Source organism: Candidatus Nitrospira neuquenensis, assembly GCF_979578155.1.
On record NZ_CEFZDU010000013.1, the window covers coordinates 1 to 55,984 of the forward strand.

Annotated in this window: 45 protein-coding genes; 43 read left to right on the forward strand and 2 right to left on the reverse strand. The window is 64.2% G+C overall.

Going from position 1 to position 55,984, the window contains the following annotated elements:
• Window positions 1-80 precede the first annotated feature (80 nt).
• The 29 genes from AC1U7O_RS07045 (at window position 81) to AC1U7O_RS07185 (ending at window position 38,191) form a co-directional block, all read left to right on the forward strand.
• A complete protein-coding gene (locus AC1U7O_RS07045; protein WP_479894007.1) occupies window positions 81-911 on the forward strand; it encodes a hypothetical protein in 831 nt (276 codons plus the stop codon).
• A 165-nt stretch (window positions 912-1,076) separates the two neighbouring features.
• Window positions 1,077-5,933 (forward strand): multicopper oxidase domain-containing protein, encoded by a 4,857-nt coding sequence (locus tag AC1U7O_RS07050; RefSeq protein WP_479894008.1) that lies wholly within the window; start codon window positions 1,077-1,079, stop codon window positions 5,931-5,933.
• Window positions 5,934-6,067: 134 nt separating this feature from the next.
• Window positions 6,068-6,970 carry a carboxypeptidase-like regulatory domain-containing protein gene (locus AC1U7O_RS07055; RefSeq protein ID WP_479894009.1) on the forward strand — a complete coding sequence of 301 codons (903 nt, stop codon included), beginning with the start codon at window positions 6,068-6,070 and terminating at the stop codon, window positions 6,968-6,970.
• Window positions 6,971-6,986: 16 nt separating this feature from the next.
• Window positions 6,987-7,955 (forward strand): carboxypeptidase-like regulatory domain-containing protein, encoded by a 969-nt coding sequence (locus AC1U7O_RS07060; RefSeq protein ID WP_479894010.1) that lies wholly within the window; start codon window positions 6,987-6,989, stop codon window positions 7,953-7,955.
• Between the two features lie 23 nt (window positions 7,956-7,978).
• Complete coding sequence (locus tag AC1U7O_RS07065) at window positions 7,979-9,376, forward strand: HEAT repeat domain-containing protein (RefSeq protein ID WP_479894011.1); 1,398 nt, start codon at window positions 7,979-7,981, stop codon at window positions 9,374-9,376.
• A 234-nt stretch (window positions 9,377-9,610) separates the two neighbouring features.
• Entirely contained in the window at window positions 9,611-10,408 is a 798-nt protein-coding gene (locus AC1U7O_RS07070) for a carboxypeptidase-like regulatory domain-containing protein (RefSeq protein ID WP_479894012.1), read from the forward strand.
• A 191-nt stretch (window positions 10,409-10,599) separates the two neighbouring features.
• Window positions 10,600-11,592: a methyltransferase gene (locus AC1U7O_RS07075; RefSeq protein ID WP_479894013.1), complete on the forward strand. Its 993-nt coding sequence runs from the start codon at window positions 10,600-10,602 to the stop codon at window positions 11,590-11,592.
• A gap of 66 nt (window positions 11,593-11,658) precedes the next feature.
• Window positions 11,659-12,375, forward strand: a complete 717-nt coding sequence (locus AC1U7O_RS07080; protein WP_479894014.1) for a DUF420 domain-containing protein — start codon at window positions 11,659-11,661, stop codon at window positions 12,373-12,375.
• A 33-nt stretch (window positions 12,376-12,408) separates the two neighbouring features.
• Window positions 12,409-12,873, forward strand: coding sequence for a PCP reductase family protein (locus AC1U7O_RS07085; RefSeq protein ID WP_479894015.1), 465 nt, complete (start codon window positions 12,409-12,411; stop codon window positions 12,871-12,873).
• Between the two features lie 76 nt (window positions 12,874-12,949).
• On the forward strand, window positions 12,950-14,032 hold the full coding sequence (locus AC1U7O_RS07090) for a hypothetical protein (RefSeq protein WP_479894016.1): 1,083 nt from the start codon (window positions 12,950-12,952) through the stop codon (window positions 14,030-14,032).
• Between the two features lie 2 nt (window positions 14,033-14,034).
• Window positions 14,035-15,933: a cytochrome ubiquinol oxidase subunit I gene (locus tag AC1U7O_RS07095; protein WP_479894017.1), complete on the forward strand. Its 1,899-nt coding sequence runs from the start codon at window positions 14,035-14,037 to the stop codon at window positions 15,931-15,933.
• Complete coding sequence (locus AC1U7O_RS07100; protein ID WP_479894018.1) at window positions 15,930-16,580, forward strand: DUF3047 domain-containing protein; 651 nt, start codon at window positions 15,930-15,932, stop codon at window positions 16,578-16,580. Before AC1U7O_RS07095 ends, AC1U7O_RS07100 begins: the two co-directional genes overlap by 4 nt.
• Window positions 16,581-16,606: 26 nt before the next feature.
• Window positions 16,607-16,963, forward strand: coding sequence for a hypothetical protein (locus AC1U7O_RS07105; protein ID WP_479894019.1), 357 nt, complete (start codon window positions 16,607-16,609; stop codon window positions 16,961-16,963).
• A 51-nt stretch (window positions 16,964-17,014) separates the two neighbouring features.
• Window positions 17,015-17,941, forward strand: a complete 927-nt coding sequence (locus AC1U7O_RS07110; RefSeq protein WP_479894020.1) for a formylglycine-generating enzyme family protein — start codon at window positions 17,015-17,017, stop codon at window positions 17,939-17,941.
• Window positions 17,942-17,991: 50 nt separating this feature from the next.
• Window positions 17,992-18,882, forward strand: coding sequence for a formylglycine-generating enzyme family protein (locus AC1U7O_RS07115; RefSeq protein ID WP_479894021.1), 891 nt, complete (start codon window positions 17,992-17,994; stop codon window positions 18,880-18,882).
• Between the two features lie 234 nt (window positions 18,883-19,116).
• Complete coding sequence (locus tag AC1U7O_RS07120; RefSeq protein WP_479894022.1) at window positions 19,117-19,242, forward strand: hypothetical protein; 126 nt, start codon at window positions 19,117-19,119, stop codon at window positions 19,240-19,242.
• A 314-nt stretch (window positions 19,243-19,556) separates the two neighbouring features.
• Window positions 19,557-21,509: a cytochrome ubiquinol oxidase subunit I gene (locus AC1U7O_RS07125; RefSeq protein WP_479894023.1), complete on the forward strand. Its 1,953-nt coding sequence runs from the start codon at window positions 19,557-19,559 to the stop codon at window positions 21,507-21,509.
• An 82-nt stretch (window positions 21,510-21,591) separates the two neighbouring features.
• Window positions 21,592-22,902, forward strand: a complete 1,311-nt coding sequence (locus AC1U7O_RS07130) for a c-type cytochrome (RefSeq protein WP_479894024.1) — start codon at window positions 21,592-21,594, stop codon at window positions 22,900-22,902.
• A 48-nt stretch (window positions 22,903-22,950) separates the two neighbouring features.
• A complete protein-coding gene (locus AC1U7O_RS07135) occupies window positions 22,951-23,904 on the forward strand; it encodes a c-type cytochrome (RefSeq protein WP_479894025.1) in 954 nt (317 codons plus the stop codon).
• 72 nt (window positions 23,905-23,976) lie between these two features.
• Window positions 23,977-25,713 (forward strand): c-type cytochrome, encoded by a 1,737-nt coding sequence (locus tag AC1U7O_RS07140; RefSeq protein ID WP_479894026.1) that lies wholly within the window; start codon window positions 23,977-23,979, stop codon window positions 25,711-25,713.
• Window positions 25,714-25,797: 84 nt separating this feature from the next.
• Complete coding sequence (mobA, locus tag AC1U7O_RS07145) at window positions 25,798-26,445, forward strand: molybdenum cofactor guanylyltransferase (RefSeq protein WP_479894027.1); 648 nt, start codon at window positions 25,798-25,800, stop codon at window positions 26,443-26,445.
• 278 nt (window positions 26,446-26,723) lie between these two features.
• The gene (locus tag AC1U7O_RS07150; protein WP_479894050.1) at window positions 26,724-27,491 is read left to right on the forward strand and encodes a glycosyltransferase family 9 protein; all 768 of its coding nucleotides are present in this window, start codon (window positions 26,724-26,726) and stop codon (window positions 27,489-27,491) included.
• Between the two features lie 62 nt (window positions 27,492-27,553).
• Window positions 27,554-29,317, forward strand: coding sequence for an arginine--tRNA ligase (argS, locus tag AC1U7O_RS07155; protein ID WP_479894028.1), 1,764 nt, complete (start codon window positions 27,554-27,556; stop codon window positions 29,315-29,317).
• Window positions 29,318-29,337: 20 nt separating this feature from the next.
• Window positions 29,338-30,531 (forward strand): tRNA guanosine(34) transglycosylase Tgt, encoded by a 1,194-nt coding sequence (gene tgt, locus AC1U7O_RS07160; RefSeq protein ID WP_479894029.1) that lies wholly within the window; start codon window positions 29,338-29,340, stop codon window positions 30,529-30,531.
• Between the two features lie 5 nt (window positions 30,532-30,536).
• On the forward strand, window positions 30,537-30,851 hold the full coding sequence (yajC, locus tag AC1U7O_RS07165) for a preprotein translocase subunit YajC (protein WP_479894051.1): 315 nt from the start codon (window positions 30,537-30,539) through the stop codon (window positions 30,849-30,851).
• 37 nt (window positions 30,852-30,888) lie between these two features.
• Window positions 30,889-32,532 carry a protein translocase subunit SecD gene (gene secD / locus AC1U7O_RS07170; protein WP_479894030.1) on the forward strand — a complete coding sequence of 548 codons (1,644 nt, stop codon included), beginning with the start codon at window positions 30,889-30,891 and terminating at the stop codon, window positions 32,530-32,532.
• A gap of 33 nt (window positions 32,533-32,565) precedes the next feature.
• Complete coding sequence (gene secF, locus AC1U7O_RS07175; protein WP_479894031.1) at window positions 32,566-33,483, forward strand: protein translocase subunit SecF; 918 nt, start codon at window positions 32,566-32,568, stop codon at window positions 33,481-33,483.
• Window positions 33,484-33,569: 86 nt separating this feature from the next.
• On the forward strand, window positions 33,570-36,749 hold the full coding sequence (locus AC1U7O_RS07180; protein ID WP_479894032.1) for a PAS domain S-box protein: 3,180 nt from the start codon (window positions 33,570-33,572) through the stop codon (window positions 36,747-36,749).
• The gene (locus AC1U7O_RS07185; protein ID WP_479894033.1) at window positions 36,746-38,191 is read left to right on the forward strand and encodes a sigma-54-dependent transcriptional regulator; all 1,446 of its coding nucleotides are present in this window, start codon (window positions 36,746-36,748) and stop codon (window positions 38,189-38,191) included. Before AC1U7O_RS07180 ends, AC1U7O_RS07185 begins: the two co-directional genes overlap by 4 nt.
• A gap of 28 nt (window positions 38,192-38,219) precedes the next feature.
• On the opposite strand, the gene AC1U7O_RS07190 is transcribed toward AC1U7O_RS07185, so the two are convergent.
• Entirely contained in the window at window positions 38,220-39,314 is a 1,095-nt protein-coding gene (locus AC1U7O_RS07190; RefSeq protein WP_479894034.1) for a WD40 repeat domain-containing protein, read from the reverse strand.
• A gap of 251 nt (window positions 39,315-39,565) precedes the next feature.
• Here AC1U7O_RS07190 and AC1U7O_RS07195 point away from each other — a divergent pair, with 251 nt between their 5' ends.
• The 13 genes from AC1U7O_RS07195 (at window position 39,566) to AC1U7O_RS07255 (ending at window position 53,314) form a co-directional block, all read left to right on the forward strand.
• On the forward strand, window positions 39,566-40,564 hold the full coding sequence (locus AC1U7O_RS07195; RefSeq protein WP_479894035.1) for a hypothetical protein: 999 nt from the start codon (window positions 39,566-39,568) through the stop codon (window positions 40,562-40,564).
• A 12-nt stretch (window positions 40,565-40,576) separates the two neighbouring features.
• Window positions 40,577-41,191: a 4Fe-4S dicluster domain-containing protein gene (locus AC1U7O_RS07200; protein WP_479894036.1), complete on the forward strand. Its 615-nt coding sequence runs from the start codon at window positions 40,577-40,579 to the stop codon at window positions 41,189-41,191.
• Window positions 41,192-41,410: 219 nt separating this feature from the next.
• Window positions 41,411-42,364, forward strand: a complete 954-nt coding sequence (locus AC1U7O_RS07205) for a TorD/DmsD family molecular chaperone (RefSeq protein ID WP_479894037.1) — start codon at window positions 41,411-41,413, stop codon at window positions 42,362-42,364.
• Window positions 42,365-42,484: 120 nt separating this feature from the next.
• Window positions 42,485-43,438 (forward strand): ethylbenzene dehydrogenase-related protein, encoded by a 954-nt coding sequence (locus tag AC1U7O_RS07210; protein ID WP_479894038.1) that lies wholly within the window; start codon window positions 42,485-42,487, stop codon window positions 43,436-43,438.
• Window positions 43,439-43,811: 373 nt separating this feature from the next.
• Entirely contained in the window at window positions 43,812-45,500 is a 1,689-nt protein-coding gene (locus AC1U7O_RS07215; RefSeq protein ID WP_479894039.1) for a B12-binding domain-containing radical SAM protein, read from the forward strand.
• 135 nt (window positions 45,501-45,635) lie between these two features.
• Window positions 45,636-46,754, forward strand: a complete 1,119-nt coding sequence (locus AC1U7O_RS07220; RefSeq protein ID WP_479894040.1) for a hypothetical protein — start codon at window positions 45,636-45,638, stop codon at window positions 46,752-46,754.
• A 17-nt stretch (window positions 46,755-46,771) separates the two neighbouring features.
• Window positions 46,772-47,584, forward strand: a complete 813-nt coding sequence (locus AC1U7O_RS07225; RefSeq protein ID WP_479894041.1) for a tetratricopeptide repeat protein — start codon at window positions 46,772-46,774, stop codon at window positions 47,582-47,584.
• Between the two features lie 33 nt (window positions 47,585-47,617).
• Window positions 47,618-47,908: a twin-arginine translocase TatA/TatE family subunit gene (gene tatA, locus AC1U7O_RS07230; RefSeq protein ID WP_479894042.1), complete on the forward strand. Its 291-nt coding sequence runs from the start codon at window positions 47,618-47,620 to the stop codon at window positions 47,906-47,908.
• Between the two features lie 70 nt (window positions 47,909-47,978).
• The gene (locus tag AC1U7O_RS07235) at window positions 47,979-49,232 is read left to right on the forward strand and encodes an NHL domain-containing protein (protein WP_479894043.1); all 1,254 of its coding nucleotides are present in this window, start codon (window positions 47,979-47,981) and stop codon (window positions 49,230-49,232) included.
• Between the two features lie 84 nt (window positions 49,233-49,316).
• The gene (locus AC1U7O_RS07240; protein ID WP_479894044.1) at window positions 49,317-50,150 is read left to right on the forward strand and encodes an ethylbenzene dehydrogenase-related protein; all 834 of its coding nucleotides are present in this window, start codon (window positions 49,317-49,319) and stop codon (window positions 50,148-50,150) included.
• A gap of 106 nt (window positions 50,151-50,256) precedes the next feature.
• Entirely contained in the window at window positions 50,257-50,676 is a 420-nt protein-coding gene (locus tag AC1U7O_RS07245; protein WP_479894045.1) for a hypothetical protein, read from the forward strand.
• A gap of 39 nt (window positions 50,677-50,715) precedes the next feature.
• Window positions 50,716-52,011: a multiheme c-type cytochrome gene (locus tag AC1U7O_RS07250; RefSeq protein ID WP_479894046.1), complete on the forward strand. Its 1,296-nt coding sequence runs from the start codon at window positions 50,716-50,718 to the stop codon at window positions 52,009-52,011.
• A gap of 61 nt (window positions 52,012-52,072) precedes the next feature.
• On the forward strand, window positions 52,073-53,314 hold the full coding sequence (locus AC1U7O_RS07255) for a multiheme c-type cytochrome (protein ID WP_479894047.1): 1,242 nt from the start codon (window positions 52,073-52,075) through the stop codon (window positions 53,312-53,314).
• 25 nt (window positions 53,315-53,339) lie between these two features.
• On the opposite strand, the gene AC1U7O_RS07260 is transcribed toward AC1U7O_RS07255, so the two are convergent.
• Window positions 53,340-53,594 (reverse strand): hypothetical protein, encoded by a 255-nt coding sequence (locus AC1U7O_RS07260; protein ID WP_479894048.1) that lies wholly within the window; start codon window positions 53,592-53,594, stop codon window positions 53,340-53,342.
• A 246-nt stretch (window positions 53,595-53,840) separates the two neighbouring features.
• On the opposite strand from AC1U7O_RS07260, the gene AC1U7O_RS07265 reads away from it, so the two are divergent.
• A complete protein-coding gene (locus tag AC1U7O_RS07265; RefSeq protein ID WP_479894049.1) occupies window positions 53,841-55,898 on the forward strand; it encodes a sodium-translocating pyrophosphatase in 2,058 nt (685 codons plus the stop codon).
• Window positions 55,899-55,984: the final 86 nt, after the last annotated feature.

The following is a 55,984-nucleotide window of genomic DNA, read 5'->3' on the forward strand; positions in this document are numbered from 1 at the left end:
GGATGACGGCGCGTACGGGGGCAGGAGTGCCGATGCGCTCCTGCCCCCGTCTTTTGGGAGCAACAGTGCGGAGCGGGGCGATGGACGGATCAGGCATTCGGCGATGGGCATGGCCGTCCAGGGTGCAGGTCCTGGTCAGTCTGTGCGTGGTGGCGCTCGGCGTGACCAGCGCCATGGTGTTGGACCAGGTCGACGAGGACCTGCCGCACCGCTACATCGAGTCCACGCTGGCCGCCGCGGAGATCGTGCACATCTCGGCGGACGTCATGCGCTATCGGACCACGGTCATCCGGGGGCTGGAAGCGCCGACGGAAGAGGCCTTTGCGCGGCTGACGGCCCCGCTCCCGGCGCAGCGGGCGCGGATCGAAAGCGCGGCGGATCACCTCGTCGGTAAGTCCCAGGGAGCCGATCGGGACGGGATTGCCGCGTCCGAGGAGGTGCGGGCACTGCGGACGAGCCTGGACGCCTACTTCGCGGCGGCCGACGAGGCGATCCGACTGATGCGGCGGGTCTGGGCGGCCGGGTCCCTCCATGAGGCGGGGGAGTTGCGTCACCGTGCGGAGCTCCACGCGGCCGACAATGCGGGCCCCAAACTGATCCAGGTCAGCCTCGCGCTCGACCGCCTGATGGAGCGCGTGGCCCACGAGGCGGGAGAGGGGCAGAGGCGGCGCGCCGCGTCGGTGCAGGGCACGGCGGCCTCGCTCGTGGTGGGGGGACTGGCCCTCGCTGCCTTGAATCTGTGGGGCGGCTCCCCCCGACGATCCCGGCAGACGGTGGGGCACGCGACGATCGCTCCACCGTCGCATCCCGTCGCGGCGTGCGAAAAATTCGCGACGGGTGCGGCGGCCGAGGGACGGCCACGGATTGATCAAAGAAGGGTTGACATCGCCCCGAGCTCCGACGTATCTTAGCCCATCGTGCAGGAGGGCTGTCATCGGGTTTCATGAGAGCTGTTTCTCCATCCGCCGTCTAAACACGCCACGTTATTCAGGAGGGTGATCCACCCCCGCCGAGTTCTTCGCGATCCATAGCATCAGGTCCGTTTCATCAGGGTTATTTTGCAAGGAGGCCGGTCCATGCATTACCCCAGTCCATCGTCCGTGTTCCCTACCTTGTCCGGGCTTCTCGGCTTCGCAGCCGCTGGAGTCCTGTCGCTCGCGCCGCTCGGCGCCTTTGCCGAGTCGCCCGCCGGCCACACCCAGCATGTCGCGATGTCCTCGCCGGTGTCCGACTGGGCCCAGAAGCTCAAGGGGCAGACCGTCGTCGAGGACACGATCTCGGGCCGACCTGACCGGGCGGCTCAGGTCGAGCTCCAGCACCAACGCATCATGGAACAGATGTCGCGCGATCCGCAGGCGCAACCGGTGAACACGGGCATGTACAACGGCATGTCCATGATGCACCAGTACGGCGCGGGCGGGCAGGACCTGCTCCTGATGTCCGATCCGCGGGTGGAGCCCGTGGCGGGACAGGCCGGGCGCTGTCCGGCCAGCGCGCCGCTTCGGCACTATGACATCTCCGCCATCAACGTGGAGATCACGCTCAACCAATGGCTGGACTTCTATCCCGGCTACATGTACGCGCTGACGGAGGACATCGACAAGATCCGGGAGGAGGAGGCGAAGAACAAGGCCGCGCGCGAGAAGGAAGGCTACGACCCCGGCGCGGTCCTTCCCGGCGTGCAGGCGCAGATGATCCAGCCCCTCGTGATCCGCGGCAATCAGGGCGACTGCGTGAAGATCACGCTGCGGAACAAGTTGGAGGGCGGTGAGGACGTCAGCCTCCACATCCACGGCTCGAGCATGGTGGTCAGCGCCACGGGCAAGGCGGCGACGACGACCAATCCGGACACGATCGTGGCGAAGGACAAGTCCGTCGAGATGGAGTGGTACATTCATCCGAACACGCAGGAAGGCGGCCGTCAGTTCCACAGCTACAGCAACGACCGCGAGCTGACCGTCATGGGCCTGTTCGGCACGTTCGTCGTCGAACCCAAGGGGTCCGAGTACCTGGAACCTCTCGGCACGGGCGACCCCACCCCACAGCGCAGCGGCTGGCAGACCATCATCAAGAACGGTTCCGGTCCGGACTTCCGCGAGTTCGTGCTCATCTACCATGAGGTCGGCGACGAGGCGTTCCGGCCGGTCAACAAGAAGGGCGACTTCCTGCCCCAGCGCGACCCGTTGACCGACGCCTACCGGCCGGGCGGCCGCGCGATCAACTACCGCAGCGAGCCGTTCGGCATCAACAACATGCACGTCCAGCACGAGTACTTCGGCTTCGAGGACGAGTCGATGGGCTACAGCTCCTACACCTTCGGAGACGCGGCCCCGACGATCCCCCGCTCCTACCTGGGCGATCCGGCGAAGTTCCGGCTCGTGCATGGCGGCTCCGAGGTGTTCCACTCGCACCATCCGCACGGCGGCACCATCCGTTGGCCGCGGAGCCCGCGCGCCATTGACGACATGAACCTCTGGTTCACGGCCAAGAACGGCCCGGTGAAGTATCCGGTGATCCGCCACAAGACGGACCGCGTGGACGTGGAAGTGATCGGGCCGTCCGAGGCGCTGGACCTGGAGACCGAGTGCGGCTCCGGCCTCTGCCAGCAGTTGGCGGGCGACTTCCTGTTCCACTGCCACGTCGCGCACCACTACGTGGCGGGCATGTGGGGCTACTGGCGGGTCTACAACACGATGCAGGTCGGGGCGTCCAAGTTGGACACGATGCCCGAGCTCCGCGAACTACCGGACCGCAAGGGCCGGATGAAGACGGGCGTGACGTCCGACCAGCTCGTCGGCAAGACGGTGGACTGGTTCGGGAAGACCTTCAAGATCGTGGACAAGGGCAAGAGCAACTGGAAGTCGAACCCGGCGGTGGTCACCATCAAGGACTGGGTCGAGATGCAGCTTCCGACCCGGGGCAAGCCCGGGCATAAGGACGACGAGGTCGGGCAGATCAAATCCTACGACGCGACGGTGCTCGATTGGGTCTGGGACGGCAATCGGGCGATGAGCGAAAAAGAAAGCACGATCGACAACCCGAAGTACAAGTCCACCCATCCGGGGCAACGGCACCCGATCCAGTTCGAGCCGACGACCGGGAAGGTGGCCTGGCCGCACCTGACGCCGCACTTCGGCAAGCGGGTGATGTTCTCCCCGAACCATGTCGGCGCGCCGTGGCTGGAGATGATCCGTCGCGACGCGGACGGCGAGGAGAGCCTCGATCAGGCTCAACCGGGCGAAAACGGCGTCTGGAGCCTCTGCCCCGAGAACGCCGGGCGGAAGAATTACAACGTCCACTTCATCAAGCTGCCGATCAAGATCGCCAAGGCCCAGGGGAAGGAGCCCCCGGTGGTGGACCCCAACGGCCTGATCTACGTGCTGCATGAGGAAGAAGAGGCGATCCGCAAGAACGACGACCTCAAGTACCCCCTCGTCGTCCGTGGGAACATCTACGACTGTGTGGACTGGACCCTGACGAGCGAGTGGGAGGACGACGACTACACGAACTTCCAGTCGTCCAAGATCAACACCCACTGGCACTTCCTGCAATTCGACAACCAGGCGTCGGACGGGGTGATCACCGGCTTCTCGTACGAGCAGTCGGTGCGGCCCTTCACGATGTTGGAGAAGAAGAACAAGAAGGGGCTGCCGGCGCCGATGAACACGGCGCTGACGGCCGCGGCCAAGAAGGGCGCCAAGAGCCTCACGGTCAGGAATGCGGCGCAGTATCACCCGAACATCCTGATCCTGGTGGGCGCCGACAACGTCAAGGGGAACGAGGTCGCCCGGATCAAAGCGATCAAGGGCAATACGATCGAGCTCACCAAGCCGCTCAAGAACGATCATCCGGCGAACGATATCGTGACGGTGGAGTTCGTGCGGCAGCGGTTCTGGGTGGATGCGGATGTGGGGACGGTGTTCTGGCACGACCACGCATTCGGGGCGACGACTTGGCCGCACGGCGGGTTCGGTACCTTCATTGCCGAGCCGGTCGGGTCCACCTACCATGATCCCACGACCGGCAAGGAGATCCGGAGCGGCCCCGTGGCGGACATCCGGACGGTCGAGCCGGTCGGCTACAACGTCAACGGCAGCTTCCGCGAGTTGATGGTGCAGGTGCACGACACGGTGCCGCATACGGTGAACATCGTGACGGCCGGCAACCCGCCGGGGCAGCCGGTGGAGGTGGCGCTCGAGGCCGGCAAGACCGTGTCGTTCATGATGCCCGAGAAGATCTACATGACGCCGATGCCCTTCTTGAACGGCGGTACGCACACCACGGGCAGCGGCCTGAACTTCCGGGCCGGGCCGATCGCCCAGCGGCTGGCCACGAACCCGGAGCCCTCGCAGATCTTCAACAGCCAGATTCACGGGGACCCCTATACGCCGCTCCTGCGGGCGTACGTCGGGGACACGATGGTCTTCCGGCTGCTGCACACGCTGATGAACGAGACAATGACGTGGACGGTGTCCGGGCACACGTTCCTGACCGAACGTTATGCCGGGGACGCGAACCGGAAGAACTCGATCCACATCGGCATCGCGGAGCGCTATGACCTCGTCGTGCCGCAGGCCGGCGGGCCGCGGCTCCAGGCGGGGGACTACATCCATTTCAACGGGCGCTCTTCCAAGTTCTCCGAGGGCGCCTGGGGCATCCTGCGCGTCTACGATAAGGAGCAGCCGGACCTGCAGAAGCTCCCGGCCGGGTACACGGGCCGGAACGAGATTCCGCAGGCCCTACCGGTTTGTCCGGCGGATGCTCCGGTGAAGACCTTCAACGTGGTCGCGGTGGACTACCCGACCATGAAGTTCAACCCGAAGGCGCCCGACGAGATCGAGGTGGACTTCGAGCGGAAGATTCTGACGAAGAATCCCGACGCGAAGATCTACATGCTGGAGGAGGAGGTGTCCAAGGTCGCCCAGGGCGGCTACCAGCCGATGCCGCTGACCCTGCGGGTGAACGTGGGCGACTGCATCAAGGTCAACCTGAAGAACAAGATGAAAGACAGCCGGGCGTCGTTCTCGGCCATCTCGCTCGCGTTCGACCCCAAGGATTCGCTGGGGGCGAACGTCGGGAACAACCCCGGCGATCAGACGATCGCGCCCGGCGAGAGCCGGACGTACACCTACTACGCCGACCCGGCCAACGGCGAGATCACCTCGCTGGTGTGGGACTGGGGCAACGTGATGATGAACCCGCGCAACGGCCTGTTCGGCGCGGTCATCGTCGGCCCGAAGGGCTCCAAGTACCGAGACCCGAAGACCGGCGAGGACATCTCGAACAAGAACGCGTGGGCGGCCGACGTGATCATTGACCGGACGATCCCGGGGAACGAGCTGCGGTCGAATTACCGCGACGTCGCGCTCTTCTTCCAGGACGAGGACAATATCATCGGCACGAGCTTCATGCCCTACGTGCAGAACGTGGCGGGGCTGACCGGGGTGAACTACCGGTCCGAGCCCTACAAGTACCGGGAGGAGGCGGGTTGCTCGCTGGGCAGGATGTTCCAGCCCTGCACGGCGGACAAGCCCGAGGACCCCGTGACGCCGATCATCGAGGCGCACGCGGGCGACCCGGTGCGGATCCACGTGCTCGGCGCGAACAACGAGCAGAACGGCATGTTCAGCGTCGAGAAGCACGAGTGGCCGATCGAGCCCTACATGCGGGGAGCCGATCACATCAGCGTAGTGGAGTTCTCCGGCTCCGAGGTGATCGACAGCTTCATCCCATCGGCCGGCGGACCCTACCGGCTGGCCGGCGACTACGTGTGGAGCAACCAGCGGTTGCCCTACTCCCAGTCGGGGCAGTGGGGCTACCTGCGGGTGCTGCCGGCTGGCGACCAGCGGCTGCTTCCGCTCTCCGGCGTCACGCCGGGGACGAAGAAGGCGGAGGTCGAGCCGGGCCATGTTCACCCGGTCGCCGCGAAGTAACGCCGGCTCTGGGGCTCTGTAAGGAGGGAGGGGGAGCCGCCGGCGGCTCCCCCTCTTTTTTTTTCTGACGATTGTGCTAGGCTGTGGCGCTCTCTTCGACTGGGGAGGCCCTGCCGAGTCGAGAGGGGAACTGAATGCGGGTGATCGCGGTGATGGCGTCGGCGCTGTTGCTGGCAGTGCCGGCCCTGGCGTATGAGGAAATCTCGGTCCCGGACGGGGGGACGGTGACGGGCAAGGTCGTGCTCACCGGAGGCAAACCCACCCCGAAAGGGTTCAACCTGGTCACCTTTCCCGATCCGGTCTACTGCGGAAGGATTTCGACGGGGACGGGATGGCGGCTACTCGAGGAATTTCGGGTGGCCCCGGACGGCGGGCTGCAGGATGTCGTGGTGATGTTGGTGGACGTGGAGAAGGGCAAGCCTTTCAAGTTCACGCCCACGACGATCGAGGCGCGCGACTGTCGGTTCCTGCCCTTCGTCACCGTCGTGCGGGATAAGGACGAAGTGGTCGTGGTGAACATGGATCCGGTGATGCACGATATCCAGGCCTACGAGACGTCCCACCTGGGGCCGCGGGTCCTGTTCAACACGCCCCTCCCGATGAATCCCCACCACAAGCGGCTGGTCGGCTCCGATTCGCACGAGCATCTGGCCGGCACCCCGATGAAGGAAACGATCCATATGACGAAAGACCGCCGGATCTTCGTGATGCAGTGCGGCTTCCATGCCTACATGGAAAGCTGGGGGCTAGCCGTGGACAACCCCTACTATGCGGTGACGGGGCCTGACGGAAGCTACGTGCTGACCGACGTGCCTCCGGGGGAATACCGTCTGATGGCCTGGCATCCCCAGGCCGGGCCGATGGCGGAGCAGCGGGTGACCGTGGCGCCCAAGGACCACGCGCGCGCCGACTTCACCTTCAAGGCGCCGAGGGGGCGGCGGAGCGCCCACGAAGTCGTCGAGAATCCCCATTTCGGGCTGGAAGCGCTCGGCCGGCCGCTGGAGGTCCGGGCGACGCTGGAGCTGCAGACACCGTGAACGTGGAGAGGACGCGGTGAACGCGAGGACGGACCGGAACCCCGATTTTGCCGGGCCGCACGCCCCGTGGGGTCGGGCCGCCCGGATGATCGTGGCGGCCTTCGGCCTGGCGATGGGGCTGGGAGGGACGGTCGCCGCCTACGATGTGATCGCCGTGGAGCACGGCGGCACCGTGTCGGGCCGGATCAGCCTGGAGGGGCCCGTGCCCAAGCCCAAGGGCTACAACCTCGTCGTCTATCCCGATCCCGAATACTGCGGGCGGATCTCGAACGGCGGGGGGTGGCGCTTGCTCTATGATTTCGTGGTCGGCCGGCAGGGCGGGCTTAAGGACGCCGTGGTGATGTTGGAGGGCATCGCCTCCGGCAAGGCCTTCGACGTGTCGGTCCCGCACGTGGAGGCGCGCGATTGCAAGTTCCTTCCCTTCATGACGGTCGTGCGGGACGGGCATGCGGTCGAGGTGGTCAACATGGATCCGGTGATGCACGACATCCAGGCGTACGAGACCTCCGCGATACTGGGGGCCCGCGTGCTGTTCAACCAGCCCCTGCCCATGAATGTCCATCATAAGCGCGGGGATCTGCACGCGACCCACGAGCACCAACCGGGCAAGTCTCTCCTGGGCCCCATCTATCTCAGCAAAGGGCGCCGCGTGTTCCTGATGCAATGCGGCTTCCATCCGTACATGGAGAGCTGGGCCTTGGCCATCGCCAGCCCCTACTACGCGATCACCGACGGCGCGGGCGGGTTTACGATCACCGATGTGCCGCCGGGCACCTACCGGCTCGTGGTCTGGCATCCGCAGGCAGGGCCCGAGGTGGAGCGATGGGTGACGGTCGAGCCGGACGGGCGCATCGAGGTGACGCTCGCCCTGCGGGCTCCCGGCGGCCGCCGCTCCGGCCTCCAGGTCATGGACAATCCCCGGTTCGGCCCTGGGGCCCTCGGACGACCGCTGAACATCGTCCCGCTCGTGGAGCTCCAGCAATAGCCCGCCCGGATCACGCCCATCACGTGCATCGCTTCTTCACCCTCCTGACGCGCACCCTCTTCCTGACCATCCTGGTCGCCGCGGCCGTGGCCTTCTCCGCTCCGACCGTTGCAGCGGACAGGCGGCCGGGGACGGTGCAGGAGGCGCAGCGCGCCTTCGACCGCAAAGAGTTCGACCGTGCGCTGGCCCTCGCCGATGCGCTCGTGCAGGGTCCCGATGCCCCCCCGGAAGCCTACCGGGTAAAGGTCCGCAGTCTTCTGCGTCTGGGAAAGCCCCAAGACGCGTTGAAAGTGTATGGCCAGCTCGAAGCGAAAATCGGTCGCGACGACACCTCGCTCCTCCGCGAGGTGGCTCTCGGATTCATCGTCCCGCTGCTCAAGGACATGCGGGAGCAGATGCGCGGCGCCGCCTACACCGCCCTCAAGGAGTGGGAATCCGACGAGACGGTCCCCTACCTAGAGGAGGGGCTGACCGACGGGTCGGCTCTGGTGCGGGCCCTGGCCGTGGAAGGGCTGGGCAAGCTCGCGGCTGGGCGGCGGTCTCCCGCCCTCCAACGGGCGCTCGAGGACCAGGCGGCGTTGGTCCGGTCCGTCGCGCTGAAGGTGCTCGGGCAGGTCGGGGATCGCGGCGCCGTGCCGCTCGTCGAGCGGGCCTTGAAGGACGAGCAGCCGACCGTGCGCGTGGCGGCGGCCGGGGCCCTCGTCTTGCTGGGTCAAGACCAAGGGTGGGCTCGGGTGCAGGCGTCCGTTTCGGCCGCCAACCCGGAGGAGCGGAGCGCAGCGCTCCGGATGCTCGGCGATCTGCATGACCGGCGCGCCTTGCCCCTGCTCGAGCAGGCGCTCGCCGACCCCCAGCCCTCGGTCCGTTGGGCGGCTGTGGCGGCGCTGGGCGATCTGGGATTGCCCGAGGCGGTGCCGGCCGTCCTTCGTCTCTTGAACGATCCCATCCCGGCGGTGCGGGCTTCGACCGCGATCAGCCTCGGAGACCTCAAGACGGCCGAGGCCGACGCCGGGCTCACGCGGGCGCTGGCGGACGGCAACCCCGTGGTCCGGGCGGCCGTCGCCTCCGCCCTGCTCCAACGGGGGCGTTCCTTGAAGGAGGTGGAGCCGACGCTGCGGGAGCTCGCGCAGAACCAGGACCCGGGCATCAGGGCGGCGGCCGCTCGGGCGTTGACCAGGTGTCGGGCGGAGGACGTCGCGGGTGCGAGCGAGCTGCTGCGGCTGCTCGCGAAGGATGCCATCCCGCGTCCGCGGATCGCCGCGCTGCGTGCGATGGGACACCTGGAGGGGCAGACCGTGCTCCCCGCGCTGAAGGCGGCCCTCCTCGATTCGGACGAGGCGGTGCGGGCTACCGCGGCCGGGGCCGTCGGGCGGGTGCTCCGCCCCTCGACACCGCCGCCGAAGACCTTGAAAACACAATAGGATATTTGCAGCAGGCCGATTTTTTCGCTTGACACCGGAGTGCGGGAGTCGTATAAGGAACGGGTTCAAAACTACGAGGATACCCCCCAGCACAGTCGAGTCTCTCCAGCCGGCCGGTGGTTGAGGTAAGTGGTCTCACCTGTGCGCAGTCGTCGTCAAGACTCAGGGGTCGCCAGCCAGCGCTCGCAACAGCGGTTCTGGTTCACCGTTCACTCTCATAAGGAGGCAGGCGTTATGAAGAAGGGTATCTATTTCGCCATGTTCGCAGCGGTGACGGCGGCGTTCCTCGCGCTGCCGTTCACCTCCTTCGCCGGCGGTACCGTCACGGGCAAGGTGACGTACAGCGGAAAGTCCGAGGCCAAGGAGTTCCTCTTCTCCAAGTTCCCGAACCCCAAGTTTTGTCCCAAGAACCCCAACAAGGAGTTGGTGCAGGGCGACAAGCGGATGATGCCGACCATTGTGGTGGGCAAGGACGGTGGGCTGCAGGGGGCGGTGGTGTCGGTTCGGGACGTCGAGGACAAGGCCTTCGTGGACGGCTTCGCTGGCACGGATGTCGTGGCCGAGTTTTGCGAATTCAAGCCCTTCACCGGCGTGGTCGTGGCGCAGAAGTCTTTCCGCGTCGAGAATCACGATGCCGATCCGGAGGATCCGAAGTCCACGCAGGGCGTGCTGCACAACCCGCACTCCTTCTTCGTGAAGGGATCCAGCTCCTCGACCGACTTCAACATCGGTCTCGCCAAGAAGGGCGACAAGCTGGACAAGCCGGTGAAGTTCAAGGGCGGACAGGAGAAGACCGGTTCGACCTACCGGCTGCAGTGCGACCAGCATGAGTTCATGCAGTCCTTCTTCCTGCCCGTGTGGAATCCCTACTTCGCCGTCGCGGGCGCGGACGGCACGTTCAAGATCGAGAACGTCCCCGCCGGAAAGCACAAGATCCTGGCGTGGCATCCGTTCGCGGGCCAGGTCGAGGCCGAGGTCGAGGTGAAGGACGGGGCGACGGTGGAAGCCAAGTTCGAGGTGAAGAAGAAGTAGGAGGACGATGGGCATGGCGGAGCCGATGCTCCGCCGACACCGGCGGGGGGCGGCGACCGGCGACGGTCGCCGCCCCCCGCTGCGTTTACGGCCTCGCTCCCGCGCCGCCCGCAGTTGCCTTTCCGTTTCCGACCCGGGTAAGATGGCACTTCCTCCGCACCGCTGCGGCGGCCGCGTCCGTCGAGGGGCCCGTGCCACGAGACATCTCGCTCGCCGAGATCTTTGCGCTCGGCTACTACTGGGAAACCAAGATCCTCCTCACGGCGGTGAAGCTGGACCTGTTCTCGGCTCTCGCCGGCCGGGCGCGGACCGCCGCAGAGCTGGCCGACCGACTCGGCGCGCATGAGCGGACGCTCGCGTTGCTCCTGAATGCGCTCGTGGCCATGCGTCTGCTGACCAAACAGGACGACCGCTACGCCAACACGGCCGTCGCGGGGACCCATCTGGTGCGGGACGCGCCGCAGTACGTCGGACACCTGCTTCTGCTCCACGACGCGGAGTGGAACAACTGGGGTCGTCTGGAGGAGGCGGTCAGGAGCGGCCGCTCGCCGGCGAATCGGCACGTCTTCGAGACCGATCCCGAGCTGGGTGCCAACGTGCTGGCCGTGCTGAACCGCATCGGGCAGCAGAGCGGACCCGGGCTGGCGAAGCGCCTCAAGCTGGAGGGGGTGAGCGAGCTGCTGGACCTGGGCGGCGGCGCGGGGACGAACGCGATCGCCTTCTGCTCCGTGTACCCCAGCCTGCGGGCCACCGTCTTCGATCTCCCCCAGATCCTCTCGTTCACCGAGCGGACGGTGAAGGAGGCGGGGATGGAGGCGCGGATCGCGCTCAAGGGAGGCGATTTCAACCGGGATCCGCTGGGCGGCCCCTATGACGCCGCGCTCATGTCCGATGTCCTCCATTATCAGGGACCGGAGGAGAATGCCGCGCTGGTCGCCCGGGTCCACGCGCATCTGCGCCCCGGCGGACGGCTGGTCATCAAGGACCGCTTCCTCGACGAATCGAGGACCGGTCCAGCCTGGGTGACGGCCTTCGCGCTGCACATCCTGGTCAACACCGAGCGCGGGCGTTGCTATACGGTCGCCGAGGCGTCCGACTGGATGAGGCGGGCCGGGTTCGACGCGGTGGCCGAGCTGGAGCCCTCGGCGGTGGTGGAAGGCAGGAAGTGCTCAGTGACGAGTTAGGAGTGTTGGGTTGCCGCGAGACCGAACACTCAACACGGATCACTCACGACGGGAGTTGGCGGTGAGATGGCGGATTGGCTGAAGCAACCGGGGTTTTTCGGGACGCATGCGACCATCGGGGCCGACCTGAGCCAGGCGATGGCGACCCTGTTCACCGCGCTCTTTCTGATCGGGTGGTGGCAGGCGAAGCGGCGGAAGGCCGACGGCCATCACTGGCTGATGCTGAGCGGGATGGTCGCGATGCTCGCCTTCTTTACGAGCTATTATCTCTTCCGGCAGCTCGGTGTGCTGGCGTTCGAGGGCAAGGCGGGGTTCGGCGGCTCGCAGGAGCTGTATGACAACCTCTTCATCCCCCTCCTCACCGTTCATATCCTGCTCGTCATCGTCGGTCTCGTCATGGCGATCTATATGATCGTGCTCGGCTACCGGGCCCAACTCGTGACGGACGGCCGGCGGACGCTGCGGGATGCCGTGCTGCAGACGCCGGCCAAGCGCATGGGGCTGATCCTGGGCGGGCTCACGGGCGCCGTGCTGCTCTTGTTCCTGGCGCGCGCCGCCGTGTCGGGGTTCTCCGCGCGCAAACTGGCGGTCTACCTCGGTCTCGTGCTCCTGGTCGCGGTCGTGTTCGCCGTGGAATTCGTCATCCAGCGCCTCTGGCCCAACGGGGAGCGTCGCCATCGTGTGCTCGGCCGATTCACGATGGTGATCTATGGCATTCTGTTTTTGACGGGCAGCCTCACCTACACCCTGCTCTACATTCTCTATCCGGGCAAGATCGGGTGAGCCGTGCTGGTCTGTGGCCGCTGCGACCGATGGATGCACACGGAAGGGGTCGCCGAAGAGGATGGGACCGACTGGCTGGTGCGGCTGGAGTGCCGGAGCTGCGGACTCCGGATCGCCGCCGAGGGGCGGCCGACGGAGGTCGCGGCGCTGGTGGACCGGCTGATGTGGAGCGACGAGGCGGCGCACCGACTGGAGCGGATGCCTCCCTACCTGGCGGTCCTCGTGCGAGAACAGGCCGAGGACCATGCGCGGGCGACCGGCCGGCGCGTCGTAACCTACGCTCTCCTTGAGGAGGCCAGGCGTGGGGGGCTCGTCGTGGATTGGGAGCCGGAGGCCGAGCACCGGTTGGCGCGGGTGCCGGGGCCTGTGCGGGCCATGGCCCGGATCGAGTTGGAGCGCACGGCGGCCGAACGCGGTGAATCGCGCGTGACCGTGGCGTTGATGGAAGAGGTCAAGGCGCGCTATTTCGGGATGTTCGTCAGGAGCGATGAGGCGTGACGGCTGACCGAGCCCATGGCGCTCGTGAGCGACGCGGGCTGCGTCAGCACGGTGTGTGCGCCTCGGTTGAGGAGCCATGCTGCATCGCCTGACCCTGCGGGTGCTGCCGCGTCTGGCGCTTGCGGTGACGCAGGACGAGGTCCGCCGGCGCAAGCGGGTGGTGATGCTGTTGCCCGGCCTGGCGGCCTTCGCCTTGTACCGTCTGGCGCACTGGCTCCTTCCGCTGTCCGATCCCTATGTCCTCCTGGCGGTCAGCGGGGCCCTTTCCGCTGCGACCGCCCTGGTGTGCTATCGCTACGGGCGCGGGGGCGCCTGGCCGGACTTGTGTCGCGAGGACGGGGCCCGGCGGCTCGGCTGGGTCGTTGGCTGGGTCGGTTTCGTGTACGGCGTGCAGCTCGCCTTGATGGTGCTGGCTCTGCTGAAGATCGTGGTGCGCTATGATTTCCTGGCGCATCCGGACGGACCGGCCATGATGGCGGTGATCATCGCCGCGACCTCGGTGGCGCGCGATGCCTTCGAGATCGGACATGTCCGGCGGCTGCAGCGGGGGGGCGAGCGGGTGCTGACCTTTCCCGACGGGGCGGCGTTTCGGGCGCTGCTCCGCGAGCAGCCGGGACCGTCGCTCCGTCTGACGGTGGTGGGCGGAGGCCTCGTGTTGCTCGCCGCTCTCGCCGCCCGTGTCGTGGAGGTCGGGCGTACCGACCTGGGGCAGCTCATCGTGGTGACCCTGGCGGCGGGGTCGGTGACGCTGGCTGCCTATCTTGCCGATGGGCGGCCCGGCGGATGGCGGGCCGCTGCGGCCGTTGCCGGGTGGGGTGAGCTGTTCCGGTTCTGGTGGTGGCCGGGCCTGGCCTTCGCCGCGACCTATGACCTGGCGCTGTCGGGGGCGGGGGTGTTTCTCCTGCGGACCGGGGACGGGGCGCCGGCCCCGCAGGCGCTCGCCGCGGTGCTGGTCGGCGGCATCATGGCCCTCTACGGTCGTTTTCTAGGACATCGCCGACTCGTCGAAAATCGCATCGAACAGACCGTGCCGGAATCCCTGCTGCGCTGTCCGTTCGTGCTGGGGATTCTGTCGCGGTCTCCGGGAAACGGGGCCCCCGGAAGGGCCGCCATGGCGGAGGGCGAGGTCATGGCTGGCGGAAGGGGGCGGAGGAGTTGAGCGTGTCGAGAGGTGGAGGAGTCGGGAGTTGGTGGCGGGGCGGGGCCGTGGTCCTGCTCGCCTGCGCGGTCCTCTGGAGCCCCGCCGCGCTCGCGTCTTCGGATCAGGCCAGCGGACCGAGCGTCGCCGAGGCCTCGCGGGATGTCTACTACAAGACGCCCGGCATGCCGATCGGGCCCTCTGCTCCGGCTCCGGAGAGGCTCGTCTACCCCCGGTACGGCTCGCTCGACAACCGGGTGTTTCTCTGGTTCGTCACCCAGCAGCACACCTATTTCGGCGGCTTCGTCCTAGCCCTCCCCATCTTCTGCGTCATCATCGAACTGCTCGGGCTGTTCGCGCGAAACCCCGCCGCCGCCGAGCGGTACGACCGGCTGGCCCAGGACTTCCTGCGAGTGACCCTCCTGGCCCTGTCCGTGACGGCGGTGGTGGGCAGCGTGATGCTGGGCGTCTTCATCCTGCTCTACCCCAGCTTTATGAGCTACATGGGCGGGACCTTCAAGTCCATGATGCCGGCCTATGCCCTGGTATTCGTGGGAGAGTCGCTCTGCCTGATCGCCTACTACTATACCTGGGAGCGGATGCAGACCCCGGCGCTCAAGTGGGCTCACGCCGCGCTCGGCGTCGTGGCGAATGGGTTCGGCGGCGTGCTCCTGCTGCTCGCCAATGCCTGGGCGGCGTTCATGATGGCGCCGGCGGGTGTGGACGACCAGGGCCGATACCTGGGCAATGCCTGGCACCTGCTCCATTCGGCCCTCTGGAACCCGCTCAACGTACACCGGTTCCTGGCCGACCTGATGTCGGGCGGGGCGGTAGTGCTGGCCTATGCCGCCTACCGATTCCTGACCAGCAAGTCGGACGAGGACCGGGCCTACTACGACTGGGTGGGGTACGTCTTCCTCATCGTCACGGTCTGCGCGCTCCTGCCTATGCCCTTCGCGGGCTACTGGCTGATGCGCTCGGTCTACGCCTTCCGGCAGAGTATGGGCGTGACGATGATGGGAGGGTTGCTGACCTGGCTCTTCGTCGTCCAGGCTCTGCTCGTCGGCGTGCTGTTCCTGGGGATTAATTACTACCTCTGGCAGAGCATGGGGCGACTGCAAGGCGGCGACCGGTACCAGCAGTACTTGAAGTATCTCGTCGCGGCGCTGACCATGTGCCTGGTGGTCTGGCTGACTCCGCACACGATCATCATGTCGCCGACCGAGGTCAAGGCGATGGGCGGGGCCCAGCATCCGGTCATCGGCAACTACGGGGTGATGTCCGCGAAGAACGGGGCGATCAACGTGATGATCTGCCTGACGGGTCTGAGCTTCATCTACTACCGACGGGCAAATCGGACTCTCACGGTGTCCTGGGCGCCGGCCGGGAATGCGGTGTTGGGCGTGCTGTTCGGCGTCGGCATTGTGAACATCGTCTGGTTGGCGGTCTACGGATTCTACCTGCCTTCCTACGTCCGGGTCGGACTCTCTGCTCCGCAGGCGGCCACCACCGCGACGGTGCTCGTGGTCGGACTGCTGATCAATCGGGCAATGCTGCGAGGGGCCGTCGTCCACGGCCCCGTCCGGTGGGGCAAGATCTCGGTGCGGGGCATGGTGGCGTTGTTCGGACTGGCGGCGACCTTCTCCTGGGTGATGGGGTTGATGGGCTATATCCGATCGTCGGGGCGGCTCTCGTGGCACGTCAACGAGATCATGCCGGACCAGTCTCCTTGGGCCTACACGCCGACCCTGGAGTTTGCGGCGAAGATGGTCACGTTCAACATGGTCGTGTTCTGGCTGGCCGTGCTCTTCCTCTTCTGGCTAAGCAGCCGGGAGGGCCGGACGGTGCCGGTGACCGGGGCGCTGTCCCCGACCGAGGGGGCCTTGGTACCGCCTCCGCCGCAGGAGGTGCAGCCCTCATGACGCGCCGTGGACGATTGAGCGCGGTGTGGCGGGCCCTATGCCTAGCGGCGGCGCTGTTGGTCTGGGGCGGCTCCGTCGGCGAATGGGCCGCGGCCGGCGGCTCCCTCGTGATCGAAGACTTCACCGCGAGGGAGCCGGATGGTTTTCCCCGGGGGTGGAAGACTCAGAACAACAGCAGGGGACGCGAGACCTACACGATCCGGACCGAGGGCCACCTCGCCTTCCTGTCGGCCAGGCAGGCCGATCAGCGTGTCTACAAGCGTATTGCCTGGGACCCGAAGGCGCTGCCGGTGCTGACCTGGCGCTGGCGTCTTCTGTCGGCACCGGCCGGAACCGACCCGATCGCGGTGGTGTATGTCTCGCTGGATACGGATCTCTATTTCATTCCGGTCTTCACCAAGTACACCTGGAGCGCCACGCGGCCGGTCGGCTCGGTCGTGGAGGGCGGCATGTTCAGCGGGACCGAGATCGTCGTGCAGAGTGGCGTCAAACCGGCCGGAGAGTGGGTGGAGGAGCGGGTGAATGTCTACGAAGACTTCAAGCGGATCCATGGCCACGAGCCGGCCCGCGAGTCGTGGGGCATTTCATTGTTGGCCGGGCCCGGCGTCGAAGTGGACTTTGGTCCGCTCGTCGCATCGACGCCCTAGTGCGGTAAGGAGGTCGTAGCCCGCGGATGCCGGCGAAGATGGTCTTGGACATGGTCTTGGGCGCCGCGGTCATGGGCGCGGTCGGCGCCATGATCGGCCTGCTGATGGGTGGCGGCGCGTTGCCGGTGTCCCTGGGGGCCGGGATTGTGCTCGGCACGGTCGTGGGCGCGCTCGGCGGGAGACGGTTTCTCGTCAGCATTCTCGTCGGCGCGTTGCTGGGCGGCGGGCTGGCGTGGGCGCTGGTCGGCTTTGAAAAGGTTTGGGTCGGGGCTGGTGCTGGGGCGGCGATGGGCGGATTCCTGGGTGTACAGCTCTCGTCGTTGTTGGACCTTTGGGCGGAGCGACAGCGCGCCAAGGCTGCCGAGGGGCCGCCGCCGTCCTGATTCTTTTCCGAGGCCGAGGAGCCTTGCTGGCTCCGGACAGTCGAGGTGTTGATGGAAAACCGCGCTGTGTTGTTTGGAGCGATCACGTTCGTTTTCCTGTCCTTCATTCTGATGATCGCGGGGCTCGTCTACGAATCCTACAAGGCCAAAAAGCAACGCGAGATCGTCGCGACGATCGAGACCGTCAGCGCACCCGTGGCCGTGGCCGCCCCGCGGGACTACTCCATGTACCGGACCATCACCGGCGATGACGGACGGGAGATGGTGGAAATCCCGGAGGGCCCCTTCATCATGGGTAGCAGCGAGGGCGACCCTGACGAGGCTCCGGAGCACCAGGTGTACCTCTCCACCTATTACATGGACCTGAAGGAAGTCACGCAGGCCGAGTATGATCGGTTCGTCAAGATGACCAAGCGCGGCAAGCCCTTCATTCCCGTCTTCGAGGACGACCAGTCGAAAATCCTCAAGCCCGAGCTGCCCGCCATCGGCATGTCGTGGGCCGATGCCGCGGCCTATTGCAAGTGGGCGGGCAAGCGCCTTCCCACCGAAGCCGAGTGGGAGAAGGCGGCGCGGGGGGAAGGACGGCGACGCTATCCCTGGGGCGATGAGTTCGGACGTGGCAACGCCAACGTCGAGGGTGATGAGGATGGGGTGCAGTATCTGGCGCCGCCGGGATCGTTCGAATCGGGGCGAAGCCTCTACGGAATTTACGATATGGTCGGCAACGTGGCCGAGTGGGTCGCCGACAGCTACGATGAGCGCTATTACTCGAAGGCTCCCTTCCGGGACCCGCGTGGTCCCGAGGAAGGCCAGCACAAGGTTATTCGTGGGGGATCCTGGCGCGAAACGCCGCACAACGCCAGGATATCAAAGCGGTTCCAGGCCAAGATGTGGCGTACCGACAGCACGATCGGCATTCGCTGCGCCAAAGACCCGGAGGAGTCCGACAAAGGCCAGACGCGCGCGCGCACCCCGTAGTCGGCGATCGGTTCTGGCTGGAAGGGCGATCATCGCATCCTGTTCGTTCCATGCTGGAAACCAGATTCAAGATCGCTCTGTTGCTCACCGTCCTCTTCCTCACCAGTCTGCCCGTCCTGGGAATCCTCCGCGGCACGACACCTCCGCCGGAGGATCCTCTGCTCCAGGCACCGGCTGCACCGGTCGAGCCCGAGTCACTCTCGGGCAACGACGCTCCGCTACCCGATGAGATGGTCCTGATCCCGGCCGGGCCTTTCATTCAGGGGACAAACGTCGGCGGCTATGATGAAAAACCGCAGCGCACGGCGTATTTGGACGCCTTCTGGATCGACCGCTATGAGGTCACCAATCACCGCTATCAACTCTTCGTTGCCGCGACCGGCCACCGCAAGCCGGGTCCACCGTCCAGATATGCGAAGAACCTCGGGAAGATGCGCGGCGTCAACCAGCCGATTGTCTATGTGTCCTGGGACGATGCGGAGGCCTACTGCCGCTGGCGCGGTGCTCGTCTTCCGACTGAAGCGGAGTGGGAGAAGGCCATGCGCGGGGTCGACGGACGTCTGTGGCCGTGGGGGAATACCTTCCAGCCATTGGCGGCTAATTGGGGCTCGACGCGGGATGGATTCGATTCAACAGCCCCGGCGGGGTTCTTTAGGATGGACGTCAGTCCTTTCGGCGTAGCCGATGGAGCCGGTAACGTCATGGAATGGGTAGCCGATTGGTATGGCGAGGACGTCTACCGTGAACTGGACGTTCGAAACCCCAGGGGGCCAGACCACGGTGTATACAAGGTATTGCGGGGTGGGGGCTACACGAGCACAGGTGCCGATGTCCGGATCACAAGCAGGAGCAAAATGGTGCCGGATTTCCGGGATGAAACCATCGGGTTTCGTTGTGCCAAATCCGAGTCCGAGGAGCCTCGTTCAAGCAGGGATGGATAGAGGGAAAGTCACAGAAAATCAAAGTAGTAAAGGATAAGGAAGACCGCCAAAATTATGTTGACAACCATACCCGCCAAAACTATAATGTCGAACACTTTTGAGTTGTTGCTCATCTTGCGTCCCCATCACCTCTCAGAACGGGAAGAACCGATTAACATAGAGTTAGAGGTCTGTCAAGCAAGGACCGCGGATCACCGATCCTAGGACTCATCCCGTATACCGAGGAGTAGAACCATGGCTGAAGCGACGGTACCGGACAGCGAGCTCAAAATCAAGATCGGCAAGATGATTTTCTATATCACCTGCGCGGTGGGCCTCTGGTTCTTTTACTGGTTTGCCGGCATCCAATGTCCTTGCTGATCGTCCATCGATAGGGAGAGGGCTCTTCGGGGGAGGGTGGGGGTTCGCCAACAGCGTCATCGGACTCGTGGAAGCAGGGAGATCTGAGCAATGAGTGCACTCAACAACCCGGTCATCGCGATCATCATTTCCGTTGTCGTCGCGGTCACGTACTTCACTCTGATCGATCATTTCCTTATGGATATGCAGGGGCTGGACTATTGGTACCTGTTTAGGAAGTAATATGGGCCTGATGTCGGCGCGTCGAGCGGACGGGTTGACTCTAGCTCGTGGATTTCTGGCACTATCTCGTGTCTGTCTTAAGGGAGGGAGCCATGCGTAGTGTAACCAGGAAGAAGACGCTGGCGGTCGTGGCCTTGACTGCGATGGTCGGTCTTCTGCTGTTGCCGATCCTAGTGGCGGTGCCCGCGCTGGCCAGCGGTGGTGGAGCGCCCGCTGCCGGCGGACCACCTCCCGACGTCGCCAAGAAGGAGGGCGCGGCGGAGGAGGGCAAGGAGAAAAAAGTCGAGAAGGCCCGTGATGTCTACTATAAGACCGAGGGTATCGTCTCCGGCGCGCCTGCCCCCAAGACCACCGATAGCCCTAAGGACTATCCCCGTTACAACTTTGAGAGCCGCGTCCTTCTCTGGTTCGCCAATCAGCAGCACCTCTACTACGGAAGCTTCGTGCTGGCGGTGCCGATCTTTTGCATGATCATCGAGTTCATGGGGGTCGTCACGAAGGATCGGGCCATGGCGAAGAAGTACGATCAGTTGGCGTACGATTTCGTCAAGATCAGTTTGACCGCCTACTCCTTGACGGCTATCCTGGGTGGTATCTTGATCTTCACCTTCCTGACGCTCTATCCAGCGTTCTTCGGGTACCTCTCCAGCATCTTCCGTCCCGTCATGCATATCTACGCGCTGATGTTCGTGGCGGAGAGCGGAACCCTCTACATCTACTACTACGGTTGGGACAAGATGAAGGAGGGGTTCCTCAAGTGGATCCACTTGAGCATGTCGGTGATCCTGAACGTGATCGGCACCGTCCTCATGTTTCTGGCTAACTCGTGGATCGGGTTCATGATGTCTCCTGCCGGGGTGGATGAGCAGGGACGCTACCTCGGAAACATCTGGCACGTGATCCATACCGCCCTCTGGAATCCGCTCAACGTGCACCGGATTCTCGGGAACATGGCCTTCGGGGGGGGCGTGGTCGCGGCTTATGCGGCGTATCGCTTCCTCTCGGCCAAAACCGACGAAGAGCGGGCGCACTATGATTGGATGGGCTACATCGCCATGGCGATTGGGGTGGCCTTTTTAATTCCCCTCCCCTTCGCCGGGTACTGGCTTATGCGGGAGGTCTACGCATATCGCCAGCAGATGGGCATCACGCTGATGGGCGGGTTGCTGGCGTGGCTGTTCATCATTCAAGCCACGATGATCGGTATCCTGTTCCTGAGCACGAACTACTACCTCTGGCAGGCCCTCGGTCGGATGCGGGGCGCGGAGCGCTTCCAGCGGTGGATTAAGTATTTTGTGTTCGTGCTCGTCTGCGGCTTCCTCGTGTTCATCACTCCGCACACCATGGTGATGACTCCCGCCGAGCTGAAGGCCATGGGTGGTCAGCAGCACCCTGTGCTCGGGAACTACGGAGTCATGTCCGCCAAGAACGGCGGGATCAACGTGATCATCACCACCACCGTGTTGAGCTTCATCTGGTATCAGCGCGGGAACCGAGTTCCCAACGTCTCGTGGGCGAAGTTCGGCAACATCTTCATGGGGGTGTTCTTCTTCTTCGCCTACGTGAACATCATCTGGCTGGCCATCTACGGATATTACATCCCGGCCAACGTGCGCGTGGGATTGTCGGTGCCGCAGGTGGCGACGACCCTCTCCTGCCTCTTCTTCATGACCGCCCTGAACCTGGTTATGCTGAAGGGCGCGAAGGAGATCGGGCCGATTGAGTGGGGAAAGATCTCTGCCCGCTCGCAGTATGCGCTCATCATGCTCGCAACGGCGTTCACGTGGATGATGGGCTTGATGGGCTATATCCGCTCTTCCGTTCGTCTGTTTTGGCATGTGAACGAAGTTATGCGGGACAACTCTCCGTGGGCGTATACCCACACAGTGGGATTTGCCGCCAACATGATTTCGTTCAACGTACTGTTCTTCTGGATCAGCATCATGTTCGTCTTCTGGCTGGGCACGCTTGGTGTCAAGAAGGTGCCGGTGGAGGCCAAGATTCCCGTCCCGGGAAGGGCTCCGGAACCCGCCGTTGGGCATTGACCTGGTCCTCATCTCGCCTGGAGTTAAGGCTTAACGGGGAGTGCGGGCGGTAATGGCCCGCACTCCTCAGGAGGGGTTTCACGTGGCAGAGTTGTTGACGACAGCTTTGGACCTGGGGTGGCCTGTCCTGGCCTTCCTGGGGTGCTTGCTAGTCTATTTCCAGGTCAGCATTCCTGATCCGGAGAAGAAGCGGCGCGTTTCATTCAAGACCTTCATCGGCATGATTGCGACGGTCATGCTCTTCATCGCAATCGCCAACTATAAGATCAATTTTTTCGGTGAGTCGCGGCTGCTCCCTGTGTCTCTCGCAATGATCACGGCGCTCTCCTTTATGATGGCGCTGTACTTCGCCAACGTCAGCGCTCTCTTCAAGATCGGCGGATTCATGTTTCTCGTGGCCGCTGCCTTGTCCGGCTATGGAAACTGGCTGCCCCAGGTCGAGGGTGGTTTTCCGCCACCGGAAGTGAAGTTGGATTTTGGCAGTATGTCGCCGCAGCAGCTCGCCGACGAGGGTGAAAAGATCATTTTCGGAGGAATTGGCCAGAGCTCGGTCCAGGGTGCGATCGGCAAGGGGCAGTGTCCGTTGTGCCATGGGTTCCAAAAGGGCTTCCTCAGCGAGCGTGCTCCGAATCTCTTCGGGCTCCCAGATCGCTTGAAGGAGCGACTCGAGGATCCGCGCTACCACAAGGGTAAGCCGGCCGAGCGTGATACGGTGCAGAAGGAGGCCTTCCCTGGCGCTGGGACTGCTGAAATCGGGCAGGAGTATATCGCGGAATCCCATGCCTGCCCGAGCTGCTATGTGGTGGCCGGCTTCGGTGTGAAGGGGACCAACGACAAGGAAAGCCCCATGCCGCCGATCCACAAACCGCCGATCTCGTTGAGCCTTCCGGAGTTGGCCGCAGTTGACACGTGGATCTATCTGCGGGAGGGCAAGGAAGCGCCTCCCTATGAAGAAATCATCAAGAGCTACGAGAAGTTCATCCCGGAGGATCAGCGGCCCAAGCAGCAGGAAGACAAGCCTGCGGCTGCCGGGGGTGGCTTGTTGGCGACAGGAGACGAGCCCGTCGATCAAATATTCCAGAAAGCCACGTGCGTCGCCTGCCATACCATCCCGGGCATCGCTGGTGCTGTTGGGACAATCGGCCCCAAGTTGGTTGAGGGGACGAATGCGCCCAACCGAATCAAGGATCCTGCCTACAAAGGCACGGCAAAGAGCACGCGGGAATATATCACCGAGTCGGTGATCAACCCCAGCGCCTATGTGGTCAAGGGATTCCCCGATAATACGATGCCGAAGGAGTTTGGGAAGAAGCTCAGCGCCGGCGCGCTGAACAAGATCGTCGATTATCTTTCCCAACTCCAGGAAGGCAAGGAGCCTCCAAAGATTTCATAGCCAGCTTTCCTTCGAGGCTGATCGTTCAGGAATAAGGAGAGTTTTGCGATGACATCGCTCAAGCTAATCGAAGGCTATATGCCGATGCAGATGCTCTTCGAGCTGGCATTCTGCGTCGGGGTTTTTGCCTTGGTGAGCCATCTGCTGAGCAAGAGCGGGATGGCCGTTCCACGGTTTTGGCAGGGGATTCTCTTTTGGGTATTTATCGTGTCATACCTGAAGTGGAGAATCTACCCACCGATCCCCTTCAGCGTCAGGGCCATGTACGGCACTGTATCGCTGATCGCGGTGTTCATGTGGATGTCAAGCAATGAGGAGGACTGGAAGAAATTCAAGCAACCGATCCTCAATGTCCTCGACGCGAAGACCGGATTCCACAAGGCGCTGCGGACCTTCTACCTCGTTGCCATCCCGATCCTGCTCTGGGGGTTCTCCTACAATTCGTTCCTGCCGAACCTCGAAGAGCCGATCGAATTGCGGACAGTACATCCGGCCCCGCCGGCGAGCACGAAGGTGCATGGAAAGACCTACGTCTTGCAGACGGCGCAGAACCCCTACCGGGTCAATAAAGAAGGCAAGTACGATCAGGAGTACACCAACAGCCTGATCACCGAACAGGCCATGGGCCGGCTGATGAAGGCAGACGCCAACCCCTGGGATCCGAACGCCGAGGGCTATCTGAAATATGTTCGTGAGGGGGGGGAGGTTTTCTTCCAAAATTGTCACTTCTGCCACGGCGATAATCTGAACGGCCGCGGACTGCATGCCTTTGCGTTCAACCCAATCCCGGCAAATTTCACAGACCCGGGCACCATTGCCCAGCTCCAGGAAACATTCATCTTCTGGCGTGTGTCGAAGGGCGGTATTGGTCTGCCGCGCGAAGGATTTCCGTGGGCGTCGGTCATGCCGCCTTGGGAGCAGCACTTGACGACCGATGAAATTTGGAAAGTCATCCTTTTTGAATATTGGCACACCGGCTATTATCCGAGGACTTGGGATTAATCCCACATCTAATCGGCAAGGGGTACACCAATGAGGGATCTTCGGTTCAGGAGCAAATTGGTCCTAGCCCTTGTGGCCGTCCTGGGGGTGGCGCTCACCACTGGCGGCGACACGCTCTGGACCTACGCCCAGGAGGGCGGCGGCGGGCTGCCGGAAGGCTTCAAGAAGGGAGAGCTAGCGCCACTTCCTTCCGCTGAGATGGTCGAGGCCGGTAAGCGCGTCTATTTCACCAAGTGTGTCTGGTGCCATGGAGTTGACGGCGCCGGTGACGGACCGGCTGCGGACCGGCTCTGGCCGCGGCCGAGAAACTTCAACCAGGGCACCTTCAAGATTCGCCATACGGCCAGCGGTGAGCTGCCGCTCTTCGACGCAACCAAGCCGATCAAGGGTCAGAACGACCTGTTTGAAACCGTCACCCACGGACTGCCAGGCTCGGCGATGCCGTCGTGGGAAGGGATTCTGACCGAAGAGCAGCGCCTGCAGGTCTTGGCTTTCGTCACCACCCAACTGGTCAAGGACCGCAAATTCGACGACAAGCAGACCGAAACACAGACTGTGCTCCAGTTGGATAGCATCAAGCCGGTGCCGCCGGAGAAGGAAAGCCTGGAGAAGGGGGCCCAGCTCATCGTCGAAAAGAAGTGCATTGAGTGCCACGGCCTTGAAGGGCGTGGTGACGGCAATGCCTTCAACCTCAAGGATGACTGGGGCTTCTCCATCCAGCCGGCGAATTGGCACAAGTGCTGGAATTTCAGGGGTAGCCGCCAGGATCCGTACAATGTGAAGAATATCTTCCGTACCTTTTCGACCGGGGTCAACGGCACGCCGATGCCGTCCTTTGCGGACAGCACCTCGATTGAGGAGCGGTGGCACATCGCCAACTTCGTTCAGTCTCTCTGCGAGCGTGGGCCGAACGGGGAACCCCTTGAGATTGATCCGCTGACCGACAAGCCGAAGATCAACTTCGTGATTCGATCGAAGCCGATCGAAGGAGAAATTCCCGACGATCCGGCCAATGAGATCTGGCAGACGGCGATTCGCAGGTATGTCGCCATGGGCGGTCAGATTACGCACAAGCCGAGGAACTTCGTGAACCGGCTTGACGATATCTGGGTGCGTTCGGTGTACAACGCTGAGTCGATTGCCTTCATGTTCGAGTGGGACGATCGAACGAAGAGCGTGCATGAGGGGGAGATGCCGTTCGAGCCCACCGAGGTAAACCTCGATGCCTATGGGATCCAGGAGCAGCCGCCTAAGACCGGCGAAGAGGGCTCCATCGCTGCGATGCAGAACAAGTACACCGTCTTCAACGATGCCATTGCGATCGAGTTTCCGGTCAAGTGGCAGGAACTTCCGCCGCCGGAGAAGCCTCGGTATCTATGGGGTGACGAAAAGTATCCGGTGGACATCACTAAGTGGGAAGCTGACGGGTCTCTCCGGGCGTTTAAGGGAACCGGCTGGGATCAGGACTTTGAGGAGCGTGACTTCGCCGAGAAAATGAAGGTCCTGAAGGCCGAATGGAAGAACGGCCGCTGGACCGTCATCGTGCAGCGCCCGCTGAAGGGGGACTACGAGGAGGATACCTACTTCGAGATGGGCAAGTACATCCCGACGGTTTTCTTCGCCTGGGATGGGCACAACGGCGACGTCGGGCGGAAGAACGCGGTGTCCGCCTTCTATTACACGATCCTCGAGCCGCCGATTCCGAAGGAAACCTACATCTACCCGACCCTGATCGCGGTGGGAATCGTGATCATCGAGGGTTGGATCCTGACCCGACGGGCCAACAAGCGCAAGGGTAAGACCTACTAGGTTACAGTAGTGCAGCCTGGTGGAGGAGGGGGTGGGGTGATCCCACCCCCTCCTTTTTTTTGAGGAACGAGGTCCGAAGGCAGCATGGTTTCCGCACAAAATCGGCGCTTCGAGGACATCACGGCAGTGTTGATCGCCGGCGGACAGAGCCGACGGATGGGCGTGGACAAACGGAACATCGAGCTAGGTGGGGTGACGTTGATCGAGCGAGTCCACCGGGTCCTTGTGGGGCTCTTCCAGCGGATCATCGTCGTGGGGTCCAGTGCCGACGACACCCTCATGAGGCTTGGCTCGCCGGTCGTCTGTGATGAGATTCCCGACTGCGCGACGCTCGGAGGACTGTACACCGGCCTTCTGCACTCGAGCCAGTCCCGTATTTTCGCAGTCGGCTGCGATGCCCCCTTCGTCAACGCGGCGGTCGTGCGGGCGATCGTCGAGTTCGCCCCGGATGCAGATGTCGTCATGGCGAGGCTGTCGACCGGTCTTGAGCCGATGCAGGCTGTCTATTCCAAGCAGTGCCTGCCCCACCTTGAGGCGATGGCCAGGTCCGGCAACCTGCGGCTGCAGGACTTATCGGAGCGGCCGGGCCTTCGCGTACGTGACGTCGAGGAGGAACTCCTCAGGCGCATTGATCCGTCGCTGGTGTCCTTCCTGAACCTGAACCGGCCGGCCGACGTGGAATTGGCCAGAAAGCTGCTCACCCACGGCGAGGGGTCTTGGACGGGACGATGAGGCAGGGGAGCCGCGGCATTCTTTTCATCCATCCGGGGGCTCTTGGCGATGTCCTGCTCTCGCTCCCCGCGATGAGGGCGGTTCGGTCCGCGTTCCCCGGCCGGTCGGCCACGATCTTGACGGGCGGCCAGGTTGGACGGCTGCTGCGAGCGGGTGGGGAGGTGGACGACTGCCTTGCGATCGAGGCCGGGCATCTGGCCAGCCTCCTGGCCGGACCGGCCTCTCTTGAGGAGGGACTTCGAGCTCGACTGCACCGCTGCGACGCAGCGGTCGCGTGGATGGCGGATACCGACGGCGGATTGCGGCGCGGTCTGCACGACGCCGGTGTCGGGTCGGTTGTCATCGGGTCGCCCTTCGATCAGGGGCGAGCGGGGCTCCACCAGGCGGAACGCTACCTGGAAATCGTGGCCGCCATTGTCCCGGCCCAATCCGTGGGATGGACAGCCCATGTTCCTCCTCTGATACTCCCGCGTGGTCGCCGGTCGGCGGAGGCTGGAATCCAAACCGGTTCGGGGCCGCTCGTGGCCATCCACCCCGGCAGCGGAAGCCGGCACAAGTGCGTCCAACCGGACGTGCTCGCGTGGGTCGCCGCCAAGCTTCGTGACAGCGGACGGCAGCCCATTCTCATCGAAGGGCCGGCCGATGCAGCGATGGTCGAGGGGGTCCGGACTCGCCTGACCTTCTTTGTTGCCGTGGCTCGCGGCCTTGACGTCGTCGAGATGGCTGCTCTGCTCACGTCAGTATCTCTCTTCATCGGGCAAGATTCGGGGTTGTCCCATCTTGCGGCCCTTCTCGGTGTTCCTACGATCGCCTTGTTCGGACCCACCGATCCTCGGCGCTGGTGCCCGCTCGGGCCTCGGGTCCGTGTCCTACGCGGTCCCCCCTGCTCGTGCCTGAGCTGGCAGGCCGTCGAGCGTTGCGACGACAAACCTTGCCTGCAGTTCCCGGGGTCGGAGCTATGGGCCAATTGCCTGGAGGTCCTGGAGCCGTCGGCTGAACCGATCAACCGATACAAGCCGCTCGGGACCGATTCTTGTCATGTCTGAGGGCCTATGCTATTGTGGCGAGTTTTCGTGAGACTGGACCGGACGCGGGGAGAGGGCATTCCGTGCCGCAGGACATCGTGCGCGAAAAGGTCTTGGGGGCGATCAGGCAAGCGCTCTACCAGGCCCGGAGCAAGGGGTTGCTGCAGACCGAGCCTCCCGCGGTCTTGACCCTCGACCCACCCAAGCGTCCGGAATGGGGGGACCTGTCCTCCACCGTCGCGATGAGCCTCGCGGCCTCCGAACGGCGCTCTCCTCATGACGTCGCCGAGATCATTCTAGCCAACCTGGAGCAGCGCGACCAATTGTTCGACCGGGTCGAGATTGCCAAGCCCGGCTTCCTGAACATGACGGTCCGGCGGGACCTGTGGCTGCAGGTGCTCGGGGAAATCGAAGCCCGGGGCTCGTCCTACGGGAACACTGACGTAGGAGCGGGGCGTCGCGTCCTGGTGGAATTCGTCAGCGCCAATCCCACCGGTCCGCTGCACGTAGGCCACGGGCGCGGTGCGGCCGTCGGCCACGCCATCGCCAGCCTCCTGCAAGCCGCGGGCTATGAAGTCGTGCGGGAGTATTACATCAACGACGCCGGCCGCCAGATGAAGCTGTTGGGCCAATCGGTGTGGGCGAAGTATCGGATGGCGTACGGCGTCGAGGCGGCCTTCCCGGAGGACGGCTATCGCGGCGACTACATCGAGGCGGTGGCTTCCCGTTTGCGGGAAGAGGTGGGGCCGAACCTCCTCGACCTTTCCCAGGAGGAGGCGGAGGCGCGTTGCCGCGACTTTGCCTACCGGGAGCTGCTCGGTCGGATCAGGAACGACCTTGAGGCGTTCGGGATCGCATTCGACTCATGGTTCAGTGAGGCCGCGTTGATCGGAACCGGCGCCGTCGAGCAGGCCCTGGATGATCTGGCCAGGCAGGCCCTCCTCTTCGAGGACGAGGGGGCCCTCTGGTTCAAGTCCTCGGTTTTTGGGGACGAGAAGGATCGGGTGGTGCGCAAACGGGAAGGGGACTACACCTACCTGGCGTCCGACATCGCCTATCACCGAGACAAGTTGCGACGGGGCTATGATGTCCTGATCGACGTCTGGGGCGCCGATCACCACGGGTATATCGCCAGGATGCAGGGAGCGGTCCAGGCGTACGGTCATCCGAAGGACTGCCTGCGCATCGTGTTGGTGCAGATGGTGAACCTGCTGCGTGACGGGCGGAAGGTGGAGATGTCGAAGCGTGCGGGCGAGTTCGTCACGCTGCGCGAGGTAATCGACGAGGTCGGTGCGGACGCGGGCAAGTTTTTCTTCCTGATGCGGCGATCGGACAGTCACCTGGACTTCGACCTGAGCCTGGCGAAACAACGGTCCGCGGAGAATCCGGTGTACTACGTCCAGTACGCGCACGCCCGTATCGCCAGTCTTTTCAGGGTCGCCGAGGAACGCGGCATCGCCGTGCCCCGGCCGAGCGAGACCGACCTGGCCGTGCTAGCCGGCGACGACGAGCTGACCCTGATACGAAAACTGGCCGACTATCCGACCGTGTTAGCCGGGAGCGCCGCCGCCCTGGAGCCTCATCGGTTGACCTTCTATTTGCAGGAACTGGCGGCGCAGCTCCACACCTATTACTACCGTCACCGGATCCTTCCGGCTCTCGGTGGAGAGGAGGATGGTGAGGGCGAAGAGCCGACGGTCCCTCCGGTTGAACCGCAGGGTGAGCGACGACGGGAGCCGCTCACCCCGGAGCTGACGGCCGGGCGCCTTGCCCTCATGGGGTGCGTGCGGCAGGTGCTCCGGAACGCCCTGGGGATCCTGGGGGTGTCCGCGCCGGACCGTATGTAGGCGGGGGAACGAGGCGAGGGATGAGGGGGTTTAAGGTCCTCGGTACCGATCTTGGCGGACGCGCCCGCCGTGGCGCGCTCGCGACGGCCCATGGCCCGGTGCAGACGCCCTGTTTTATGCCGGTCGGCTCGCTGGGCGCGGTCAAGGGGCTGGCTCCCGACGAATTGCAAGAGCTCGGCTTCGGGCTCATCCTCAACAATGCCTACCACCTGTCTCTGCGGCCCGGCGCCGAACTCGTGGCCAGCCTGGGAGGGCTCCACGCCTTCACCGGATGGCCTGGCGCGATCCTCACGGACAGCGGCGGTTTTCAGGTATTCAGCCTAGCCAAACTTTGCCGGGTGACCGACGACGGCGTGACGTTCCAATCGCATATCGACGGCTCCTCCCATCATATGACCCCCGAGCGCGCGATTGAGGTCCAGGAGCTCTTGGGGGCTGACCTGATCATGGCCTTCGATGAGTGCGTCGGGCTGCCCGCTCCGAGGGAGCGGGTGCGGGAGGCACTAGTCAGGACTCAGGCCTGGGCTCGGCGGTGCCGGGAGGCTTGTCGGCGGACCGACCAGACGCTGTTCGGCATCGTCCAGGGGGGGCACGATCCCGACCTGCGTGTGGAAGCGGCCCGGGACCTGGTGTCGCTGGGGTTCGAGGGGTATGCGGTCGGCGGCCTGTCGGTGGGCGAGGAGGCGTCGGTCCGCAACCGTATCCTGGACGTGACCGTCCCGGAGCTCCCGGCCGACCGACCCCGCTATCTGATGGGCGTCGGAATGCCGGAAGACCTCGTCGAGGGGGTGGCGCGGGGCATCGACCTGTTCGACTGCGTCGTGCCGACCCGACATGGCCGGACGGGGTGGCTCTTCACCTCCTTCGGTCGAGTCGTGATCAAACAGGCGCAATACGCCAGGGACGAGCGGCCCATCGATCCCACCTGCCCCTGCTCCGTCTGTGCGAGGTTTTCCCGCGCCTACCTCCACCACCTGTTCACCGTGAATGAGATGTTGGGGGTGCGGCTCAATACCCTTCATAATCTCTCGTATTTCGCCGGCCTGATGGAGGGGATCCGGCGCGCGATCGAGCAGGGGACGTTCGAGGCGTTTCGGGCCGAGTTCCACGCGGCGCGGCAGGCGGAGGCGCCCGTGGGCACGCGGGCTGGCGCGGCTGCTCCCGCGAGGACGGCGCGGCGGGGGCGTAGTCTATCTCTGGAGGAGGAAGCGTGAACGCGATGGCGTCGGTGGCCTGGGCGCAGGGGCCGGGCGGGGGAGGTGGCGGCGGCCTGCTGCTCTCGCTGGTACCGTTCCTGTTGATCTTCGTGATCTTCTACTTCTTGCTCATCCTGCCCCAGCAGAAGCGGCAGAAGCAGCTTCGCGAAATGTTGGCCTCCTTGAAGAAGGGGGACAAGGTCGTGACCTCCGGCGGGCTCTGGGGGACGGTCAGCAATATCGGGAAGCAGACCGTGACGCTGCAGGTTGCGGACAATACGAAGGTGAAGGTCCAGCGGGAGCACATCACCCGCCTCCGGACCGAGGAGGAGGAGTGATCATGGGTCGAACGATCGTTGACGGGTCGAGGGCGGCATGAAACGAGTCGGCGGGCGGTTCGCGTTGCTGGGCGTGGTGGTGGTCCTCTCGGTGGCGTTCTTTCTCCCCTCCTATCCCGCGCTGTACCAGTCCCTCCCGGCCTGGATGAAGAAGGTTCTGCCGACGAAAGGGATCGCCCTCGGGCTGGACCTCCAAGGCGGTATCCACTTGGTCCTCGAGGTGGAGGAGGATCGGGCGGTGGAGATCGCCGTGGATCGCTCGGTCAATGCGATCCAGGATCTGCTCGTGGACAAGAAGTTGCCGGTGGAGTCGGTGAAGCGGACGGGGGCCGACGAAGTGACGCTGGCGTTCCAGAATGCTGAGCTCCAGTCGCAGATCCAGAAGGCGATGGAGGACTTTCCCGCCTTCTACGAGGTGGAAGCGTCGCGGAAGCCCACCGTCCTCGTCTACCGGCTCCGCGAGGGCGAGATCAAGCGGTTGAAGGACTCGGCCATCAACCAGGCCCTGGAGACGATCCGGAACCGCATCGACCAGTTCGGCGTGAGCGAGCCGCAGATCCAGCGGCAGGGGCTCAAGCAGATCGTCGTGCAGCTGCCCGGCATCAAGGAGCCCAAGCGGGCCAAGGACCTCATCAAGGAAACGGCGCTGCTGGAGTTCAAGCTCCTGGACGAGGACAGCAAGCTGGCCCGTGAGCTGCCCCAGCGCGTGCCCAAGGGCCAGGAGGCCGAGCTGCTCAAGCAGGTCCAGGCGCAGATCCCCGAGGGGGATGAAATCCTTTTCGAACGGGTGGTGGACAAGGACAGCGGCCGCGAGTTCCGCATCCCCTACCTGGTGAAGAAGCGCGTCATGCTCGCCGGCGACGTCCTGAGCGACGCACGGGTGTCCATCGGGCAGTTCAACGAGCCGTACGTCGCCGTCAATTTTGACGCCAAGGGCGCCAGGGAATTCGAACGGATCACGGCAGAGAACGTGCGCAAGCGGATGGCCATCGTCCTGGACAACACGATCTATTCGGCGCCGACGATCCAGGAAAAGATCAGCGGGGGGCGCGCGCAGATCACCGGCTCCTTCAGCATGCAGGAGGCCACGGACTTGGCCATCGTCCTAAGGGCCGGCGCCCTCCCGGCGCCGCTCAAAGTGATCCAGGATCTGACCGTCGGGCCGTCGCTCGGCCGGGATTCGATCGAGAAGGGTATCCGGGCGACCCTGTTCGCGGGGCTGCTCGTCGTCCTCTTCATGGTCGTCTACTACAAGCTCTCGGGCGTGATCGCGGACTTCGCCCTTGCCGTCAACCTGATCTGTCTGATCGGGGCGCTGGCGGGCCTCAACGCGACGCTGACCCTACCGGGCATCGCGGGGATCATCCTCACGATCGGCATGGGCGTGGACTCCAACGTGCTGATCTTCGAACGCATCCGGGAGGAGCTCCGGCAGGGGAAACCGGTGCGCCTCGCTGTCGACGGCGGGTACGACAAGGCGCTGCTGACGATCATCGACTCCCACGTGACGACGCTGATCACGGGCCTGGCCCTGTTCCTGTTCGGGACCGGGCCCATCAAGGGGTTCGCCGTGACGCTGTGCTTGGGCATCGCCATCAACCTGTTCACGGCGCTCGTCGGCACGAAGGTGGTCTTCGATGTGATCAATCAGCGTCGTAAGCTGCAGGCATTGAGCATCTAACCGGCCGCCGAGGCGCCGTAGCGGGGAATGGGCATGCTCGAGATTCTGGGACAGACCAACATCGATTTCATGGGGAAACGGAAGCTGGCCTTCGTGTTCTCCGGCGTCATGATGGTGCTGGGGCTGATCGCCGTCGTCCAGATCGCCAGGGGCCAGGCGAATCTGGGAATCGATTTTGCCGGCGGGACCGAAGTGCAGGTGAAGTTCGAGCGACCGATCCGCGTCGACGAAGTCCGGAAGGTGCTCGCCGACAACGGGCTCGGCCACGCCGGCCTCCAGGAATTCGTCGAGGAAAACAAGATCCTGGTGCGCGTCAAGACCGCCACGACCATCGAGGAGAAGGTCGCGGAACAGGTGCTGGCGACCTTCGCTCGGGCCTTTCCCGACAATAAGTTCGTCGTCGATGCCACGACCGAGATCGGCCCGACCATCGGGAAGAAACTCCAGGAGGACGCGCTGATCGCGGTCCTCATCTCCTTCGCCGGCATCATCCTGTACATCGCCGCCCGGTTCGAGTTCCGCTTCGGCGTCGCGGCCGCCGTCGCCACCTTTCACGACGTACTCGCGGTCCTCGGCGGTTTCTACGTCCTGGACCGCGAGATCACGCTGCTCGTGATCACCGCGCTCCTCACCCTCGCCGGCTATTCCCTGACCGATACCGTCGTGGTGTTCGATCGCATCCGGGAGAATCTGAAGACCCGGCGGCGGGACGCGATCGAGGCGGTCATCAACGGCGGCATCAACCAGGTGCTGAGTCGGACGATCGTGACGAGCCTCACGGTGGTCCTGGTGCTGATCCCCTTGACGCTGGCCGGCGGCGAGGTGCTGCACGACTTCGCCCTGGCCCTGCTCTGGGGAGTCGTGATCGGGACCTATTCCTCCATCTTTGTCGCCAGCCCCTTGCTTCTGATCTGGCCGGGCGGCTACGGCAGGATGCTCCGGCGCGGGTGACGGCCGTAGGCCGGCGTTCGGTGTCCTTGACATTCGGGGAAGGGTCCCTGACAATGAATTCCTAACGTTTTCCGCCACTTCACACAATGAGACTCTGGAGCCGCTTCCCCAGCCTCCAGCACAAGGTCATCACCGCCATCGTGATGGTGGGGGTCCTTCCGCTGACGCTTTCCCTGGCTCTGACATACATCGAGGAACGCCGGGCCCTCCGCGACACCATCGGCGCCAACTTCAAGGAAGTCGCCGTCGAGGCGGCCCGCCGCGTCGAGATGCAGATCGGCCGCAGCATCAACGAAGCGCAGCAGTTGGGCGCCACCCCCTTCGTCCGGACTGCGGTCAAGGAAGCCAACCTGAGCTATGCCGGGCGGGACGAGCGGAACGTCCGGGAGATGATCCGGGATTGGCAGCGGCGCTGGCGGGAACGCGAGCGCCGGAGCGAGTTTCCGCTCTTCATCAACCGCATCGTCACGAACTACCTCATCCGGTGGCACGAAATCCGAAAGTCCGATTACCTGGGGATCTTCGTGACCGACGATCACGGCGCCCTGGTCGTCAGCTCCATCCCCCAGGTGGAATATTATTATGGGAAGAGCGCCTGGTGGCAGGCGGTCTTCCGAGAGGGGCGGGGGCAGGGGTTCGTCGGCGAGATTTACTTCGACCCCGCCTTCGGCACGTACGTCATCAACGCCTCCGTCCCCGTCTATGACGAGGATCAGAAGACGGCCATCGGTGCCGTGACCATCCTGCTCAAACGAGACGCCGTGTTCCATTCGATCTCGGACGTCGCGATCGGGGCGACCGGCCATGCCATGCTCGTGAGCTCGGACGGCACGCTCCTGATCTGCCCCGTCCTGGCGCCGGAGGAACACGCCCTGACCCCGGACCTAGCCAGGGTGATCGCGAGTCCCCTGGCAGGGTGGGACGTCGTCGCCGACGACGCCCACGGCGGTCGGAACGCCATTGTGGGCTTCGCGCCGGTGCGCCTGTCGGATCAACTGGCGAGCGAGAGCCTCGGGGGGAAGCGCTGGCTCACCTTCGTCCGCCAGAGCCCGGACGAAACCTACGCGCCGCTGAACCAGCTTCTCGCCAAGGTTGCCGCCTACGGGGTGGTTGTCTTCGCCGTGCTGGGCGTGACCGGGCTCGTCGTGGCGCGGCGGCTCGTGCGTCCGATCCAGATCCTGCACGACGGCGCCCAGCGCCTCGGCGCCGGAAACCTGGACCAGCGGCTGACGCTTCGGACCGGCGACGAGATCGAGCGCCTGGCCGAGGCCTTCAACCGCATGGCCGCCAACCTGCAACAGTCCTTCGGGCAACTGCAACAGCGCATGGCGGAGATCCGCGTCCTGGAGGAGAAGTACCGAGACCTGATCGAGAACGCGCCAGAGATGATCCACCAGGTGAACAAGGCAGGCCGGTTCGTCCACGTCAACCAGACGGAGTTGGACAAGCTGGGATACAGCCTGCCGGAGATGCTGGACATGCATCTCTGGGACATCGTGCCCCGCGGCCGTGAGCCCGAGGTCCTGGGGTACCTGGAGCGCCTGATGTCCGAGGGCCGGGCCTCCATCGAAACGGTGTTCCTCACCCGGGACGGGCAGCCGATCGACGTGGAGATCCATTCCACCGCGCTGTTCGACCCCGAGGGCGGCGGCCTGCAATACTCGCGGGCCTTCGTCCGGGACATCACGCAGCGCAAGCTGCTCGAGCAGAAGGTCCAGCGGTACACGACCCAGCTCGAGCAGGAGGTTGCGGTGCGGACGCAGCAGCTCTCCGAATCGGAGAAGCGGTACCGTGCGCTGTTCAACCTGGCGGCCGACTCCGTCATCATGGTCAACCCCGACGGCCGCATCGCGGCGGTCAATCGGCGTGAGGAGCAGGTGCTGGGGTACGGCGAATCGCAGGTGCTGGGCCGGCCCTTCGTGGATCTGGTCCTGCCTCCCTACCGGGGGAGCACGAGCGGTCTGCTGGAGAAGATCATCCTCGGCGAACGCCAGGTGCCGACCCAGGAGATCGAGGTCGCCAACAGCTCGGGGGTTCCCGTCCCGGTCGAGATGGACCTGATCCGGATCGCGGAGGGCGGGGCCGTGTCCGTCATGGTACAGCTCCGGGATATCACCGAGCGGAAGCGCCTGGAGCAGCAGCTCCAGGAGTACAGCGAGGAGCTCGAAGACAAGGTCCGGCAGCGGACGCAGGAGATCGAGGAAACCAAACGCTACCTGGAGAATCTCCTGGAAAACGCCAACGACGTCATCTACACGCTGGATGCGGACCAGCGGTTCACGTACGTGAATAGCAAGGTCGCCGCCTGGGGTTATCGGAAGGAGGACTTGCTCGGGCGTCCGTACCTGTCGCTGCTCTCCAAGCGGCACCGCGGCCGGCGGCTGAAGAGCACGCTCGACATCGGCGCCAAGCAGGTCTACGAGGTGGAGGTGGTGAGCCGGTCCGGCGAGCCGCGGGCGGTGATGGTGAGCGTCGCGCCGCTCTTCGACGCCCACGGCCGCATCCAGGGGGTGCTCGGCATCGCCAGGGACATCACCGATACCAAGAAGTTGGAGCAGCAGATCCTCAAGTCCGAGAAGCTGGCCTCGGTCGGCAAGCTCGCGGCGGGCGTCGCGCACGAGGTCAACAACCCGCTCGGCGGCATCCTGAACTGTTTGTACAACATCCGAAAGGGCAGCCTCTCGCCGGCCCGCCAGGAGGAGTATCTGATCTCGATGGAGGACGGCTTGCGCAGGGTCCAGAAGATCGTGCGCCAGCTCCTCGATTTCTCGCAGCAGCACGAGCCGGAGCTCTTGGCCACGGACATCAACATGGTGGTGGAGCGTGTGCTGGTGCTGACCAACCACGCGTTCTTGGAGCACCAGATCAGGCTCGACAAGGACCTCCAGCCGGACCTGCCGCCGTTGATGGTGGATCGTCACATGATCGAGCAGGTCCTGATGAACCTCATCCTGAACGCGATCCAGGCCATCAAGGGGACGGGAGTGATCACGATCCGGACCAGGCTGGCGGGCCGCACCTGCAACATCAGCGTGGAGGACACCGGCGCCGGCATCCCGCCGCACATCCTCCCTCGGATCTTCGATCCGTTCTTCACGACCAAGGCGACGGGTGAGGGGACCGGGCTGGGCCTTTCCGTCAGCATGGGCATCGTGGAGCGGCACGGCGGGCAGATTCTCGTGGACAGCGAGGTGGGCAAGGGCACGGTCTTCACGGTCTGTCTGCCGGTCGCGCGCGAGCGGCCCGCGGTCGGGAGGAACGTATGAAGCCGCCGGCGATCCTGATCGTCGACGACGAGCCCTTGATGCGGCTGTCCGTGTCCGACGCCCTGAAGGCGGTCGGCTACGAGGTGCGGGCCGCGGCGACCGGCGACGAGGGCGCCAGGATCCTGGGCAAGGAAGTCTTCGACATCCTCATCACCGACCTGCGGCTGCCGGGACCGGACGGCCTGAGTCTGCTGCAGGTCTGCAAGCAGCGGTCGCCCCGGACGGAGGTCATCGTCATCACCGCGCACGGGTCCGTCGAGACGGCCATCGAGGCGATGAAGCTGGGGGCCTACGATTACATCACCAAGCCCTTCTCCATGGACGAGCTGCTCCTGATCGTCGATCGAGTCAGCAAGGTGCTGGCGCTGCGACAGGAGAACCAGCTTTTGCGGGAGGAGTTGGAGGACAAGTTCAACTTCCAGGGCATCCTCGGCAGGAACCAACGAATGCGCGAGGTCCTGGAGCGGATCAAGCTTGTGGCGGCGACGGAGGCGCCGGTCCTGATCGTCGGGGAGAAGGGAACGGGGAAGGAATTAGTGGCCAACGCCATCCATCGGAACAGCCCGCGCCGGGACGAGGCGCTCATCAAGGTGAGTTGCGCAGCGCTGCCGGCCGCTCTCCTCGACGCGGAGCTGTTCGGTCACGAGAAGGGGGCTGTCGCTGGCGCGGTGCGGCAGCGCCGCGGGCGCTTCGAGCTGGCTCACAAGGGGACGTTGTTCCTCGACGAGATCGGTGGGTTTCCGCTGGCCGTGCAACTCAAGCTCCTGCAGGCGCTCCAGCAGCGGCGGTTCGCGCGCGTCGGTGGGCGCGAACCGATCGAGGCGGACGTCAGGTGCGTGTGTGCGACCCAAGCGGACCTCGACCAGGCGGTTGCGGAGGGGCGGTTCCTGGCGGATCTTCATGACCTCCTGCGGGCCGTGACGATCGCGCTTCCGCCGCTGCGTGAGCGCCGAGAGGACATTCTCGTGATCGCCGAGCATTTGCTGGAGGTCAGGTCCACCCGCGCGGGCAAGCCCCTGAAGGGCTTCTCCCAAGCTGCGCGCGAGATCCTGCTGAAATACTCATTCCCGGGGAACGTCCGCGAGCTCGAGGACATGGTCGAACGGGCCGTGGCACTGGGGCGGCCGGGCGAGGAGGTCCAGCCGTGGGATCTCTGCGGCTTCGCCGCCTGTCCCTTCCTCGGGGGGCCGGCGCAAGAGCAATGCGGCTTCTGCTCGCAGGGGCTGACGGGAAGGACGGGACCGGCCGGAGAGCCGGAATCCCTGGCAACGGCGCGGGAGCAGTTCGAACGGCACTATATCGTATCGGTGTTGGAGCGGGCCAAGGGGAGCCGGACGGCCGCCGCCAAGCTCCTGGGCCTGTCCAGGAAAGCGTTGTGGGAGAAGTGCAAACGGTACGGGATCGCCGCCGGGAGGCCGGACCCCGAGGAGCTGGAGGAATAAGGGCTGGTGGATGAAAATGGCCGAAGGGCTACGCGCCGCCTTCCCAGAGCTTGACGGTACGGTCCCAGGAGGCCGATGCGAGGCGGAGGCCGTCCGGCGAGAACGCGAGCCCGCGCACGCCGCCCGCGTGTCCCTTGATGGTGCGGAACTGGCGGCCCGAGGCGATGTCCCACATCTTGATCGTCTGGTCGTCGCTCGCGCTCACCAGGACCTTGCCGTCCGGGGACACGACCAGGTGCCGGATCCAGCCCGCGTGTCCCTTCAACGTCCGCAGCTCCGTGCCCGTCGGCATCTCGAAGAACTTGATCGTCGAGTCTCGGCTGCCGCTGATCAGGACCTTTCCGTCGGGCGTGAAGGTCATGGCTCCGATCCAATATTCCATCGGCTTTTGGAATCCGCCCTCATCCTCGACGAAGAACCCGCGGAACTCCGTCGTGTCGTCGTCGATCACTTCTTTCCAATGCCCGTCGAGCAGCACCTTCTCTTCGCCGCTGGGCAGCACTTCCCAGATCTTGATCTTGCCGATGTCGCTGCCGCTGGCCAGGTGGATGCCGTCGGGCGAAAAGGCGACGCAGGGGGTCCAGTGGTGATCATAAGGATCGCGGCCGAGCAGTGTCATCAGCTCCGTGCCGGTCGTGACCTCCCAGATCTTGATGTCCTTGTTGTGGCTGCCACGGGCGAGCATCAGCCCGTCGGGGGACAGCGACAGGGAGCAGATGTTGTGGTCATAGCGTGTGAACAGCAGCTTGGTCGGCTCGCCGGTCTTCGGATTCCAGAGCCGGATGGTGCGGTCCTCGCTTCCCGTGATGAGCACCTGGCCATCTGGAGTGAAAAGGGCGGCGCGAATGTCGTGGGTGTGCCCGCGCAGCGACCGGAGCAGCCGGCCGGTTTCGATGTCCCACATGCGGACGAACCGGTCTACCCCGCCGCTGGCCAGCATGGCGCCGTCCGGCGAGTAGGCGACGGTCCAGACGCCGTGGGAGTGGCCGCGGAAGGTCTTGATCTCCCTGGCTCCCGCTTTCCAATAGTCGAGGAAGTCGACGGCCGGCTTGTCGGAAGCGGTCAGGGGCGCGGTGATCGGTGGCGCCCCTCCTGCTGGTTGCGTCGCGATCGGGTCAGGCATGGGTGGTCCGTTCCTTCACTGGTCAATCCCGCCGGGCCTTGGGCACGCACCGGTGGCCCGGGAGCGTTGCAAATCTGCAGGACGCTGTCTATAATCGTTCATTCGCGCGCAGATGGTCGGATCATAAGAGAACGCCAAGATTCAAGTCAAGCCGGTGCGTGGCTCGAGCGGCGGTCCCTCGCTCAGCGGGAGCACAGCGACCCTGCTGCCGATTTTCCTTCCTCCGCGATGGCGACCAGGAGAGATGGCCCATGGAAATCAGGTTCCAACCCGCCCTCCTTCAGGAAGTGATCGACTCCTTCGTGGAAAAAACCGAGCGGGAGGGTGATCCTACGTACTATCGAGAATTTCACGAGCTCGCCGACCCGATTTACGAAAAGTTCTCGCTGGACGATCGGGAGGGCGAGTTCAAGAAGCTCTACCAGTATCTCTTCGGCATCTGGGGGTTTTCCGACATCATCCGAGATGCGTTCGATGAGTTCCCCTCGCTCAAGGAGAGGGTCGGCATCGTGCTGGTGAAGGGCGTCCTCAAGGAAGACCAGGAGGGAGTCGACATCCTGCGCAAGTGGGGCTCGGTGGAGCAGGAACTGGCCAAGCAGTTCGAGGAGCAGGGACTGAAGGGAGTCGGGATCAAGCTCATCCCCCGGCGATTCTACGACCCCGCCCTGACTCGGTACTGCCGGCATGAGCTGACGCATATCGCCGACATGCTGGACGACATTTTCGGGTATGACCCGGACACCAAAGTCGGACAGAATCCCGGCGAAGAAACGTTGATCCTTCACCGCTACCGCGTGTTGTGGTGCCTGAACATCGACAGCCGGCTGCAGCGGGCCGGCAAGGAGCCGATGCTTGCGAAGGAGGACCGCTTCAAGGAATTCCGGTCCTGGTACCGGAAGATTCCGCCCGCCCAGATGAAGGCCGTGTTCGAGGGGTTGTGGCAGTCCGACATGTTTACACACTCCGAGCTCGTGGACATGGCAACCGACACGCTTCGGGTCATGGACCGGGCCATCGAGACGGAAGGGGGCGAGGTGCCGGAGGTCGCCAACAAGGTGATGCTCATGCCGGGCTTTCCCTGCCCCCTCTGCCGGTTCCCGACCTACTCTTGGGTCGAGGATCTCGAGAAAAAGGTCGAGCCGTACGTGCTCGACTTTATCCGAGAGAATCATCCGGGGTGGGACACGGAGTTCGGCGCCTGCGACCGCTGCGTGGAGGTCTACAAGCTCCGCGCCGACGGGGTGATGTGAGTCGAGGCGACGATGGCCGCGGACCCGCAATACGGGCGGAGGAATTTCCTCAAGGACTCCGCCTTCTCCTTTCTCAAGACCGCCCAGGAGTACGTCAAACATCGGGATGCTTCCAGGGAGAAGCCCAAGCCGACCGAGCCGGTGCGGCAGGATTGGCTACGGCCGCCGGGGGCCGTGGGGGAGGCGCTGTTCTTGGAGCGCTGCACGCAGTGCGGGGACTGTATCGAGGCCTGTCCCTTCGAGAGCATCAAGGCTGCGCCGGGAGGCACTCCTGTCTTGTTCCCCGACGAGAGTCCCTGTCACCTCTGCGACGATTTCCCCTGCATCGCCGCCTGCGAGACGGACGCGTTGCTGCCGGTGTTCTCCCGCGAGGAGGTCAGGATGGGGCTTGCGGTGGTGACGCATCGCCTGTGCACCGCGGGCCAGGGGTGTCACGCCTGCGTGTCTTCCTGTCCGACCGAGGCTTTGTCGATGGACTTTGGGGCCTTTCGTTTAGATGTCCGCGCTGACCGGTGCGTGGGCTGCGGCCACTGCGAGATGGTCTGTCGAACGGTCAACGACAAGATCGCGATCAGGGTTCTGCCCGCGCGGCTGTTGGGAGGGGCTCCGGGTGAACCCACGGGGTGACGGCCGTGGGAAGAAAGGATCGTAATGTGCTGAATTATAGGCACTTCCGATGAGGGTGGTCGATCATTCCGGGTGGGCGAGTTGTCGCTTGACATCCCTTGAGCCTTTGCCTATGATACCGCCACCTGAACCGAGAGATCGCGGGGCCATGCGCAGGAGAGCGGGTAGTTCGTTTCGATTCGGACCCTCGGTCTTGACGTAAGGGAGAGAGTGAGGCCGATGAGCACGAAGGAAACCGAGCGGAGAGTCGGTAGCCCCGTGGTTCAAGGTGTGGGTGCGGTGAAGGACTCCCCCGCCGTCGAGCGGGCTCTTGGTCGGAGTAAGCTGTATCTGCTGGTTTCCTGGAGTTTGCTGTATCCAGAGGATGATGAATTCCTGGATTACCTTCAGAGCGGCGAGTTTGTTGAGGATGGACGCTCGGCCATCGAAAGCCTTGAAAAGGCTCTGGACGGTATCGGTGGGGAGCGAGCGCGAAAGAAATTGACCGCCCTGTCCGGGTATCTGGACGAGATCGAGGAGTGGGCCTCCTCGGAATGCGCGAACTGGAAGCTGGAAGACCTGCAGGCGGAGCACCGCCGCGTCTTCAGCAACGTGATCAGCCTCGATTGTCCGCCCTACGAAACCCTCTTCGGCAACGATCACGTATTCGGTCAGGCCCACGTGATGGGTGACATCGCGGGGTTCTATCGGGCCTTCGGCCTCGAGCTCTCCAAGGACATTCACGAGCGCATGGACCACCTGAGCGTCGAGCTCGAGTTCATGCATTTCCTGGGGTACAAGGAATCATACGCGCGCTGTCACGACGGGGACGAGAAAACCCAGATCGTCGTGGAGGCGCAGAAAAAGTTCGTCAAGAATCATATCGGCCGCTGGGTGCCGCTCTTCTGTCGGATGTTGGCCAAGAAGGCGGATGCGGGATTCTTCAAGTGCCTGGCCGATTTCACGTCCGATCTCATCGAGTTCGACGCCGCCTACCTAGGAGTCACCCCACAGCCCTACTCGGAGGCCGAGTACCGTCCTGCCACGTTTAATGCTCCGGAAGGGCAGACCTATGAGTGCGGAGCTCAGGATCAGGGGAATGAGTTGAGCATGCTGCTCGACGAGGTCGGGGCGCAGTCCTTCCTGGACAAGGAGAAGCGGACGGATGAGTCCGGGCCAGTGGGAAACGCCTGATGTTCTTGTCCCTCTGGGCGGCTCTCTGGCGGCTTGGTCGGTGTAGCGTCGGTTTGATGGATTGATCGTGGGCGTCGTAGAGCAGTTTTTAATCCTTAATCGAGAGGAGGGTACATTCATATGAGAGTGGTGCAGACACGCAACAAGAGTGTTGTGTTGGGCATTCTTCTCTCTGTGCTCGTGATCGGCTTCGTGCTGACGATCGGGCAGGTGCCGCTGGCCGTGAGCCAGCCGGTCACCATCCCGGTCAAGGCGATCAAGGGGCCGATCCCCATGGATGGGGCGAACCCCATCTGGGAGGGGGTGCCGGGGGTGGTGGTGCCGTTGAGCGGGCAGACCATCACCACGCCGATGCACCCCAACATTTCGGTCAAGTCCGTCTTCGTGAAGGCCGTGACCAACGGCAAGGAAGTCGGGTTCCGGCTCGACTGGTCGGATCAGACCAAAAACGATACGACGATCGGTCCCCAGGACTTTCGTGATCAGGCGGCCATCCAGTTTCCGGTCAACACCTCGGGGGCGCCGCCCTTCCAGTGCATGGGGCAGTCTGGCGGCACGGTCAACATCTGGCGCTGGAACGCCGAGTGGCAGAAGGACATTGGGAAGGACAGCGCGGGCATCTGGGATGTGGACGACCAGTACCCGGGTATCTTCTGGGACTACTACTTCGAGGAGCCGGCCGGTGGCGTGACGTATCCGGACCGGATCGGTCGGAGCCTTGGTCCCTTCAATCCCGGCATCTGGTCGGGCAATATCATGTCGGACCCGACGTTGCGCGTGAGTGCGGTCGAGGACCTGAACGCGAACGGCTTCAGCACGCTGACCACGCAGGCTCATCAGGATGTGATCGGCAACGGGCTGTGGGAGCCGGCCGGCTCCATCAAGGGCGGCTGCTGCACGGGACCGACCTGGCGAATCGTCGTGAAGCGTGCGTTGACGACCAGCGACCCCAACGATGTCCAGTTCAAGCCCGGCATGTCCGTCCCGGTCGCCTTTGCGGTGTGGGATGGCTCCAACGTCGAACGTAACGGCATGAAGGGGATCTCGACGTGGTTCACCCTGAAGCTCCCGTGAGGGCAAAGTCAGGGGAGCGAAGTGGCGGGGAGGATCTTCGCCTCCCAGGCTAAGTAGAATATTCCGGAAACGGAAGGCCCCGAGTCGATCGCCTCATGGCGGCGACTCGGGGCCTTTTTTTGAAACGACGTGCCACCGATGGCCGTTCCGACGTATTTCTGAGCGGCGGAGGTGGGCCATTGCATTCACCGAAAGACGGGGTGTATAACCGAAGAGCCGCGCGGTTCGGCCACCATCCGCGAGTGTCGGCAATTCCCCGCGTTGGAAGGGGGGCGACGGCATGAAAGTTTCCCTCTTGTTTCCTCCTACATGGCATCCGTCCCAGCCATACCTCAGCCTTCCCTCGCTGACCGGATTTTTGGCTCAGGCAGGTGTGCGTCAGGTCACGCAGCGCGACCTGGGTATCGAGGTGCTGGATGCGATCTTGAGCGAATCCTATGGCCAAGAAGTCTATGCACGGCTGTTGGATAAGCGACGAGAACTGGAGGCGGGTCGGACGGGCGATGCCGGGCCAGGAAGCGCGGAGCACTACGCCCGCCTGGTTGAAGCCTTCGAGCGCTTTCCCTACTTGATCGACCAGATCGAGCCCGCGAAGCGCTCCCTCCGATGCGACGAATTTTATGACCTCGACCGGTACCGGGAGTGCCTCTTCCTGATCGACAAATGGCTCGAGCTGGTTTCGACCCTCTATTTCCCCACCAGGCTCACGGTCGTCGACAACCAGTTTTCCAGCTACTCGATCTATGCCTCGAAAGATCTCGCGAAGGTCATCAGGGACGAGCGGCAGAATCCGTACATCGAGCTTTTCAGGGATCGTTTCCTGAGCTCGATTTTGGCGGAAGACCCCGACCTCATCGGAGTGTCCATCACGGCCACATCCCAGATCATCCCGGGGCTTACGCTGTGCCGTCTCATCAAAGAAGCGAACCCGAATCTCCATCTGACCATCGGGGGCAGCATCTTCACGAGGCTCGTGGACAACTTGCGCCGTTGTCCGGGGCTCTTCGATTTGACGGACGACTTCATCGTCTTCGAGGGGGAAACCGCTCTGCTGGAATTGGTGAATCAGCTCGAGGGGAAACGGGACTACGCCAAGGTCCCGAACCTGATCTACCGTCAGAACGGCCGGATCATCGTCAATCAGCCCTTTTACTCGGAGAATATCAACCAGCTCCCGGCTCCCAACTACGACGGCTTTCCCCTGGATCTGTACCTGGCCCCTGAGACGGTGCTACCGGTGCAGTTTTCCCGCGGCTGTTACTACAAGGACTGCGCCTTCTGTGCGCTAACCCTCGACCACCAGAATTTTCGACAGAAGGACCCCGGAAAGACCGTCGACGAATTGCAGGCCCTCTCCGAAAGGTACAAAACCCCCTATTTTTTCTTCACGGACGAATGCCTCGCCCTGTCTCCGACCAAACGGCTCTGCCAGCAGATGGTGGATCGGAACCTGAACCTGCAGTGGACGGCGGAGATGCGATTCGAGAAGAACCTCTCGCGCGACCTCCTGAAGCTGATGCGGGAGGCCGGATGCCTCAAGATCGTGTTCGGCCTGGAGTCCTTCAATCAGCGCGTCATGGACTTCATGAAGAAGGGGATCACGCAGGACAGCGTTCGCCGCATCACGGAGGATTGTCTGGACCTCGGCATTGCCGTCCATACGTATATCATCGTGGGATTTCCGACCGAGACGGAAGCCGAGGCCATGGAGACGGCCAATTTCATCATCGAGAACACCCGCCTCAACTCCTCCTATGGCTTCTCCTGTCAGCCCTGCCTCTTCGATCTGGAAAAGGAGGCGCCCATCATGGGCGACCCGGGCAGCTACGGCATCCGTCGTATCATGCGGCCCGCCTCGGAGGACTTGAGTCTGGGGTTCTTCTACGAGGTGCAGGAGGGGATGACCCCGGACGAAGCCGAGCGTCTGTATCAGTATGTTTACCAGAAAGTGAGCGAGCGGGTCTGCGAGTTGCCCTTCAACTATTCCATGGCGGACGGCCTGCTGTACATCGCGCGGGCCAAATCCCAGGCGCAACGGGTGCCACAGCCGACCGGCTCCTGACCGGCGCCGTCTCTGCACCGCGGAAGGGCTTGTCCTGCGGTGGTGGCCTCGTAACGGGTTGACGGTGCTCGATTCTTCCGGCTATAATCCGACACCCGCGATCGGGGAAAACGCCAAGAAGGGCACTCCACGACGGTGACGCCCATGGAGCTGCAGGAACGAGGGCTGGGAAGACTCGAAGGGCAGGGGTTGCTCTTCGAATATACTGTTAAGGTGTTGTTGCTAGCCGCCTTCCTCGAGCTCGTCCTGTATCGCCTCGTGTCCCGTCTGGGAATGCATTTCAGCAAGCTGGCGGAGGAACACGAGTGGGTCCGGTACTTCTTCAAGGGGGTGTCTTCCATCGGGTTCACCCTGCTGAATGTCGTATCCCTGCTCGTCTTTCTGGCAATCGGCATCATCCTCGCCAACCGCGTGAAAAGCTCCGGCCGAGGCTTGCGAGAATGGCTGGTCTCCGGGTCCGTAGCGGCTGTCCTGGCGCTCACGGTCGCATTCCTCCTGTTCCCTCCGGCCATGCTCGGGTCCATCGCGTACAACCTGGTGTTCGTCCTGGCCGTGGCGGCGCTCGTCATGGACTTTGATTTCGGCCGTCGGCCGTGGTCCCAGCGTGTGATGGTGGCGTGCTTTCTGCTGGGCATCGGCGGGTGGCTCTACTATCAGACCATCTCGACGGCGTATGGTCTGTTGGGTCTCGTTTCGGTGCCCCCCTTGGCTCATGAAGTCAATCGAGCCGGCGAGGCGCTGATGGTGCTGGCGAGCATCCTGACGATCTGGGCCTACGGTGGAGGGCCGAGCTGGACGAAAAACCGCCGTCAGCGGCGGCGGGTCCTGATGTTCGCGTCGGTCGGTCTGACGGTGTTCGTCGGTCTGCTGTTCATGGACTATCTCCTCGGCCTCTACGATCCGGCGCTGGCGGAGAAAGTCAGAAAGTCCGGCCAGGGCATCGGTTGGATCTTCCAGATGGGCATGGGCTACACGTTCTACCTCCCCTTCGCCCTGTACGTGATGGGTCTGCTGGCGTGGTCCTACACCGTCGTCAAGCTGCTCAGCATGGGACGAGCGGCCGGGTATGGGATCGGGCTGATCTTCATGGCCGGCTACGCTCTTCAGCTGTCGCACCTCAGCCTGATGGTCCTCCTTGGCCTCATGCTCCTCGGCCTGGACCGGCGCCGTGTACTCTTCGCGGCGGGGGAGCGGGAGGAGGACCGGGCGATGGCCGCCGCGCCGGTGCTTCGCGAACAGGTCTCATCCTCCTAGCGTAATGGAAGGAACCCATGACCGATTCACTGAGCGCCAACCAACCTGACCCCGGAGGCGTGGTCGCCGAGCAACCGGAGCAACGGCTTTCTCCGGAAGAGGAAATCGCCGAGCTGGAAAAATTACTGGCCCAGGAGCCCGACGATTTCCAGGCCCGATGTCGGCTGGGGGAGCTGTACTTCAGCAAGGGGCGGCTGGACGATGCGCTGACGGAGGTCAAGAAGGCCATCGAGATGGCCGAGGCCATCCGCATCGAGATGAACCGCTCCCTGGCGATGTACTACTCCAACCTCGGGACCATCTACGCCACGAAGAACATGGGCGACGAGGCCGAAGCCCAGTTCAAGAAGGCGCTGGAGTTGAACGCGTACGACGTGCTGGCGTTGTTCAACCTGGGTCGCCTCCACAGCGAGAAGCGTCAGTTCGTCGAGGCGAAAAACTTCTATGAGCGGCTTGTCGAGATCACGCCGGACGATCCGATCGCCTGGTACAACCTCGGGGGCGTGTACGTCGAACTGGACAACCCCGCGGTGTCCGACTACAACACGATCGACATGGCGATGCAGTGTTACCTGCGCACCCTCGAACTGGACCCGAGCCATCTCGACGCGAGCTTCAAGCTCATGGACGTCGCGTTGGTGCACGGCAAGGTCGACCTCGCCATCAAGGTGATGGAAGATGCCGTCGAGCACAACCCCGACGAGCCCCTGGCCTACTACAACCTCATCAACATGTACGACAAGTGCAAGATGTTCGAGCAGGCCGAGCAGGCCCGGCAACGACTGAAGGAGCGGTTTGCCCGTCGGGCCAAGGACACCGGGAAGGGCTGAGGAGCTTCCCGTCAACAAGGAGCAGGAGCCATTATGTTTGGGAGCATCGGGTTTACCGAGCTGATTCTCATCCTGTTCATCGTGCTGATCATCTTCGGCGCGGGAAAGCTCCCGCAGTTGGGTGAAGGGCTGGGGAAGGCGATCAAGGGATTCAAAAAGTCCGTCCACGAGGCCGATGCGATCGAGGCAGAGGCGCAGACGCAGGCTCAACCGCAGCCGACCGCGCTCCCGCCGCAAGCCGCTCCGGCCCAGCCGGCGCAGCAGGCGGAGATGGCCCAGGCGCCGCAGCCGGTCGGGACCGGCCAACCGGGCGCTGGCGCATAGCCGCGACCGAAGTCGCTCGCGCGTCGGCGTGAAATCAGGGGACATCCCGGGCGCGGGGATGAGGATAGCCATGGGAACGGCCGCAGAACTGCTCGTCGGGTACATCGAGACGTTCGCTGGCAACGGGAAGGCCCGGAGCACGGGGGACGGCAAGCTCGCCGTCAAGGCGGGCATTCCGTTGCCGCACCATGTCGCCCTGGACAGGGAAGAGCGCTACCTGTACTTCGCGGAGTCGGGATCGGACCGGGTCCGGCGGATCGACCTGCAGGCGGGCACGCTGCACAACTTCGCGGGAATCGGCGAAACCTGCTACAGCGGGGACGGCGGTCCCTGCGGCGAAGCGGGCCTGTACTTGCCCCTCGACGTGGCCTTCGACTCTCAGAACAACCTCTACATTTGTGACTCCGGCAGCAATCGCATCCGGCGGGTCGACCACGAAACCGGCATCATCACGACGGTTGTGGGGACCGGGCAACACGGCTTCAACGGCGATGGTCCTGCGCTCGAGGTGAACCTGACGTGGCCGGCCGCGATCGCCTTCGACCAGGACGATATCCTGTACATCGCCGACACCCAAGCCCACCGAGTCCGGCGGTACGATCCGCGAACGGGGATGGTGGCGACGATCGCCGGGACCTGGTCGGACGAAGACGAGGCCCGGGAGCAGCCCCTGGTGGCAAGAAACCTTGTGGTGCTGTCTGGCGACGCCATCGGCATCGACTTCAGCGATGACCACGGCTGGCTCAGGCCGGAGTGTTCCACCGGCGTGGACCTGACCCACTACCTGGACGACGGCAAGCCGGCCCTGGAGGCGCGGCTGTATGATCTGGTCGGCATCGCGGTGGATCGCCGCGGTGATGTCTACGTCGTGGACAAGGGCAGCAACCGGGTTCGTCGCATCGATCGAGCGACCGGGATCATCACCACCGTGGCCGGCGTCTGCTGGTACGGGTTCGACGGAGACGGCAAGCCCGCCACCCAGTCCATGTTGCATGCGCCGGAGGCCGTCCTCTTCGACGCCCAGGACAACCTGTACGTGTCCGATACGATGAATCACCGGGTCCGACGGGTCGACGCCCGGAGCGGGCTGATCACCACCGTCGCCGGCAATGGGGACAGCGGGTACGAGGACAAGCACATGGGCGGCTGCGGGGCCGCCCGCTTCGTCGCCAAGGACGGGCCGGGCATGGCCAAGCACGGCGACGGTCTGCTCGCGGTCGACGCGGTAGTGAACTCACCGGTTGGGCTGGCGCTGGATTCTCGCGGGTACCTCTATATCTGCGAGCGCGGCGAGAACAAGATCCGCCGGGTCAAGCTGTCCTAACCGGTCTGATCCGGGCGAAGCCCGACGGCGCATCCTCTGTCGGGGAGCCACCACGGTCCGAGTTTGGTCAGATGGGGCGGGGGTATGGCGCGAGCGGAGCGGGGCCTGTCTTCTTCTGCGCTTCCCGTATTGTCCGGCTTCTTGGTTGCGGCGCTGGTGCTCGGATGGCTGGGCATTCCCCTCGTCAGCTCTGAGGGGATGGTCATTCGATCCCACTTCGTTCCCGGCGAGGTTCCTCCCACGCCGGATGACCCCGCATGGCAATCCGTTCCCCCCCTCACCCTTCCGTTGAGCGGCCAGGTCATCACCCGCCCGGTCTGGCCGGAGCCGTCGGCCCGGGCCCTCGTGGTCCGCAGCGTACACAACGGCAAGGACCTGGCCTTCCTCCTGGAGTGGGAGGACAATACCAAGAACGACCGGTTGACTCCTGGAACCTTCCGAGACGGCGTGGCGATTGGCCTACCGTTGGGCGATGCCCCGGCTTTTTTCTGCATGGGCCAGCTCGACCATTACATCAACATCTGGCATTGGAAAGCGGACTGGCAGAGCGACATCGACCGCCGGGCGGCACGGAGCGCGGAGAAGCGGGAAAGTGGCGGGGAGGTTCGGCGGTTTGAGGTCATCCCCCGGCGGCTCTCCTCCGTGGAGGATTTGGTCGGTGGCGGATTTAGCACCCTGACCAGCAAACAAAGCCAGGGCAAGGTGCAGGGCAGTGCGACCTGGAAGAACGGCGTGTGGCGGGTCGTGATCCGGCGAGCGATGGCCAGCAGCGACCCCGAGAACGAGGCCCGGCTCGACGCGGGCCGTCTTCAGGCGATCGCCTTCGCGGTATGGAACGGCGAGAACAAGGAGCGCAACGGCCAAAAGGCGGTGGCGCCCTGGTTCCAGCTCCTCATCGATCCGGTGAAGAAGCTGTGAGGGGCTCCGGTCGGCCGGCCCGACGTGTCCGGCTCAGGCAGGACGAGCGATGACGTCTGAGGACAGGTCATACCGCACCGGACAATGCAGGCTGGCTGCTCCCGCGATGCTCGCACTCTTGGCGCTCGGCGGCGGGGCGGCTCTCGTGCCGAGCCCGGCGTCCGGCCAGGCGGCGAACGGACAAGCGGAGCAGGAGGCCATCCGGCTCGGCGAAGAGTTCGGGGTCGTGGTCGGACCGGTCGACGAGGACATCCAGAAGGAGCTGAAGCTGGAGAAAGCGGTGGGCGTCGTCGTGTTCGAGGTCATCGGCGGGACCCCGGCCGAGCTCGCCGGCATCAAGGTCCGGGCCGTCATCAAGGAAATCGACAAGGTGGAGGTGAAGGATATGGCCGACTTCGCCAAGGCCTTGAAGCGGGTCCAAAAGACCTGCGGGTACACCATCGGGACCTATGAACCGGCCGACCCCAACGAACAGGGCGTCGGCGGCATCATCAATTTTCATTTCGTGCGGTGCGTGAGCGATTAATCCGGATTCCTCACGGGATTGCGGGGCCGGGAGCATATGATGGGCAGACTGCATGCCGCCGCGGCGGTGGGGCTGCTGGCGGCCGTGATCGGCGCCGGCGCCCTGGACCACGAGAGGGCGATCGCACAAAAGTCCGACGGGCAGGGAGGGGCCGAGTGGGTCGACGAGATCGAAAAGGTTTTCATCAGGTCCGAGGATTGTAAGCAGTGCCACGATCGTCACTACGAGGAATGGAAGGGGATGCGCGAGCAGACCCCGGACCTGAAGACCTTCGGGCGGGTTGACGCGGCCCTTCTCCACGGCACCTCCCTGGAATCCCCGGTCTTCAGGACGGTCCTCGGGCTCTGGCTCCAAACCGGACCGAGCGCGGAGGAGCGGGCACGGTGCCTGGCCTGCCATGCGCCGGCCGTCACCGTCTTTCCCCAGCATGTCCCGAAAATCACCGAGCAGGTCCTCTCGGGAAAGGTCGACATCGAGGGAATCGGCTGCGCCTCCTGCCACCTGATCGGCGCCGTGGCCGACAAGGAGGCCCCGCCGCCGACGTTCAAGATCCACCCGGGGAAAGTGCTCTACGGTCCGTATGCCGAGCCGGAGGAAAACCTCGTCCACCCGTCCAGCCAGTCCGATCTCTTTCGCGGCGCCAACTACTGCACGTCCTGTCATTTCGACAAGGTCAAGGATGTCACGCGCCGGGACCTGCCGGGGGAAATCCTGAAGGGCACGGTCTGTCAGGACTGCCATATGGAGCCCTCGACCGGGAGTTCGACATCCAAGCGTGGAGCGATGACCCGGTCCATCGGACGGCATTGGTTCCGTGGCGTGGTGATCCCCGGCATCATGCTCAAGAACCGCAACCTCCAGGCCGAGTGGATGCCGCGGCTGGACATCGAGGCCAAGAAAACCGCGGCTCAGGTGGAAGGGACCGTGCTGGTGCGGACGGGCAGTCTACCGCACAGCTTCCCGGACGGTGATCCGGTCTTGAAGCAGTACTTCGTCACCATCACGGTCAAAAATGCGGAGGGCCAGGTGCTGGCGAAGGAGGAAAAGCGGTTCGGCCTGCCCTACGAGAAGCTGCTGCGTGGGCCGATTCCCGAGCCTCTGGTCAAGGGCGGGACGACGCGGCGCATTCCCTTCAGTCTCACGCTCCCGTCCGAGAGCGGGGCGACCGTCGTCGAGGCGCTGTTGACCTACGCCCTCGTTCCGAACCCGGAACCCGCCCTGCGGGACCGTTATCTGGCGTCGTTGCCCGGCGAGAAGGAACGGGAGGCGGCGAGGCAGCTCATCCAAGAATACGCGCAGCCGCGCGTCCTGACGTTTCGCACCAAGACCTTATAGCGGCGAAGCCCGATCCCCTGCGCGAGGTCCGGGCGCGGAGTCCGGGAGAGACAGGAGGGACATGCGAGCAGAGGCACGACCCAACCGACGGAGGTTCATCCTGTGGCTGGCGGCGGCCGGCGTGGTCGCCATGGCGGCGGGGGGACCTCTGCCGTCCGGCCTTGCTCAGGACGGCAGCAAAGGCCGACCGGGCGGCAAGGGCTTTCCGCTGTCCACCCAGTGCAAGCGCTGCCACGAGCGCGTGTTCGAGGAATGGGAAACCTCCCCGCTGTCGCGATCAATTCACTCCCCCGCCTTTCGCGCCGCGCTGGACGAGTACCTCGCCTCGTCGTCGGCGAAGGACAAGGCGCTTTGCCTCCGCTGCCACGCTCCGCACGTCAACGAGCTGGTCGACCAGGCTCCGGCCTTCATCTCGCAGGTGCAGTCCGGCGACCCGGCGATCGACGGCGTCGGCTGCGCACAGTGCCACCTCATCAAGGCGGTGGATCGCAACAGCCGCCAGCCGATCCCCAAGTACGAGCCCGGCAAGACGCTCTTCGGTCCGTACAAAGACCCCGTGGACAACCTGGCCCACAAGTCGATGGAGCTGGAGTTGTTCCGGAAATCTGACCTCTGCCTGAACTGCCACCTTGCTGTCCCCGCGGCGGCGAACCTCGGCAAGAGTAATGACCTCCTCGGGGACTGGGAAAACAGCAAAGCGGTCAAAGCGGGCAAGGAATGCCAGACCTGCCACATGCCGGAGCAGGTGGGAGAGTCCGCTAACGGCGAGAACAAGCGCAAGGTCGCCAACCACAGCTTCCCCGGCCGGGTCGGGAAGCTGAGGCAGGAGGCGGCCAAGCTCGACGTCCAGGCCAAGGTCAAGGGCGATCAGACGACCGTCATGATCACGGTGCAGAGCCTCGTCCCGCACAACCTCCCGACGACCCATCCGGGCTGGGCCAAGGTGGTGCTCGACCTGACGATCAAGGGGAAGAACCTCAAGAAGGTGTACGGGGAGCAGCGGGTCTACGGCAGGACCTACGTGAACGCCAAGGGGGAGAAGACCGTCTTCGATTTCGACGCGGTCAAGGTGGCGGAGGACACGGTCCTGAAGCCGGAGGAGACGCGGGTCGAAACCTTCACCTTCCCGACGCCCAAGGATGCGCCCTCGTTCGACGTAGAAGCCACGTTGAGCTATGCGCCGGTGGCCGGCCCCCCGGCCTTTCTCCAGCGGATCGAGGCGGAGTCCGTGAAGGGGGCGCAGGACCCGGTCTTCCAGCCGATCTCGATCGTCAGGGCCGCGGTCAACATCCCGCTGCGGTAGGAGGGAGCAGATCGGCGGAAGACGGTCAGTCCGCGGAGATGGTGGAGCCGGGAGACTTCATCTTGAAGATCTGGATGGCGGAGTAGATGTTCTTGGCGGGCTGGTTCAAGATGAGCTGCGAGTCGGTGATATGCGTGTCGATGAGCTCGAACGGGCCTCCGCTGTAGTAGATCTTGCACTGATCGATCGAGCAGTTCTTGAAGACGTGGTTGTCCAGCGACAACTCCTCCTTCGTGAACTCCTTCCCCTCGACGAGGATGTAATCGGGCCGCGGTCCCATTCCACGTTCCTCCGCGCTTCACTATAGCAGAATCGGCTCGGGACCCGCAAACCCGAGTCCTCCGCCCGTGCTCCTCGAATCGTCGCTCAACGTAGAATCAGTTAAGGTTCAGCCTGGGGAGGCGCGAGGGCGTTTCGTCTTGATCATTCCGAAGCCCTCCGTATACAATGGCCCCGCTTCTCCGCCCGGAGCCGGTCCGGGCGTGATCGATGGACCACTTCGCATCAGGAAGGGGAGGAGACGTCTGTGGAAGGTTCAGCAGCGGTCGTCGTCTTCGCGCTCGCGTCCGCGGCGGCGGGAATCGGGTACGGGCTCTATTTGGCGCAGTGGGTGTTCAAGCTCGACGCGGGCAACAAGGAAATGCAGCGGATCGCGCAGGCGATCCAGGAAGGGGCCGCGGCCTACCTCAACCGGCAGTACCGGACGGTGGGCGTTGTGGCGGCCGCCCTGTTCCTGATCCTCTGGGCGGCGGGGATCTGGTCCGACCAGTTCGGCCTGTTGACGGCCGTGGGTTTCCTCATCGGCGCGGCGGCCTCGGCCACGGCGGGCTACGTGGGGATGAACATCGCCGTGCGCGCCAACGTCCGGACCGCCCAGGCCGCGCACGAGGGGCTCAACGCGGCGCTCACGGTCGCCTTCCGGGGCGGGGCGGTCACGGGGTTGCTCCTGATCGGGCTCGGTCTGCTCGCGGTGGCCGGATTCTACGCCGCCGCCGGCGCCATCGCCGGCCAAGAGAAGGCGGTCCACGCGTTGCTCAGCCTCGGGTTCGGCGGTAGCCTCATTTCCGTCTTCGCGCGCGTTGGGGGGGGGATTTACACGAAGGCGGCCGACGTCGGGGCCGATCTGGTCGGCAAGGTGGAAGCGGGTATTCCTGAGGATGACCCGCGGAACCCCGCGGTGATCGCCGACAACGTCGGCGACAACGTGGGTGACTGCGCCGGCATGGCGGCCGACCTGTTCGAGACCTACGCTGTGACGACCGTCGCGGCCATGGTCCTCGCCTTCACGATGTTCCAGGGCAAGGCCGAGCCCATCCTCTATCCGCTCGTCCTTGGCGGCCTGACGATCCTCGCGACGATCATCGGCATCCTGTTCGTCAAGGTTGGACCCGGGGGCGGGATCATGTCGGCCCTGTACAAGGGCCTCTTCGTCGCCGGCGGCCTCGCCGCCGTCGCGTTCTTCCCGGTCACGATGAAGATGATGGACGGCGTGGGCGGGGTCGGCGGGCTTCAGTACTACGTGGCCGCCCTGCTCGGCCTCGTCGTGACGATGGCGATGGTTTTTATCACCGACTACTACACGTCCAAGAGTTACAGTCCGGTGCAGGAGATCGCGAAAGCCAGCGAGACCGGGCACGCCACCAACATCATCGCTGGTCTGGCCGTCGGCATGCAGGCCACGGCCTGGCCGGTCGTGGTGATCGCGGCCGCCATCCTGGCGAGCTTTTGGGTATGCGGCGGCGCGGCGGCCGGCGGCCTGTATGGCGTCGCGGTCGCGGCGGTGTCCATGCTCTCGATGGCCGGGATCGTCGTGGCCATCGATGCGTTCGGGCCTATCACCGACAATGCCGGCGGCATCGCCGAGATGGCGCATCTCGGCAAGGACGTGCGCGACATCACCGACCCGCTTGACGCGGTCGGCAATACGACCAAGGCGGTGACGAAGGGGTACGCGATCGGGTCGGCGGGCTTGGCCGCCGTCGTGCTGTTCGCGGAGTACGCCAGGGCCGTCGCGGCGGGGAAAAACGCGGTCGGGTTCGACCTCTCGAACCCGGACGTGCTCGTCGGACTGTTCCTGGGTGGCATGCTCCCGTTCCTGTTCGGGGCCATGTGCATGAAGGCGGTCGGACAGGCGGGCGGCCTCGTGGTCGAGGAGGTGCGACGCCAGTTCCGGACGATCAAAGGCATCATGGAGGGGACCGCCAAGCCTGAGTACGGCACCTGCGTGGACATCGTGACCCAGGCGGCCATCAAGCGGATGATGGTGCCCGGTCTGATCCCGGTGCTGTCCCCGATCGTCGTCGGAGTCGTCCTGGGGCCGCAGGCGTTGGGCGGCGTCTTGGTGGGCAGCATCGTCACCGGGCTCTTCGTGGCGATCTCGATGACCAGCGGGGGTGGTGCGTGGGACAATGCCAAGAAGTACATCGAGGAGCAGGGTAAGAAGGGGAGCGAGACCCACAAGGCGGCGGTGACGGGCGATACGGTCGGGGACCCCTACAAGGACACGGCCGGCCCCGCGATCAACCCCATGATCAAGGTGATCAACATCGTGGCCCTGCTGATCGTGCCCCTGATCGTCGGATGAGGGGCGGCCGATGGCCTGGCCGAATCGGTCGGCCCTGTCAAGCCATTTGGAAATCTTACCCTGGAGTGATTCGTTGCGTCATTTCT

Bases quoted from the DNA above. Each gene is read 5' to 3' on its own strand.
- AC1U7O_RS07195 (WP_479894035.1), top strand. From the start codon at position 39,566: ATGGAAATCAGGTTCCAACCCGCCCTCCTTCAGGAAGTGATCGACTCC.
- AC1U7O_RS07180 (WP_479894032.1), top strand. From the start codon at position 33,570: ATGAGACTCTGGAGCCGCTTCCCCAGCCTCCAGCACAAGGTCATCACC.
- AC1U7O_RS07115 (WP_479894021.1), top strand. From the start codon at position 17,992: ATGCTGGAAACCAGATTCAAGATCGCTCTGTTGCTCACCGTCCTCTTC.
- AC1U7O_RS07045 (WP_479894007.1), top strand. From the start codon at position 81: ATGGACGGATCAGGCATTCGGCGATGGGCATGGCCGTCCAGGGTGCAG.
- AC1U7O_RS07150 (WP_479894050.1), top strand. From the start codon at position 26,724: ATGGCGGATACCGACGGCGGATTGCGGCGCGGTCTGCACGACGCCGGT.
- secF (WP_479894031.1), top strand. From the start codon at position 32,566: ATGCTCGAGATTCTGGGACAGACCAACATCGATTTCATGGGGAAACGG.
- AC1U7O_RS07080 (WP_479894014.1), top strand. From the start codon at position 11,659: ATGGCGGATTGGCTGAAGCAACCGGGGTTTTTCGGGACGCATGCGACC.
- AC1U7O_RS07190 (WP_479894034.1), bottom strand. From the start codon at position 39,314: ATGCCTGACCCGATCGCGACGCAACCAGCAGGAGGGGCGCCACCGATC.
- AC1U7O_RS07055 (WP_479894009.1), top strand. From the start codon at position 6,068: ATGCGGGTGATCGCGGTGATGGCGTCGGCGCTGTTGCTGGCAGTGCCG.
- AC1U7O_RS07210 (WP_479894038.1), top strand. From the start codon at position 42,485: ATGAGAGTGGTGCAGACACGCAACAAGAGTGTTGTGTTGGGCATTCTT.
- AC1U7O_RS07100 (WP_479894018.1), top strand. From the start codon at position 15,930: ATGACGCGCCGTGGACGATTGAGCGCGGTGTGGCGGGCCCTATGCCTA.
- tgt (WP_479894029.1), top strand. From the start codon at position 29,338: ATGAGGGGGTTTAAGGTCCTCGGTACCGATCTTGGCGGACGCGCCCGC.
- AC1U7O_RS07085 (WP_479894015.1), top strand. From the start codon at position 12,409: ATGCACACGGAAGGGGTCGCCGAAGAGGATGGGACCGACTGGCTGGTG.
- AC1U7O_RS07240 (WP_479894044.1), top strand. From the start codon at position 49,317: ATGGCGCGAGCGGAGCGGGGCCTGTCTTCTTCTGCGCTTCCCGTATTG.
- yajC (WP_479894051.1), top strand. From the start codon at position 30,537: ATGGCGTCGGTGGCCTGGGCGCAGGGGCCGGGCGGGGGAGGTGGCGGC.
- AC1U7O_RS07245 (WP_479894045.1), top strand. From the start codon at position 50,257: ATGCTCGCACTCTTGGCGCTCGGCGGCGGGGCGGCTCTCGTGCCGAGC.
- AC1U7O_RS07050 (WP_479894008.1), top strand. From the start codon at position 1,077: ATGCATTACCCCAGTCCATCGTCCGTGTTCCCTACCTTGTCCGGGCTT.
- mobA (WP_479894027.1), top strand. From the start codon at position 25,798: ATGGTTTCCGCACAAAATCGGCGCTTCGAGGACATCACGGCAGTGTTG.
- tatA (WP_479894042.1), top strand. From the start codon at position 47,618: ATGTTTGGGAGCATCGGGTTTACCGAGCTGATTCTCATCCTGTTCATC.
- AC1U7O_RS07120 (WP_479894022.1), top strand. From the start codon at position 19,117: ATGGCTGAAGCGACGGTACCGGACAGCGAGCTCAAAATCAAGATCGGC.
- secD (WP_479894030.1), top strand. From the start codon at position 30,889: ATGAAACGAGTCGGCGGGCGGTTCGCGTTGCTGGGCGTGGTGGTGGTC.
- AC1U7O_RS07135 (WP_479894025.1), top strand. From the start codon at position 22,951: ATGACATCGCTCAAGCTAATCGAAGGCTATATGCCGATGCAGATGCTC.
- AC1U7O_RS07260 (WP_479894048.1), bottom strand. From the start codon at position 53,594: ATGGGACCGCGGCCCGATTACATCCTCGTCGAGGGGAAGGAGTTCACG.
- AC1U7O_RS07185 (WP_479894033.1), top strand. From the start codon at position 36,746: ATGAAGCCGCCGGCGATCCTGATCGTCGACGACGAGCCCTTGATGCGG.
- AC1U7O_RS07225 (WP_479894041.1), top strand. From the start codon at position 46,772: ATGACCGATTCACTGAGCGCCAACCAACCTGACCCCGGAGGCGTGGTC.
- AC1U7O_RS07235 (WP_479894043.1), top strand. From the start codon at position 47,979: ATGGGAACGGCCGCAGAACTGCTCGTCGGGTACATCGAGACGTTCGCT.
- AC1U7O_RS07255 (WP_479894047.1), top strand. From the start codon at position 52,073: ATGCGAGCAGAGGCACGACCCAACCGACGGAGGTTCATCCTGTGGCTG.
- AC1U7O_RS07110 (WP_479894020.1), top strand. From the start codon at position 17,015: ATGGAAAACCGCGCTGTGTTGTTTGGAGCGATCACGTTCGTTTTCCTG.
- AC1U7O_RS07250 (WP_479894046.1), top strand. From the start codon at position 50,716: ATGGGCAGACTGCATGCCGCCGCGGCGGTGGGGCTGCTGGCGGCCGTG.
- AC1U7O_RS07090 (WP_479894016.1), top strand. From the start codon at position 12,950: ATGCTGCATCGCCTGACCCTGCGGGTGCTGCCGCGTCTGGCGCTTGCG.
- AC1U7O_RS07125 (WP_479894023.1), top strand. From the start codon at position 19,557: ATGCGTAGTGTAACCAGGAAGAAGACGCTGGCGGTCGTGGCCTTGACT.
- AC1U7O_RS07205 (WP_479894037.1), top strand. From the start codon at position 41,411: ATGAGCACGAAGGAAACCGAGCGGAGAGTCGGTAGCCCCGTGGTTCAA.
- AC1U7O_RS07200 (WP_479894036.1), top strand. From the start codon at position 40,577: ATGGCCGCGGACCCGCAATACGGGCGGAGGAATTTCCTCAAGGACTCC.
- AC1U7O_RS07105 (WP_479894019.1), top strand. From the start codon at position 16,607: ATGCCGGCGAAGATGGTCTTGGACATGGTCTTGGGCGCCGCGGTCATG.
- AC1U7O_RS07070 (WP_479894012.1), top strand. From the start codon at position 9,611: ATGAAGAAGGGTATCTATTTCGCCATGTTCGCAGCGGTGACGGCGGCG.